Genomic DNA, 56,052 nt, shown 5'->3' with positions numbered 1-56,052 from the left:
GCTTCGCTGATGGAGCGGATGGAACAGGAAGGCATCGTCGGCCAGGCCAACCACGCCGGCAAGCGCGAGATCCTGGTGCCCGAGGAAGAAGGCGGGTTCTGACGCCCGGCCCGCCTCGGTCCCAGATCTGCCGTTTCCGTGTCGTAACTTCACGCAATTACGATCACGCTGACCGACCGAACCACGATAGAAACGCGCAAGAAATCAGGACGTCGTTTTGAAAAGCTCCTTGTCGAACAGCCTCTTTTTGCTTCCCGCGGCACCGCGCGGCCGCCGCATGTCCGCCCTGATGGCGGCCTGCGCCGTCACCATTCTCGCCGCGGCCGGTCCCGCGTCCGCCCAGGGCACACCCAAGGCGGGTGCAAAGAGCGGCCCGCTCGGCGCTTCCGAGCAGCGCGGCGGCCCCGCGACCACCCAGGCCACACCGCCCAACCCCGTGATTCCCGATCCCCGCCGCAACGTGCCGGCGAGCATCTTCACTTCGTTCGACGCCAACCAGAAGGCGCAGGCGGCCAAGGTCAGCGCCTATCTGTCGTCGCTGCAGACGCTGGTCGGAAACTTCGTCCAGGTCGGCCCCGACGGCAGCAAGACGAAGGGCGATTTCTACATCCAGAAGCCCGGCAAGGTCCGCTTCGAATACGAGCCGCCGACGCCAATCGACATCATCGCCGACGGTTCGTCGCTGGTGGTGCGCGACCGCAAGCTCGCGACCCAGGACGTCTATCCGCTGTCGCAGACGCCGCTGCGCTATCTGCTGTCCGACCGCATCGACCTGCTGAAGGACACCAACGTCATCGCCGTCTCGGCGGACGATCTCTATGTCACGATCACGATCGAGGAGAAGCAGGCGCTGATCGGAACCAGCCGGCTGATGCTGATGCTCGGCGCCAAGGACGGCCAGCTCAAGCAGTGGACCGTGACCGACCCGCAGGGCTACGACACGACCATCGCGGTCTACAATCTCGACACCACCAAGAAGCTCGATCCGGCGATGTTCAAGATCGACTTCACCAACTACGCGACGCCGCCGGGCTGAGGCCGCTCTGCCGGATCAGCGCGATTCGAGGCCGCGCACCTTCCACTGCGCCTCGGACAGCGCCAGCTTCTCGAAGCGCTTGCGGGCCTCCTCGACATCATCGGCCGGCAGCGCGTCGCAGCCGGGGCGGGCGCGCAGGATCATGCCAGTCGTCGCCCAGCTCAGCCGGGCCGCCTTGCAGGCGAGCAGCAGATCCGTGAGCCGATCCTCCTGCAGCAGCGTTTCGATCGTCTCGATCGAAACGACGCAGAGCAGCGCCAGTGCTGCGATCACGGCGGGGAAATCGCCCGTCACACAGAAGCGATTGACGGCGGAGTCGCCGAGCTTGCCGGTGCGGTTGAGCGCGGCGACCTCGGCCTTGACCTGCTCATAGTCCCACATCGCGCGCATGGCTGCGCCCGCCGATCGGGTCGGGGCGGCCTGCAAAGTCGCACGGGTCGCCGGCGGCGCGGCCTTGATGAAACGGGTGCGGGCGCCCTCGCTCGCGGCGGCGACGAAGGCGCGCGACAGCTTGGCCGGCAGATCGGTGCGCAGCGCCAGCTTCTCGGCCAATTCCTCGTCGCGCTCGGCGATCTTGAACAGGCTGCGATAGCCGTCCTCGGAGAGTTTCGCGGTGAGATTCTGCGCCAGCGCCATCCGCACCGGCGGAAAGCCGCGCGCGATCAGCTGGGTCGTCATGACGTCGCCGATGCCCCGGCGGCTGGCGATCGCAACGAGATGCGCCGGGCTCGAGGTTCGGATGAACTCCGCGAGATCACGCTCGGTCAGGACCTGTGCCTTGGCGAGCATCGGCCCGGCGATCCGCAGCTCGGGATGGACGGCCAGCAGGCGGACCGTGGCGTAAGGTGCGCGCTCGACGCCGGCGAGCGCCTTGCTCAGCTCAGCCAGCACGTCGGTCGCGACTTGCGGCATCAGCCGGGCGAACATCTGGTCATACAGATCGAGCTGCTCGTCGGAGGCCGGCCGCGGGCCGGCCAGGAACAGGCTCGTCGTCCGGCGCAGCATGTCGGTCGCGAGCTCGGACACCGTCCTCGCCTCGCCGGCAGGCGTTTTGGCAGTGGGTGCGGCCGAAGGCGCTGGGGGCATCGCACATCTCTCGTTGTCGGCGCCGGCCGGCTTTGACGCGGCGCTCGTCGGTGATCAATTTGCGAAAGAATGCGAAGGCCGGACTAAAGCGGCGTTAAGCCCAGTCCGCCGGACGACGGAGGTGTCCGGCCGTCCTTAACGGATTGCATCCGACGCCCCCTGATGTTCCTGTATTGTTCTTGCGAACGGCCCGGGCTTCCGCTAGCCTTACGGCCGGGAGGGGCACCATGGTCCAGCGCGTTTCCACCGTTGCCTTCGAGGGGATCGAGGCCCGCGCGGTCGACGTGCAGGTCCAGGTCGCGCCCGGGCTGCCGGCGTTCGCGATCGTCGGACTGCCGGACAAGGCGGTGTCGGAGGCGCGCGAACGGGTGCGCTCGGCGCTGATCGCCTCGGGGCTGGCGCTGCCGGCGCGGCGCATCACGGTCAATCTGGCGCCGGCCGATGTGCCGAAGGAAGGCAGTCATTATGACCTGCCGATCGCGCTCGGGCTGATGGCGGCGATCGGCGCGATCCCGCCGGATGCGCTCAGCGGATTCACCGTGCTCGGCGAGCTCGGGCTCGACGGCTCGATCGCCCCGGTCGCCGGTGTGCTGCCGGCCGCGATCGGCGCCAATTCGCGCGAGGAAGGGCTGATCTGTCCGGCCGCCTGCGGCGCGGAGGCGGCGTGGGCCAGTCCCGATCTGCAGATCATCGCGGCGACGTCGCTGATCCAGATCGCCAATCACTTCAAGGGCACGCAGGTGCTGTCGCGGCCGCAGCCGAAGATCCAGGAAGCGCCCGCGAGCCTGCTCGATCTGCGCGACATCAAGGGCCAGGAGAGCGGCAAGCGCGCGCTCGAAATCGCCGCAGCCGGCGGTCATCATCTGCTGATGATCGGCTCGCCCGGCGCCGGCAAGTCGATGCTGGCGGCGCGGCTGCCGTCGATTCTGCCGCCGCTGTCGCCGGCCGAGCTGCTGGAGGTCTCGATGATCGCCTCGGTGGCCGGCGAGATCGAGGGCGGTGCGCTGACCAACCGGCGGCCGTTCCGCAGCCCGCATCACTCGGCGAGCATGGCGGCATTGACCGGCGGCGGCCTGCGCGCCCGACCCGGCGAGATCTCGCTCGCGCATCAGGGCGTGCTGTTCCTCGACGAGCTGCCGGAGTTCGATCCGCGCGTGCTGGATTCGCTGCGCCAGCCGCTGGAAAATGGCGAGGTCTCGATCTCGCGCGCCAATCACCGCGTCACCTACCCTGCCCGCTTCATGCTGGTGGCTGCGATGAACCCCTGCCGCTGCGGCAACGCGTTCGAGCCCGGCTATGCCTGCAAGCGCGGCCGCATCGACCGCTGCACCGCCGACTATCAGAGCCGCATCTCCGGCCCGCTGATGGACCGGATCGATTTGCGCATCGAGGTTCCCGCCGTCACCGCCGCCGACCTGATCCTGCCGCCGGCCAAGGAAGGCTCCGCCGAAGTCGCGGCCCGCGTCGCCGCCGCCCGCGACCGGCAGCGCGAACGCTACGCCAAGGCCGGGCTGCCGCATGTCAGAACCAACGCCGAGGCGCCGGCCGCCGTGCTCGACGACATCGCCAAGCTCGATGCACCCGGCCAGAAGCTGTTGCGCGAAGCCGCCGAGACGATGCGGCTCTCCGCCCGCGGCTATCACCGCGTGCTGCGCGTCGCGCGCACGCTCGCCGATCTCGACCACACCGATGCGATCGGCCGCCTGCATCTCGCCGAGGCGCTGTCCTATCGCGCGCTGGCCGAGGACAATCGGCACGCGGCGTGACCGCCCTCGTTGCTCTTCAACACTCTAGTAACGACTTCTCTTTACGCTCCGACAACCATAAGGCCGCGTTTCCGTCCTCGGGCCTGTTGCGTCGGTGCGTGTCATGTTGCGTTTCAAGGTTCTTGTTTCGGCCGCGCCGCTGATTGCAGCCGCGGTCTTTGCCAGGCTCGAATGGGCCCCCTCCCCGCAGCCCTGCATTGCCGTCGGCGCCGATGCGGTCGCACTCGGCTCCACGCCATTCCCTGCGGACCTGCATGTCGACTTCACGGATGATCCGGCGCTCGCGACCGTGCGCGTGGCGGTGTCCGACAGCCCGGAGACGGCCGATCTCGTCGTGGTCGATGACGGACCGGTCAAAGAGCACCAGGGCTGCGCGATGAGTGCGACCACCGGGTTCGTCGCGATCGCCGCCGATCCCCGGCCGGATGCTCCGCTGATCTATCTCGCCCGGGATGGCGAAGGCGATCGCCGCGCCGACTATCGCATCTTCGTGCGTTCGAGCCGTTTGACCGCACGCGAGGCGGCTGCGCTGCTGGTCGGTGCGCGCCACGCGCCATCGCAATCTCATGCGGTGCTGTGAGCCAGGCTAACGCCCGGTTCACCATCTCTGCACCGTGGACGCGCGCGTGCGCCGGCTTTGAAGCCTCAGCAATACCCGGCGCAGCATGATGCGCGCCGGTCCTGACAGTGGGATGGACGTCAACCGGGGGTCATCGATGGGACCGATGTTTCGCATCAGGCTGCGCCTGCGCCGCTTCACGCGCCGTCACCAGACCATCTTCGCGATTCTGCGCTCGCTGATGATCTTCTCCGCCGGCTTCGGCGGCGCCTATGGCTTCATCAAGGCCAGCCTTTCGGAGAATTCCGGCTACAACCCGCATACCTTCGCGATCGGCGCCAGCTTCCTGTTCGCCCTCGCCTGCGTCGGCCTCGCCACGCTGAGCATGCGGCTGCGCTTTTTGAAGAGGAAGCTGCACAAGATCGCGCTTCACAACGAAGTGCTGGCCGACCGGAACTGGGAATTGCAGGAGGCGGAGCAGCGCGCGCGCAATCTGTTCGAGCAGCAGGGTGACCTCATCGTCATGCGCGAGCAGGACGGCACGATCATCCTGGTCAACGATGCCTATTGCCAGATGGCCGGTCTCGATCGCGAGAATCTGGTCGGCAGCCGGTTCGCCTTCGAGCTGATCGAGCAGGGCGAGAACGCGCTGGAGCCGAGCGGCACGCGCGTGCACGACCAGCGCATCGACAGCGCGATCGGACCGCGCTGGATCGCGTGGCGCGAGGCGCTGGTTCGCTCCGATGCGGGGCACCCGGCCGTCCTGCAATGCGTCGGCCGCGACGTCACCGACCGGACCGAGACCGAGCGGGCGTTGGCCGATGCGCGCGACCAGGCCAACGCGGCGAACCGCGCCAAGTCGCGCTTCCTGGCGATGGCGAGCCACGAGATCCGTACACCGCTGAACGGCATTCTCGGCATGAGCGGGCTGCTGCTCGAAACGCAGCTCACGCCGGAGCAGACGACCTACGCCAAGGCGGTCCGCACATCGGGCGACGCTCTGATGTCGCTGATCAACGAACTGTTGGACTATTCCAAGATCGAGGCCGGCAAGCTGGCGCTGGAGGCACAGCCGTTCTCGCTGACGGCGCTGATCGAGGAGATCACCGAGCTGTTGGCGCCGCGGGCGCAGGCCAAGCAGCTGGAGATCGCGGCCTATATGGACGAGCAGCTGCCGACCTGGGTGACGGGGGACGCGGCACGGCTGCGCCAGGTGCTGCTCAATCTCGCCGGCAATGCGATCAAATTCACGGCCAAGGGCGGCGTGGCCCTGATCGCCGAGCCAGGTATCTGGCCGAACGAGATCAGCTTCCAGGTGCGCGACACCGGCATCGGCATCGCCGCCGACGCGCAGGAGCGGATCTTCCGCGAATTCGAACAGGCCGACGACAGCGTCGCGCGCAGCTTCGGCGGCACCGGGCTTGGGCTGGCGATCTCCGACAGGATCGTCAAGCGGATGGGGGGCCGGATCAACCTGGAGAGCGAGTTCGGTGCCGGCTCGACGTTCGAGGTTTCGGTGCCGTTGCCGGCCGCGTTGGAGCGCGGCGAGCAGAACAGCTTCCGCGGCCCCGATCTCACCGGGCAGTCGATCATGCTGATCGCGCCGCCCGGCCTGCAGGCCGAGCTGATCGAGCGCCGCCTGCAGAACTGGGGCGCGCAGACCTGTCTCGTCGCCGAGACGGAGGTTGCGGCAGCGCTGCTGCCCGAGCGCAACTGGCACGCCGTGCTGGTCGACGACGCCCTCGGCAGCGAGACCGCGCGTGAGCTGGGCATGACTGCGCAGCGTCACACCACACGGCTGATCGTCCTGGTCACGCCGGTGAGCCGCCATGAGCAGATGCCGACGGCGCCGTTCAATGGCTATCTGGTGAAACCGCTACGGGCCGCATCGCTCGCGGCGCGCGTCGGCTTCGATGTCGATGGCACCGCCTCGACGCTGATCGACGAGCCCATTCCGATGGTCGCTCCGCCGATCGCCGCCCGTGCCGGCACCGGCCTGTCGATCCTGGTGGCCGAAGACAACGACATCAACGCGCTGTTGATGCGCTCGCTGCTGACCAAGCTCGGCCACCACGCCGACATTGCCGTGCATGGCGAAGCGGCGCTGGATTCGTGGCTGGCGGCACGGTCGGCCGGCACGCCCTATGACCTCATCCTGATGGACGTGCAGATGCCCCGCCTCGACGGCATCGCCGCCGCAAAACGCATCCGCGCGCTCGAGGCCGCCGAGCCCGGCCGCCGCACGCCGATCCTGGCGCTGACGGCGAACACGCTGGTCGAGGATCGCTATGCCTGCTTCGAGGCGGGCATGGACGGCTTCCTGGTCAAGCCGATCGACCGCGACAAGCTGGACGAAGCGCTGGCGAATTTGGCCGCGGCGCGGCAGGTGGCGGCGTAACTGATTAGTTGCATACGAACGGTTGCAGTGCCCCCTCTCCCCGTTCTTCACGGGGAGAGGGTCGGGGTGAGGGGCAGCCGCGCGGGCGGTGCTGCCGCTCAGAGTCGCCCTGCCCGTCCGTTAGACCTACGAACTGGCTGCTTAGGTGCCATGCCCCTCACCCAGATTGCTGCGCAATCCGACCTCTCCCCGCAAAGGGCGGGGAGAGGTTAGAGCGGCGCAAGCCGCAACACCGTGGTCGTCACATCAAACAGGAAGACGCCAGCTCCAGCTGATGCCGCGATCGCTTGGTCGCTTCAGCTCACAGCCGCCGCAGCGCCACCGTCTCGACCTCGTGGTCGGCGCCCTTCTTCAGGATCAGGGTCGCGCGCGGTCGTGTCGGGAGGATGTTGTCCTCGAGGTTCGCCAGGTTGGTGCGTTCCCAGATCGCGATCGCGGTGGCGGTGGCTTCTTCGTCCGAGAGCAGCGCGTAGCGGTTGAAGTAGGAGCGCGGGTCGTGGAACGCAGTGTCGCGCAGCGACAGGAAGCGCTTGACGTACCATTTGCGCAGCACCGCCTCGTCGGCGTCGATGTAGACGGAGAAGTCGAAGAAGTCGGACACGACGGGCACCGCCTTGCCGTCGCGCGGCAACGGTCCGGTCTGCAGCACGTTGACGCCCTCGACAATCAGGATGTCTGGCTGGTCGATCTCGGTCCACTGATGGGGCACGATGTCGTAGCTGAGATGCGAGTAGACCGGCGCGCGCACCGGGTGACGGCCGGCCTTGATATCGGAGAGGAAGGCGAGCAGCCGTGCCTTGTCGTAGCTCTCCGGAAAGCCCTTCTTCTGCATCAGGCCTTGCCGTTCGAGCACGGCGTTCGGAAACAGAAAACCATCGGTGGTGATGAGATCGACCTTGGGCCGCGGCGACCAGCGTGCCAGCAACGCCTGCAGCACGCGCGCGGTGGTGGACTTGCCGACCGACACCGAGCCGGCGACGCCGATGATGTAGGGCATCTTGCGGTCACGGATGCCGAGGAACTGGCGCTGCGCGTAGTACAACCGCTGCGCCGCGTCGACATACATCGACAGCAATCGCGACAGCGGCAGATAGATGTCCTCGACCTCCTGCAAATCGAGGCGGTCGTGCATCGAGCGCAGCTTCGAAAACTCGCCGGGCTCCAAGGTCATCGGCGTGTCGTTGCGCAGCTCGGACCATTGCTGGCGGGTGAAGACGCGGTACGGATTATATTGTTGTTCGTTGGTGCGCATATCCATGACGCTGCCCTTCGTTTCCCCCGGCCGACGCGCCCTACTCCGTCTTGCGCGACGCCTTTTCTTCCAGGCCCGATTGGCCAGTCCGCTTGCCGAGCGCCGCCTCGACCTCCTCGAGCCGGACGTCGCGCGACTTCAGCAACACCAACAAATGAAACAGCAGATCGGCGCTTTCGGAAATCAGATGCTCGCGGTCGGTGCCGACAGCGGCGATGACGGTTTCGACCGCCTCCTCGCCCATCTTCTTGGCGCACTGCGCCGGACCCTTGTCGAGCAGCTTGCGCGTATAGGACGCCTCACCGCCCGCCGCGGCGCGCGCGTCGATGATGGCAGCCAGATCGTGAAGCGTGAAGCGGGACATCAGCCAGGTCTCAAGCAAAGTCTCGAGCAAGGTCTCGGAACGCCGGTCCGCCCAGAGTGGCCGGACAAGCGTTCATCTAACATTTTTGCGGCGCAATGTCGTCAGGGATCGAGCCGCATCGGCAGCCCCTGACGCAGCATGTGCTCCTTGGCCTGACGGATGGTAAATTCCCCGAAATGGAAGATCGAGGCGGCCAGCACCGCGGTCGCCCGGCCCTGGCGGATGCCGTCGACCAGGTGGTCGAGATTGCCGACGCCGCCGGAGGCGATCACCGGGACCGGGACGCTGTCGGCGACCGCCCGGGTCAGCGGCAGGTCGAAGCCCTGGCGGGTGCCGTCGCGGTCCATCGAGGTCAGCAGGATCTCGCCGGCGCCGAGGGCGACGACCTCCTGGGCATATTCGATCGCATCGATGCCGGTCGTCTTGCGGCCGCCATGGGTGAAGATCTCCCAGCGCGAGCCGCCGCCGGCCCGCGGCACCGACTTGGCGTCGATCGCGACCACGATGCACTGCTCGCCGAACTTCTCGGCCGCTTCCTTCACGAACTCGCGCCGGGCCACCGCTGCCGAATTGATCGAGACCTTGTCGGCGCCGGAGCGCAGCAAGGTCTTGATATCGTCGATGGTGCGGACGCCGCCGCCGACCGTGACGGGCATGAAGCAGGCTTCCGCCGTGCGCCGGACGACGTCGAGCATGATGCCGCGGTTCTCGTGGGTCGCGGTGATGTCGAGGAAGCAGAGCTCGTCCGCGCCGGCGGCGTCATAGGCGATCGCCGCTTCCACGGGATCGCCGGCGTCGCGCAGATTGACGAAGTTGACGCCCTTGACGACCCGGCCGTCCTTGACGTCGAGGCAGGGAATGACGCGGACCTTGAACATCGTTGTTCTCTCCCCTACCCGCGCGCCGCGCGGATCAGCGCCAAGGCTTCGGCCGGATCGAGCCGTCCATCATACAGCGCGCGACCGGCGATGGCGCCTTCGAGCTTCCGGGCGCGCGGTGTCAGCATCGCCTTGACGTCCTCGATCGACGCGAGCCCACCGGAAGCGATCACGGGAATCGAGATCGCGTCGCCGAGCGCGATTGTCGCATCCAGGTTGAGGCCCTTGAGCAGGCCGTCGCGGGCGATATCGGTGAAGATGATCGCGGCGACACCGGCGTCCTCGAAACGTTTGGCAATATCGAGCGCGGTAACCTCGGACGTTTCCGCCCAGCCCTCCACGGCGACCTTGCCGTCACGGGCATCGAGGCCGACGGCGACGCGGCCGGGAAACGACTTCGCGGCCGTCTTCACCAGCTCAGGATCACGCACCGCCGCCGTGCCGATGATGACGCGGGTGATGCCCTTGCCGAGCCAGGCTTCGACGGTCTTGAGATCGCGGATGCCGCCGCCGAGCTGCACCGGCATCTTCACGACCTTCAGCATCGCCTCGACGGCGTCAGCATTCATCGGCTTGCCGGCGAAGGCGCCGTCGAGATCGACGACGTGGAGATACTCAAAACCCTGGTCGGCGAAGCTCTTGGCCTGGGCGGCGGGATCGAGATTGAACACGGTGGCCCGGGCCATGTCGCCCTGCTCCAGGCGCACGCACTGGCCGTTCTTCAGATCGATGGCAGGAAACAGGATCATATCAGTCGTCTTTCAAGAGCGCGCCCTGCCCGCCTCTTCCAGGCGAACAGGACGACAGCGCTCACGGCTTCCATTTCAGGAAGTTTGAAATCAAGGCGAGACCGAACCGCTGGCTCTTCTCGGGATGGAATTGCGTGCCGATGGCGGTGTCCTTGCCGACAACAGCGGTGATGGGCCCGCCGTAATCGGCGCGCGCCAGCACCTCGTTCTCGTTGACGGCATTCAGGTGATAGGAGTGCACGAAATAGGCGTGCAGGCCCTTCGGCCCGAGCGGCAGCTTCTCCAGCACCGGATGTTCTTGCAGCACATCCAGCGTATTCCAGCCCATATGCGGGATCTTCAGGCTCTCGTCACGTGGCGTGATCTTCTCGACGTCGCCGGACACCCAGTCGAAGCCGTCAGTCGTGACATGCTCCTTGCCGCGCGTCGCCATCAGCTGCATGCCGACGCAGATGCCGAAGAACGGCCGCGCCTTGTGGCGCACGGCCTCGGTCATCGCCTCCAGCATGCCGTCGACCGCGTCGAGGCCGCGGCGGCAATCGGCGAAGGCGCCGACGCCGGGCAGCACGATGCGGTCGGCGCGATACACCGTGTCCGGATCGCGCGTGACGACGACCTTCTGCGGATCCTCCATCCCGCGCGCGGCGCGTTCGAAGGCTTTCGCGGCGGAATGCAGGTTGCCGGAGCCGTAATCGATGATTGCGACGCTCATCGTCCACCTCCGGGTTCAGGGAACAAGCCAATGATGCTGGCATGGGGCAAAGGCGGCGGCGGACGCTGTCCGTTGCCGTTGTCACGCGTCGGCGGCGCGGCGCCGCGATCGACGGTGTTGTTGTCGTAGCCGAGATCGCTGCGCCTCGCAGCCCAGCGCTCGAAGAAGCGGCGCTCGGCGGCATCGACATCGTCGGCAACGACGACATCGAGCTGGCGCCAGTTGCCGCGCGAATAGCTCCAACGCTTCAGGCTGGAGGCTTCTAACCCGAGCAGGATCGCGATCAGAAGATCGACCGATGCGATCGCACCGCTTCCGACGCCGATCCGCGCCAGGACCAGGTCGAGCACGATCACGAGGACGATATAGCCGAGCATCGCGAGCCAGAGCCGGTGCCAGGCCAGCCAGACGGCGCCGAGCACGGCGGCCCAGAAATGGAAGCCGTCGCGAATGAACACGAAGCGATCCGTCGAACGCAGATCGGCTCCAGCGGCGAGGGGCGCGTGAACCGTATAGACGGGCATGTCGGATATCCCTTGGGAGGAGGGAGGTCAGCCGCCGAGCTGACCCTTGGTGGATGGCACTTCGCCCTTGTTGCGCGGATCGATCGCGAGCGCTGTCCGCAACGCCCGCGCCAGACCCTTGAAACAGGATTCGGCGATATGATGGGCGTTCTCGCCGTACAGCGTCTCGACGTGCAGGGTGATGCCGGCGTTCATGGCGAACGCGTTGAACCACTCGCGCACCAGCTCGGTATCGAACTCGCCGATCTTGTCGCGCGCGAAAGTCGTGCGGAACACCAGCATCGGCCGGCCGGAGACGTCGATGACGACCCGGGTCAGCGTCTCGTCCATCGGCATATGGATCGAGGCGTAGCGGGTGATGCCGGCCATGTCGCCGAGCGCCTGGCGCACGGCCTGGCCGAGCGCGATGCCGACGTCCTCGGTGGTGTGGTGGAAATCGATATGCAGGTCGCCGACCGCCTTGACGGTCATGTCGATGCGGGAATGGCGGGCGAGCAGATCCAGCATGTGATCGAAGAAGCCGATACCGGTCGCGATATCGACGACGCCGGTGCCGTCGAGGTTCACGGACACCTCGATGTCGGTCTCTTTGGTCTTGCGCTTGATGGTCGCGCTACGCATGGGGTCAGCTTTCCCTTGAAAACGCGGCCCTTTTATCAGGCGGATGACACCTTAGCTACTGCGGGATGACGCCTCTCGGCCCAGATCTCGGGCCATGGTGAGCGGATTTCAAGGCCCGAGGCGGGCAGGGCAGGGACGCGGTAATTGTATCCCAACCCCTGAGCGCCTAAATCAGGCCATCAACCAGGGACTTCCCATGCACGCATCTTCCCATGAGCCCACCGTCTGGCACGGCACCACGATCCTGACCGTCCGCAAGGGGGGTAGGGTGGTCGTGGGCGGCGACGGCCAGGTCTCGATCGGCCAGACCGTGATCAAGTCCAACGCCCGCAAGGTGCGCAAGCTCGGTAAGGGCGACGTCATCGGCGGCTTCGCCGGCGCCACCGCTGATGCCTTCACCCTGTTCGAGCGGCTGGAGAGTAAGCTGGAGCAGTATCCGGGGCAGCTCACCCGGGCGGCCGTCGAGCTCGCCAAGGACTGGCGCACCGACCGCTATCTGCGCCGGCTGGAAGCCATGATGATCGTGGCCGACAAGGAGGTCTCGCTGGTGCTGACCGGGACCGGCGACGTCTTGGAGCCGGAAGCCGGCGTCATGGCGATCGGCTCCGGCGGCAATTACGCGCTGGCCGCTGCACGCGCCCTGATCGACACCGACAAGGATGCCGAGAGCATCGTGCGCAAGTCGCTCGACATCGCCGCCGACATCTGCGTCTACACCAACCGCAACATCACCATCGAAGCGCTGTCGGCCGAGTAGACGATGACCGCGGACGGGATCAGCATCGCGTCCCGCCGGTCGCCCGGGCTGTGGCTCGGGCTGGTGCTTGCGTTATTGGCCCTGCAGGCCGCGATCCTGTTCGCGATGGGGCGGCTGCCGATCTGCGCCTGCGGCACCGTCAAGCTGTGGCATGGCGTGGTGCAGAGCTCGGAGAACTCGCAGCATCTCACCGACTGGTACACGTTCTCGCACATCATCCACGGCTTCCTGTTCTATGCACTGACGGCGCTGATCGTGCCGCGGCTGCCGTGGCAGGGCCGGCTGATCATCGCGATACTGATCGAGGGCACGTGGGAGCTGGTCGAGAACTCCAGCTTCATCATCGAACGCTATCGCGCCGCGACGATCTCGCTGGACTATTTCGGCGACAGCATCGTGAACTCCGTCGGCGACACCCTGGCGATGATGACCGGCTTCCTGCTGGCGCGGGTGCTGCCAGTCTGGCTGACGGTGCTGATCGCGATCGCCTTCGAGATCGGGGTCGGGCTGCACATCCGCGACAACCTGACGCTCAACATCCTGATGCTGGTCTATCCGACCGAGGCGATCCGGCAGTGGCAGGCCGGGCCGCCGCTGCTGTGAGGGCAGGGTCCGCGATGATCATAGGCTTTCGTCTCATGACCGAAGGTGACCTGCCCGCGATCCGCGACTGGCTGCGCCAGGCCCATGTCCGTGAGTGGTGGGGCGATCCGGACGAACAATATGCCCTGATCGATGGCGATCGCGCCGAGCCGGCCATGGATCAATACATCATGCTGATGCAGGACGAGCCGGCCGGCTATCTGCAGTGCTACGCCCTCACCCAATGGAACGAGGGTTTTGGTCCGCAGCCCGAGGGCACCCGCGGCATCGACCTGTTCATCGCCGGGCAGGACCACGTCGGGCGGGGTCACGGTCCGCGCGCGATCAGCGCATTTTGTGACCTGATGTTTCAGCGCGGCGTCCCGCGCGTCGTGACCGATCCTGCGCCGGCCAATGCGCGCGCCATCCGCGCCTATGAAAAGGCGGGATTTCGGCGCGAGCGCCTGATCGAGACGCCGGACGGTCCGGCGCTGCTGATGTCCTGCGATCCCGCCGACTTGCCTCGCCGCCCATCCGAGCCTAGCTAGAGCCCATGACCGACTTTTCCCCCCGCGAAATCGTCTCCGAACTCGACCGCTTCATCGTCGGCCAGGCCGACGCCAAGCGCGCCGTCTCCATCGCGCTCCGCAACCGCTGGCGGCGGCTGCAGCTCGATACAGGGCTGCGCGAGGAGGTGCTGCCGAAGAACATCCTGATGATCGGCCCGACCGGCGTCGGCAAGACGGAGATCGCGCGGCGGCTGGCCAAGCTCGCGGGCGCGCCGTTCCTCAAGGTGGAGGCGACCAAGTTCACCGAGGTCGGCTATGTCGGCCGCGACGTCGAGCAGATCATCCGCGACCTCGTCGAGGTCGCGATCCACCAGGTACGCGAGCGCAAGCGCAAGGACGTTGCCGCGCGCGCCCAGCTCGCCGCCGAGGAGCGCGTGCTCGACGCGCTCGTCGGCGCAAACTCGAGCGCCGCGACGCGCGACTCGTTCCGCCGCAAGCTGCGCGCCGGCGAGCTCAACGACAAGGAAATCGAGATCGAGACGCAGTCCTCGGGCGGCGGCATGCCGATGTTCGAAATCCCGGGCATGCCGGGCGCACAGATGGGCGCGATCTCGATCGGCGACATCTTCGGCAAGCTCGGCGGCCGCACCAAGACGCGGCGCGTGACGGTGGAATCCTCGCACGACATCCTGATCGCGGAGGAATCCGACAAGCTGCTCGACAGCGACCAGCTGGTGCAGGAGGCGATCAGCGTGGTCGAGAACAACGGCATCGTGTTCCTCGACGAAATCGACAAGATCTGCGTGCGCGAGAACCGCGCCGGTGGCGACGTCTCGCGCGAGGGCGTGCAGCGCGACCTGCTGCCACTGATCGAGGGCACCACGGTCTCCACCAAGCATGGCGCTGTCAAGACCGACCACATCCTATTCATCGCGTCGGGCGCCTTCCACATCGCCAAACCGTCGGACCTGCTGCCGGAGCTGCAGGGCCGCCTGCCAATCCGCGTCGAGCTCCAGGCGCTCACGCGCGACGACATGCGCCGGATCCTGACCGAACCCGAGGCGTCGCTGATCAAGCAATATGTGGCGCTGATGAAGACGGAGGGCGTCACGCTCGACATCACAGACGATGCGATCGATGCGCTGGCCGACGTTGCGGTCGCGGTGAACTCGACGGTCGAGAACATCGGCGCGCGCCGCCTGCAGACGGTCATGGAGCGCGTGCTGGACGACATCTCCTTTACCGCGTCCGACCGCACCGGCGAAACCATGCGCGTCGACGCCGCCTATGTGCAGCAGCACATTGGTGACCTTGCGAAGAACGCGGATCTCAGCCGGTTCATTCTGTAGCTGCTCGACCTATCAATTAGCTCGAGTTGACCAACGCTCGAGCGACGTATTCCGCTGTCGTCCCCGCGAAAGCGGGGACCCATAACCACCAAAGCTGATTGTCATTCAAGATGGCGGCTCCAGCCCTGCCTCACCACAAACTGCGGTGGCTATGGGTCCCGGCTCAAGGCCGGGACGACGGCTGTGGATGTGGCCGCGACCTCGCCTCAATTTCCGTCGTCGTCCCCGCGAACGCGGGGACCCATAACCACCGAAGCTGATTGTCACTCACGATGGCGGCTCCAGCCTTGCCTCATCACGAACGACGGTGGTTATGGGTCCTGCCTCAAGGCCGGGACGACAGTTGCGGGTGTGGCTGCGCCGTTGCTTCCATCCACGACCGCTCACACTTCTCATGACCGACGCGTACATCAGACACTGGCGCGCGATGCTCGCGGTCAACGCCGCCGTGATGCTCGGCGTCTTCGTGCACAAGCTGACGCTGCAGCCTTACATCCCCTACATCCACCTGCTGGTCGACTATCACCACGGCTTCATCAAGCGGGCCCTGATCGGGGCCATCGTCGGCCTGTTCACGGCCAAAGTGCCAGTCTGGCTGGTGTTCGCGCTCGCGGGCGCCGTCTGGCTGATCACCTTCGGCTTGTTCGTTCAGCTCTTCCGCCGCACGTTCGGCTTCGACCGCGCGCGGCTGCCGCTGTTCGTGTTCACCGCCGGCTCGCCGTTCGTGTTCAAGAACTTCCTGTTCACGCTTGGGCACTTCGACATCTATGGGTGCCTCGGCGTGATCATCATGCTGCTGATGCCCGCAGGCTCGCTTGCCTACGTGCTGCTTGCAGCGCTGATCTCTGCCGTGCTGGTGCTGATCCACCACATCCATCTCCTGATGTATGTGCCGACCATCACCGCGATCGTCGTGCTGCGCTACTACCTGACACGCCCCGTCACGCGCCTGCACATCGCGCTCGGCGCCGGCGCGCTGTTCGGGCTCGGCGCGCTGTTTCTCGCCGCGCAATTTCTCGGCACGATGCCGCTGCCCGAAGCGGACTTCGTGGCCTATTTGAAGACGCGGATGGTCGATCCGTCCCACACCGAACTGCTGCAGTTTGCCTATGTCTGGTATCAGCCGCTCTCCAGGGAGGTGCAGGACACCTGGGAGCGGCTGCCCTCGAACCTGCTCGGCGTGCCCGTCTATGCGCTGCTGCTCTGGCTGCATCTGCCGCTGTGGCGTGTCTTCAAGCAGCACATCGATGCATTGCATGAGCCGCGGCATCGCCAGATCGTCATCGCCGCGCTGATCATGATCAGCCTCGCTTATCTCGTGATGTTCGCGATGGTGTTCGACTATTCGCGCTGGATCTCGAGCTGGGTGGTCTGCATGGTGCTGATGCTGCTCGCGGTGAAGACACTGCCGGCCACCAAGCCTGTCGCGCCTCTCGAGGGTGACGATCGCAAGACGACGATCCTCGGCTGGATCATCACCGTCCTCCCGCGCGTCGGCATCATCAGGCCGTTCTGATGCTCAGCCGCGCGGCCGCCGGATGCGGACGTAGAGTGCGCCGGCGCCGCCATGGCCGACATGGGCTTCCTCGAAGCCGACGATCAACGCGCGGAATTCCGGCAGGCTCAGCCAATGCGGCACCTGCCGCCGCAGCACACCGCGCTCGGGATCGGCGCCGATCGTGCCCTTGCCGGTGATGACGAGCACGAAGGTCAGGCCATCATGCTGCGCCCGATGCAGGAAGTGATGCAGCGCCTGATGGGCGCGGCTCTGGGTCATGCCGTGCAGATCGAGCCGCGCGTCGATCTCGCTACGGCCGCGCGAGAGTTTGGAGCGTTCCTTGCGGCCGAGCGAGACCAGCGGCGGGATCGCGGGCTTGGCAGGCTTGGGAACGACGAGCGGCGCGATCGGCCGTGGCGTCGTCATCGGTTTGTCCGGCTGCGGCTCGGCCGTCGCCATCGGCGGATGCGGGCGCACCGGACGCGATGTCTTGCGCAGCGGCTTCACCTGGCGCGCCACCGTCTCCCACAACGTGCGCTCGTCCTCGGAGAGGCCGCGCTTGCGTCGGCCGCGCGGCGGCTCTGGATCTTCAGACATGGAAACGACGGTTCATCGGTGATTGCGGTGACGCCTGCCATAACGCAATCGGCGGGAATTGCGATCACTTTCAAGCCGTGGCCGGGCCTCGGGCAGCGGGATCGGCGCGACCACGTTCTGCGCCACAGTGGTCGTCGCGCTTGCGCCGGCCGCCGGGGCAGGGACCTTCCCATCCTTGGCGTTCGTATCCTTGGCGGATGCGGCCGCAGCACTGATCTGCTCCTGGCCTTTGGCCTGATCCTTCAGCTGTTCCTTGGGTTGATCCTTAGACTGATCCTTGGCCTGATCTTTAGCCGGCTCCTTTTGCGCCTCCTTGACGGGCTCCTTCGGCAGGACCTGCGGAAACAGTCTTGCGATCTTTTCCGACGGCCGCGCATCCGGCAGCGGCAGCTTGCGGCCGCGCGCGACGGGATCGAGACTCCGCGGCACCAGCATCACGAACTGGATGCTGTGCTTGAGCCGGCCGGACACTTTGCCCGCTTCCTGGCCGGCGCCGAAATAGAGATCGGCGCGGGCAGGGCCCACGATCGCCGATCCCGTGTCCTGCGCGATCATCAGACGATGAAACGGATTCTTCTGCTTCTCCGAGTCGATCGGCAGCTCGCCGGTAATGAAGAACGGCGTGCCGTAGACGTGCAAGGACTTGTCGACGGCGATGGAGCGGCCGGGCGTCAGCGGGATGCCCTGCGCGCCGACGGCCTCGTCCTTCTCCGACAGCTGCACCTCGCGGAAGAAGATGTAGGAGCGGTTCATCCGGCGCAGTTCGTTGGCGCCTTCCGGATTCTGCTCCATCCAGTCGCGAATGCGCTGCATCGACATCTGCTCGCGCGGAATGATGCCGCGCTCGATCAGGATGCGGCCGACCGGCGTATAGGGATGGCCGTTATAGGCATCGTAGTTGATGCGCACCGTCGAGCCGTCGTCGAGGCTGATGCGCGCGGAGCCCTGGATCTGCGCGAACAACAGGTCCGTCTGATTCCGCAGCCACGCGATCTCCAGGCCGCGGCCCTCGATGGCGCCGTCCTCGATCTCCGCGCGGTCGTAATAGGGCACCAGCTTGCGCCGGCCGATCTTGCGATAGACGGGGCCCTTGTTCGGCAGGCTCGTGGCATCCTGCTTGAAGCCGCGCACGAACAGGTTCGAGGGGCGGCGATAGACCGGAACGTTGTAGACCTCGTTCTGCGTCCGCGAGCCCTCGATGACCGGCTCGTAGTAGCCGGTGACGAAGCCGTCGGCATCGCCGAGCTTGGAGATCTTCAGCGGCTCGAAATTGCGCTCGAAGAAGGCGCGCGCAGCCGCGTTGTCATTGAGATCATTGGCGCGCGCGTCACGGCAGGGATCGCGCAGGGAATCTCCGAGCGCCTTGTCCTCAGGCGCGCCGTCGGGCTTCGCCGCGATCGGCTTGCAGCTCGCACGGAAAGTCCTGAAAGCCGCAAGCTGATCGTCGTCGGCCCAGCCGGGCACCTCGGTCCAGGACAGCGGCTGATACTGGCTGTTGGGGATTTCGAGCGGCCAGTCGAGCTGAGGGTAGGGCAGGTGACGGACCGGTTCGGCTGCTGGATGACGGTGCCGCGCCCGCACGGCCTCGGCCGCGTAGGGGGCGAGCACGACAGCAGCGACGCTCAAGGCAAGCGCCGGCGTCCAATATCTGAGGCTGCGGGCCGTGAAACCCCGCTTCCAAAATTCGCGAACCATGCTTCCACCATCAAAGGATTACTCAACGCGAAGCTCGGAAGAAAAATGGAGGCTCTCAAATAAGCTCAGTCTCAATGGGAGCAGTTGTGTCTCGGCGTCCGTCTGACGCGAACCGGCGCCGCTCGGCATCTCGTCACAAGATGCCGAGGGCCGGTCGCGAAGGGTTCAATGGCTGCCGGTGCCGACCAGCTTCCAGTTCGGATCGCGCGAGCCGGTGTCGCGCGCGAAGGTCCAGATGTCGGTGATGTCGGCGACCTTGTCGGGATTGCCGTCGACGATGTTGCCCATCTTGTCGCGCGTCACCGAGATCATCTGCGACACGAACCGCACCGTCAGCTGCGCGGTGCGGTCGCGTGCCTCGGCACCGACAAGCTCGGCGGTATCGATCGAGACGAAGCGCGTCTCGGTCTTCTGCTCGTTCTTCTCGCGGTCCTTGATGACGGAATCGAAGCTGTCATAGACCTCGGACGACAGCAGGTCGCGCAGCGCGCGGCGATCGCCATTGGCGAACGCCAACACGATCATCTCATAGGCGCTCCGCGCGCCGGTCAGGAAGTGACGCGGGTCGAACGACGGATCACTGGCGGCGATGGAATCGAGACCCCGCGCAAGCGGTGTGCCCGGCTCGGCCACCCCCCGCCAGCGATCGCTCGGCGTGCCGAACTCCGTGCCGGTGCTCGGGCCTGCCGGATCGATCGGCGCGCCGGGAACCGGCATCACGCGATTGTCGGGCGCGCCCTGGACGGCATTCCGGGCCGCGCGATCGAACGGCGTCCGCTCACTGCCGGTGCGCTGGCCGAGCACGGCGCGCAGGCGCACGAAGATGAAGACCGCCAACGCCAGGAAGATGATGGTATAAATGTCCACGTCGTGTTCGCTTTCTGACTTGTCGAGCCGAAGGCGGAGCCCGGCCACCGGGCACCCGTTCTACAGGATCCAGGTAAAGACCAGTGAATCCCTCGGTTGACCGGATGTAGTCATCGAATTGGGCCCGGCCAATGGCACATTGTGGCACGCCCATCCTAACCCGTTTCGGACCCAGGAGGAAATCGGACCGGCCTTGGTCGGAACAGGCAAGCCCCGTCTCTCGTTCCGCCCTGGCGCCGATGCGACAAATAGAGGCATGCCTACCGAAACAGCCGTCTTCCTGGTCTTGACGGCGTCCTCGGCTCGTCCTTGTGGAACAAGCCGGCCCTATGGTAGCCACGCGCCGCAACGATCCGCCCTTTGTGCCAGGAGAACACTTCAATGACCAACGGTAACGGCGCCACCCCCGAGGCGGCCCCTCCTCCTCAACTCAACGTGCTGGCGCAATACATCAAGGATCTCTCGTTCGAGAACCCGAACGCGCCGCAGTCGCTGGCCCCCCAGGGCCAGGCGCCGCAGATCAACATCCAGATCAATGTCGGCGCCAACGCTCTGAACGAGAGCGAATATGAGGTGACCCTGACGATCGAGGGCAAGGCCGAGAGCGGCAGCCAGGTCATGTTCAGCTTCGAGCTGGTCTATGGCGGCGTGTTCCGGCTGGTCAACGTTCCCCAGGAGCACCTGTCACCGATGCTGCTGATCGAGTGCCCGCGGCTGCTGTTCCCGTTCGCGCGCGAGATCGTTGCCAATTCGGTCCGCGACGGCGGCTTCCCACCCTTGATGCTCGACCCGGTCGATTTCGTCAGCCTGTACCGGCAGAACATGGAGCGTCAGGCCGCGGCCCAGGGCGTGCAGACCCTTCAGAGCTGATCCGTTAAGATTTTACCGTCGATGATTGAGGGGCGTGGTCCGCGGCCGAAGCCGGGGATCACGACCCCGCTAGAAATTCCATCCAGATCGGCTTGTCGCCCAGGGTGGCAATGAAGGCACGATGTGCCTCGCGCTCCGCATCGGTCACCCGCGGAGCCAGCGGGACGTCGCGCTGCCGGCGTGGCGTATCACCGCCAACGCCGATCCGGATCTCCTGCGTCTCCTGAGTCAAGATCAGCTGCGACTGCCGGGCGCCGACCAGGTCGACATAGACCTCGGCCAGCAGCTCGGCGTCGAGCAGCGCGCCGTGCTTGGTGCGGCGCGAATTGTCGATCGCATAGCGCGAGCACAGATCATCGAGCCGGTTCGACACGCCCGGATGCTTGCGCCGCGCCAGCATCAGAGTGTCGACCAGTCGCTCGCGCGGTATCGCCGCGCGCTTCGCCCGATCCAGCTCGGCATTGATGAAGCCGATGTCGAAGGACGCGTTGTGGATCACCAGCGGCGCGTCGCCGATGAACTCCAGGAAGTCCTCGACCACCTCGTGGAACAGCGGCTTGTCCGCCAGGAACTCGCTCGACAGGCCGTGCACCGCGAACGCCTCCGCCGGCATGTCGCGCTCGGGATTGATGTAGACGTGGAAGACTTGGCCCGTCGGCATGCGGTTGATGATTTCGACACAGCCGATCTCGACCAGGCGGTCGCCGCGCAGGGGGTCGAGGCCGGTGGTTTCGGTGTCGAGGACGATCTCACGCATGGCTAAGTCCGTGGCTGAAGGGGCGCGTTCGAATCAGCCGCGCCGCCGCGGCATCTTAACGACCTCGGCCAGGATGTCGCGGATGCGCGCGCGTACGGGATCGAGCCCGTGCGAGGTATCCACGACGAAATCGGCGCGCGCGCGTTTTTCGGCATCCGGCATCTGCCGCGCCAACAAGGCGTCGAGCGCCTCTTCCGTCATGGTGCCGCGCGCCAAAATGCGCTGACGCTGAATCTCCGGTGAGGTCGACACCACGACGACGGCGTCGACGCGCTTGTCGCCGCCAGTCTCGAACAGCAGCGGGACATCGACGACCGCGACCGGCACACCGGACTGCTCCGCCTGATCCAGAAACGCCTGGTGATAGGAGCGCAGCATCGGATGCACGATCGCCTCGAGCCGGCGAATGGCGTCGGGATTGCCGACCACCTTGGCCGACAGCTTGGGCCGGTCGACCCGGCCGTCGACGGTGGTGCCGGGAAACGCCGCTTCGATCGCCGGCGCGGCCTCGCCTTCGTAGACCTTATGAACAGTGGCATCGGCGTCGTAGACGGGAACGCCGGCTTCCGCGAACAGCTTGGCCGTCGTCGACTTGCCCATCCCCATCGAGCCGGTCAGCCCCAGCACTCTCATCCGCGATCGCTCCAAAGGTCGGTCCGGCGCCGGCTCAGAACCTGAGCAGCCTGGCTTCACGGAAGAAGGCCAGCAACGGCAGCAGCGGCAGGCCGAGGATGGTGAAGTGATCGCCGTCGATGCGGTCGAACAGATGCACGCCAAGAGCTTCGAGCTGATAGGCGCCGACACTCGACATGACCGAGGGGCCGGCCGAGTCCACATAGGTCGCGACGTCGCTTTCGGTGAGCGTCCGCATCGTCATCCAGGCCACGGCAACATGGGAGAACAGCACCTCACCGTTGCGCACGACCGAGATCGCCGAATGCAGCGCATGGGTTCGTCCGGCGAGCGCCAGCAGCTGATGCATGGCCTGCTGTCGGCCCGCCGGCTTGTTGAACATGCGTTCGCCGAGCGCCAGCGTCTGGTCGGCGCCGACGACATAGCAATTGGGCCTGATCGCCGAAACCGCCTGCGCCTTGGCCGTCGACAAATGGAGAGCGATCTCATAGGGCGCGACCAGGCCGGCCTCGGCCTGGATCGCACGCTCGTCGATGTCGGCCGGCACCGCCTCGCAGGCCAGACCGGCGTTTTCGAGCAGCATGCGTCGCGCCCGGCTCTGCGACGCCAGAACGAGCTTCTCGTCAGCACACCATGGAGAGATCATCGTCAGCTCATTCCGGCAGACGCTGCCGCTGCCGGTCGGTATAGAGTTTCAGGATCGCGGCCGCCGTCTCCTCGATCGAACGGCGCGTCACGTCGAGCATCACCCAGTTGAATTTTGCACTGAGCTTGCGCGCATAGGCGACCTCGTCGGTCACCGACTGCTTGTCGACATAGTTCTCGTTGCCGGATTCCGCACCCATGCTGAGCAGCCGATTTTGCCGCACCTGGATCAGCCGTTCCGGCGTCGCATGCAGGCTGACCACCAGCGGCTTCTTCAGCGTCTCCAGCTGGTGCGGAATCGGAATGCCTGGGACCAGCGGCACGTTGGCCGTCCGCACGCCGCGGTTGGCGAGATAGATCGAGGTCGGCGTCTTCGACGTCCTGGACACGCCGACCAGCACGACATCGGCATCCTCCAGCCCGTCGACCATCTGGCCGTCATCATGGAGCATCGTGTAGTTCAGCGCGTCGATGCGCGCGAAATATTCGGCGTTCAGCACGTGCTGCGCGCCGACCCGGCCCGCGGTCGAGGCGCCGAGATAGGCCTCGAACAGCTGCATCACCGGGCCGATGATCGACAGGCTCGGAATGTTGATCTGCTGGCACTTCGCCTCGAGCCTGGAGACCAGGTCCTTCTCGAGCAGGGTGAACAGCACGATTCCCGGCGCTTCCTCGATCTCGTCGAGCACGCGATCGAGCTGCTTCTGGCTGCGCACCAGCGGATAGACATGCTCGACGGGGGTCACGTTGGCGTATTGCGCAGCGACGGCTCGCGCAACCGTGATCAGGGTTTCGCCGGTTGAGTCGGAAACCAGATGCAGGTGAAAGTAATTGCCGGTGGTGGGCATCAAGTCCTTAACGATCTGTGAATCCCTGTGAAGGATGGGGCCAAAAAGCCGCCATGGCCTGCCCCCTTGGGATAACCCCGAATCTTCTGCACATGGTCGCCGTCCGGGAAAACGAACCGCCACGCGCCGATGATATCGGGACAAGGTTCGTTTGTCTTGGGATAAGCTGTCGAGGCTTTTCGGCAAGCATTTGAATCACATCGGACTCGGCTTCCGATCGATGTTCGGTCCGCGCCTGTTGAAGGATGTGAACAAGCTGCGCGAAAGAGGCGGATGGAATTGCATGAGTCCAATCCACCGCTACCTAGACTCAAACCCTAAGATTCTAAAATTATTTGGTTTGGAAGCGATCGAGCGAGCGGATATGTCTCGCCTCCCAATAGTGACCATCCGGTTAAGGGATCGCGATATCCAATGTACGAGTGGATCAAGGCGCTGCACGTCATTGCCGTCATCGCCTGGATGGCCGGGATGCTCTATCTGCCCCGTCTGTTCGTATATCACTGCGAGGCGGAGATCGGCTCGAAGCAGTCCGAGACCTTCAAGGTCATGGAGCGCCGTCTGCTGAAGGCGATCATCAACCCGGCGATCACCGTCACCTGGCTGGCCGGATTGTATCTGGTATGGGCCGGCCACTGGTATACCAGTGGCTGGTTCCACGCCAAGTTCCTGCTGGTGCTGATCATGTCGGGCGTCCATGGTCTGTTCACCCGCTGGGTCCGGGAATTCGGCAACGACCAGAATACGCGTAGCCAGAAGTTCTATCGTATTATCAATGAAGTACCGACTGTACTCATGATCGGTGTGGTGATTCTCGTGATCGTCAAGCCGTTCTGACCTGTTGCCTGAGAATACCGCGTCGCCCGAGATGGCTTGCGGACGGCGGCGCGATTTTCTATATTGGGGATATCCCACCCCACGCAGGCGGATGTGGTTGCGTTCCGGCTTGACCGGCCGCCGCATCAGGTCTGGCGCCTCCTTGGCGCCAACCTTGCTCAGACCTGCGGACCTCATTTCGTCCGCCTTCCCACAGCCACCTCGCATCCCTCCCAAGTCGCTCCACAGGACCACCCCCATGCGGGAAATCAAACTACAGGACCTCAAGTCAAAGACGCCGGCCGAGCTCGTCTCCTTCGCGGAGGAAAACGGGGTCGAGAACGCCAGCACGATGCGCAAGCAGGAGCTGATGTTCGCCATCCTGAAGCAGCTCGCGATCCAGGAAATCGACATCATCGGTGAGGGCGTCGTCGAGGTTCTCTCTGACGGCTTCGGCTTTCTGCGCTCGCCGGATGCGAACTACCTGCCGGGTCCAGACGACATCTACGTCTCGCCCTCGCAGATCCGCCGCTTCGGCCTGCGCACCGGCGACACCATCGAAGGGCACATCCGCAGTCCGAAAGAGGGCGAGCGTTATTTCGCGCTGCTCAAGGTCAACACGCTGAACTTCGAGGATCCCGAGAAGTCCAAGCACAAGGTCAATTTCGACAACCTGACGCCGCTGTTTCCGGATGAGCGCTTCCGGCTCGAGATCGAGGACGCGACACGGAAGGACCTGTCGTCGCGCGTCATCGACATCGTGGCTCCGATCGGCAAGGGGCAGCGCGCCCTGATCGTGGCGCCGCCGCGCACCGGCAAGACGGTGCTGATGCAGAACATCGCGCACTCGATCACGGCCAATCATCCCGAGTGCTACCTGATCGTGCTGCTGATCGACGAGCGGCCCGAGGAAGTCACGGACATGCAACGCTCGGTCAAGGGCGAGGTCGTGTCGTCGACCTTCGACGAGCCGGCGGTGCGCCACGTCCAGGTCGCGGAAATGGTGATCGAGAAGGCCAAGCGCCTGGTCGAGCACGGTCGCGACGTCGTCATTCTGCTGGATTCGATCACGCGTCTCGGCCGTGCCTACAACACCGTCGTGCCGTCCTCCGGCAAGGTGCTGACCGGCGGTGTCGACGCCAACGCGCTGCAGCGCCCGAAGCGCTTCTTCGGTGCCGCCCGTAACATCGAGGAAGGCGGCTCGCTGACCATCATCGCCACCGCGCTGGTCGATACCGGCAGCCGCATGGACGAGGTCATCTTCGAAGAGTTCAAGGGCACCGGCAACTCCGAGCTCATCCTCGACCGCAAGGTCGCGGATAAGCGGACCTTCCCGGCGATCGACATCGCCCGCTCCGGCACCCGCAAGGAAGAGCTCATCACCGAGTCGCAGAACCTCAAGAAGATGTACGTGCTCCGCCGCATCCTCAATCCGATGGGCACGATGGACGCGATCGACTTCCTGCTCGACAAGCTCCGCAGCACCAAGAGCAACTCGGAGTTCTTCGAGTCGATGAACACCTGATCGGGTTACGATCGCAGGATTTGGAAAGGGCGCTCTTCGGGGCGCCCTTTTTGTTTGTGGGCCTGAGGATCTTGTCTGCGGCGTTGCGTGGAAGTGCGGTACCCATTGCTCGTCATGCCCGGGCTTGACCCGGGCATCGACGCCAAGCGCTCGAAGGATGATGTTGCCTACCCAAGTGGGGTGGGCCAGGACAAATTCAGATCCAGGCCTGCGCTCGGCTCATCTCCCAGCGAAGTGCATGCGCGGTGACGCCTCGTCCTTCGAGACGTTGCTACGCTGCTCCTCAGGATGAGGGTTGAGGGTTTGATATGTCGGGCGCGTCATCGGCCGGCGTAAAGCATGCCGGTGCAAACCGATTGTCTTTCGGCGCAGCCGAGCCCAACTGAGTTTCATGCATCCTCACGACCAGACCATCTTCGCGCTGTCCTCCGGACGTCTGCCCAGCGCGATCGCGATCGTCAGACTGTCCGGTCCGCACGCGGGCGTGGCGCTTCAAGCCTTGGCCGGAAAGATGCCGGCACCGCGGATAGCGACGCGCGCCCTGCTCCGCGACCGCCAGGGCGATCCGCTGGACGATGCCGTGGTGCTGTGGTTTCCGGGTCCCGCCAGCGCGACCGGCGAGGATGTCGCCGAGCTGCATGTCCATGGCAGTCGAGCCGTGATCGCGACGCTGTTCGCCGCATTGTCCGGCATGCCCGGGCTGCGTCCGGCCGAGCCGGGCGAGTTCACCCGGCGCGCGTTCGAGAACGGCAAGATCGATCTGACCGAGGCCGAGGGCCTCGATGATCTCATCCATGCCGACACGGAACGGCAACGGCGGCAGGCGTTGCGGCAGCTCAAGGGTCTGCTGGGTGACAAGGCGCGACACTGGCGTGACCAGATCATCGAGGCCGCGGCGCTGATCGAAGCCGGGATCGACTTTGCCGATGAAGGCGACGTGCCGGCGGAGTTGATGGCTCCAGCCTTGTCCCGGATCGAACAGCTCCTGGGTGAGATCGAGTCCGTGCTGGCCGCGCAGGGCCGGGCCGAACGGCTGCGCGACGGATTGACGGTCGTCATTGCTGGCCCGCCGAATGCCGGCAAGTCGACCTTGATGAACCAGCTGGCACGCCGTGAGGTGGCGATCGTCTCGCCGCATGCCGGCACGACGCGCGATCTCATCGAGGTCCCCCTCGACCTCGATGGCTATCCGGTGACGGTGATCGACACCGCCGGCATTCGGGAGACCGATGACCCGGTCGAGCAGGAGGGGGTGCGACGGGCGCGAGACCGCGCCGCTCATGCAGACCTGGTGTTGTGGTTGTCGGACGACGACCAGGCGAAGGCCGAGCCACAGGGGTCGACGCCGGTCTGGCTGATCCGCAACAAGATCGATGTGACCGGAGCGGAGGCGCGCGTTCAGGCCGCCCAGGATCACAAGCCCATTGTCCGGATCTCCGCGAGAAGCGGAGAGGGACTGGGGGGACTACTGGAGGCTCTGATCGGCTTTGCCCGCGATTACTTTGGCGCGACGGAGAACGGCCTGATCACCCGGGAGCGGCAGCGGACGCTCCTCCGGGACACGGCCGTTGCGCTTCGCCGGAGCATGGCGGCGGTCGATCTCGGCGAGGAGCTCATAGCGGAAGAGTTGCGGATCGCCGCTCTGGCGCTGGGACGATTATTGGGGCGGGTCGATGTCGAGGATCTGCTCGATGTCATCTTCCGGGAGTTCTGCATTGGGAAGTAGGGGCCGGACGGGAGCGCAGCGGGCGTCTCGGAGGACAAGCGCGATGCAGACCCTTTCCCGTCGGTTCATGCTTAATGAAACGTTGCCTGGTTAACGGATCCTCAATCGTTTCACGTGAAACAGTGTTCTCGGGGAACCCGTGACGTGTTTCACGTGAAACAACTCGCTTCAGACCCGCCGTATTGTTTCACGTGAAACAGCCCGCGCCTCTGCCGCCGAATGTTTCACGTGAAACGTCTTCCGAGCGTCGCCCCCAAGCGCTAGATCAATGTCCATGAGTGAACATCCCACATCCTACGACGTCATCGTCATTGGCGGCGGCCATGCCGGCTGCGAGGCGGCTGCCGCCTCCGCGCGCATGGGCGCTCGAACCGCTTTGGTCACGCATCAGTTCGCGACCATCGGCGCCATGTCCTGCAACCCGGCGATCGGCGGGCTGGGGAAGGGACATCTGGTGCGCGAGGTCGACGCTCTCGATGGTCTGATGGGCCGGGTCGCCGACGCCGGTGGGATCCAGTTTCGAGTTTTGAACCGGCGCAAGGGTCCGGCCGTCCGCGGCCCTCGCGCCCAGGCCGACCGGAAGCTCTATGCCGCGGCAATGCAGACGGCGATCCGTGCGACGACCAATCTAACCGTCGTCGAAGGCGAAGCCGACGAGTTGCTCGCCGCCGAGGGCCGCGTGATCGGTCTGAAGCTGGCGGATGGCCGGGCGCTCGGCTGCGGCGCGGTGGTCATCACCACGGGCACGTTCCTGCGCGGCCTGATCCATTTGGGAGAGCGAACCTGGCCGGCGGGCCGGGTCGGCGAGGCGCCGGCCTTGGGCCTGTCGCGATCCCTCGAAGCGATCGGGTTTCGGCTCGGCCGTCTCAAGACCGGGACGCCGCCGCGTCTGGACGGCACGACCATCGACTGGACCGCTGTCGAGATGCAGCCGGGTGATGATCCGGCCGAACCGTTCTCGGTCTTGACCGAGAAGATCACCACCCCGCAGATCCAATGCGGCATCACCCGGACGACGACCGCGACCCACGATGTGATCCGCGCCAATGTGCATCGCTCGCCGATGTACTCCGGGCAGATCAAGTCGACCGGCCCGCGCTACTGTCCGTCGGTCGAGGACAAGATCGTCCGGTTCGGCGACCGCGATGGCCACCAGATCTTCCTCGAGCCCGAGGGGCTCGACGACAGCACGGTCTACCCGAACGGCATCTCCACCTCGCTGCCGGAGGAGGTCCAGCTGGCGCTGCTGCCGACGATCCCTGGCCTCGAGCGGGTCCGAATGATCCGTCCGGGCTACGCCATCGAGTATGACCACGTCGATCCGCGCGAGCTCGAGCCGACGCTCCAGACCAAGCGCATGAAGGGCCTGTTTCTGGCGGGTCAGATCAATGGCACGACGGGATATGAAGAAGCGGCGGCTCAGGGTCTGGTCGCCGGGCTCAACGCGGCGCTGGTGGCGGGAAGCGGGGAGCCGATCGTGTTCGATCGTGCCGACGGCTATCTCGGCGTGATGATCGACGACCTGGTGACACGCGGGATCACCGAGCCGTACCGGATGTTCACGTCGCGGGCCGAGTATCGGCTGACCCTGCGGGCCGACAATGCCGACCGGCGGCTGACCGACAAGGGCATCGCACTTGGCTGCGTTGGCGATGATCGTGCGCGTTTTCATCGGCGCAAGATGGAGGCGCTGGAGGCGGCCCGCATCGTCGCCAAGTCGCTGACGATCACGCCCAACGAAGCCGCCAAGCATGGGCTGACCCTGAATCGGGATGGACAGCGGCGCTCGGCGTTCGAGCTGATGGCCCATCCGGAAATCGGGTTCTCCGAGGTGCGGTCGATCTGGCCGGAGCTCGGCGCGATCCATCCAGCGATCGCCGCCCATCTCGAGATCGATGCAAAATATGATGTCTACGTCCGTCGGCAGAGCGAGGATGTCGAAGCCTTCCGCCGCGACGAGGGTCTGGTGCTCGGCGACGTCGACTACGCTCTTGTCCCGGGGCTGTCGAATGAGGCGCGGGCCAAGCTGACGGCGGCGAAGCCGTGGACGATCGGGCAGGCGGGCCGGATCGACGGGATGACCCCGGCAGCGCTCGGGATCCTGGCCGCGTATCTGCGCCGGGAAGCGCGGCATAACAAGGTCGCGGGCTGAGGGGCGTTTCACGTGAAACGAGCAATGTCCCATGCGGCGCCTGACGCCCTCAAAGCCGACAAGGCCGAGGCGCTCGCGTTGACGCCCGTTTCACGTGAAACGGAACAGCGACTTGATCGCTATATCTCGCTCCTGTTGGAGTGGCAGGCCAAAACCAACCTGGTCTCGCCATCGACTCTGCCGCATCTCTGGACCCGCCACATCGCCGACTCGCTGCAGCTTCTCGATCTGGCGCCCGACGCCAAAATCTGGGTCGACCTCGGCAGCGGCGGTGGCTTCCCCGGCGTCGTGCTGGCTTGCGCACTGGCCGAGCGACCGGGCGCCCAGGTTCATCTGGTCGAGCGCATCGCCAAGAAGGCGGCGTTTCTGCGCGAGGCAATTCGCGTCACCGGCTCACCGGGGATCGTGCATTTGTCAGAGATCGGGGATATCGTGGAGAAGTGGAGCGGGCGAGTCGATTGCGTGACCGCACGCGCGCTGGCTCCGCTACACCAACTCATCGGCTTTGCGGAGCCCTTGGTGAAAAAAGGCGCGAAAGCGCTGTTTCTCAAGGGTCAAGATGTAGAAGCGGAATTGACCGAATCTACTAAGTATTGGAAAATTGAGCCGAAACTTCATTCCAGCCGGACGGGCGGGCAGGGCTGGATCGTCGCAATCGATTGCATCGAGCGACAAAGCTGAATTCCCGCAGCAACAACCATGGCGACCGCGCATGTCCGTAATTGATCAGATTTATCAAGAAGATAGGGCTCCGCACCCGGAGGGGCATCCGCGCATCCTGGCGCTCGCCAACCAGAAGGGCGGGGTCGGCAAGACCACGACCGCGATCAACCTGGGCACCGCGCTGGCCGCGATCGGCGAGCGCGTGCTGATCGTCGACCTCGATCCGCAGGGCAACGCCTCGACCGGCCTCGGCATCGATCGCGGCAGCCGCAACTGCTCGACCTATGACGTGTTGATCGGCGAGGCTTCGCTGCGCGACGCCGTCGTGGCGACCGCCGTGCCGCGGTTGCATATCGCCTCGTCGACGATGGACTTGTCCGGCCTCGAGCTCGAGCTCGGCAACAGCGCCAACCGCGCCTTCCGTCTGCGCGATGCGATCGCCGGCCTCAACAACAACGTCTCGCCGGAGAACGACTACACCTATGTGCTGGTCGACTGTCCGCCGTCGCTGAACCTGCTGACGGTCAACGCGATGGCCGCCTCCGATGCGATCCTGGTGCCGCTGCAGTGCGAGTTCTTCGCGCTCGAAGGTCTGTCGCAGCTGCTGCAGACCGTCGAGCAGGTGCGCTCGACCTTGAACCCGAACCTGTCGATCCACGGCATCGTGCTCACCATGTTCGACTCGCGCAACAACCTGTCCAACCAGGTCGTCGCCGACGTCCGCCAGTTCATGGGATCGAAGGTCTACAACACGATGATCCCGCGCAACGTGCGCATCTCGGAAGCGCCGTCCTACGGCAAGCCGGTGTTGGTCTATGACCTGAAGTGTGTCGGCAGCGAAGCCTATCTGAAGCTCGCGACCGAGGTCATCCAGCGCGAGCGCGACCTGCGCGCCAACTGATCAACGCCTTGGCTCCGGATGACCTAGCGTTATCCGGACCTCTTTCGAGGATGACGGCGAATTCCGGCAGCGGGATTCGCCATCCCTTTTTATTGCGCCGGCGCAGCAGCTCGGCTGCAGGACGCGAGTGGAGCGTGACGTGAATCCAAAGGAGAAGGCGATGGCGGACGAGTCGCGATCGCGTTTGGGCCGCGGCCTTGCAAGTCTGATTGGTGACGTCGGCCGTGAGGCCGGCGCGCCGCCGGAGCGGCCGCGCAATCAGCGCAAGGTGCCGATCGAGTTTCTCAAGCCGAACCCGCGCAACCCGCGCAAGACGTTTTCCGACGGCGAGTTGGCCGAGCTCTCCGCCTCGATCAAGCAGCACGGCGTGATCCAGCCGATCGTGGTGCGGCCGGTGAAGGGCCAGCAGGATCGCTGGGAGATCATCGCCGGCGAGCGCCGCTGGCGGGCGTCGCAGGCCGCCGGCCTGCACGAGGTGCCGATCGTTCCCGTCGATGTCAGCGACAGCGATGCGCTGGAGCTCGCGATCATCGAGAACGTGCAGCGCGAGGACCTCAACCCGATGGAAGAGGCGCAGGGCTATCACGCGCTCGCCAACGAGTTCAAACGCAACCAAGAAGAGATCGCCAAGATCGTCGGCAAGAGCCGCAGTCACGTCGCCAACATGATGCGGCTGACCAAGCTGCCGGCGGAGGTGCAGGGCTTCATCGCGACCGGCGAGATCTCGGCCGGTCATGCACGCGCACTGATCAACCTCCCGGACCCGATGTCGGCGGCGAAGAAGATCATCGCGGAAGGACTGAACGTCCGTCAGACCGAGGCGCTCGCGCATGAGGAGGGCGTGCCGGAGCGCAAGCCGCAGAAGCCGCGCAGCTCGGGTGGCAGCGCCACGCCAGAGAAGAAGGACGCCGACACGCTGGCGCTGGAGAAGCGCGTCGGCGACGCGCTCGGCCTCACGCTGTCGATCAGCCACCGCGATCCCGGCGGCACCGTGCAGATCACCTACCGCAGTCTCGAGCAGCTCGACGAGGTGATGCGACGGCTGGAGCAGGGTTAGTTAGTTGTGAGCTCGCGGCGCTGACCGGGTCCCCGCGCCGCGCCTCAGGCTATCATGAGTTTGTTGCTCCACTCTCACCTTCGTCATGGCCGGGCTTGACCCGGCCATCCATCTTTCGAGAGAACTCGTTCGAAGTGGATGGATGCCCGGGTCAAGCCCGGCCATGACGAGTTATTAGTTTCTCGGATGACCGTTAGGCCAACAAAGACCCGGTTGGTCGTCGTGTCCTAGTCTTGGCTACTGGGGTGATCTCAGGTTTCTCCTCCGTCATTCCGGGGCGCCCGAAGGGCGAACCCGGAATCCATCAGGCCGCATCATCTGTCGTGAAATGGATTCCGGGCTCGCGCTGCGCGCGCCCCGGAATGACAGCAGAGATGGGCCGCCGTCTTGGGTTCATTCGGGCCGATGTGCTCGACACCGAACTCTGACGGAGTCAGCGCCGGACCCCACTCACCCCTTCCGCCGCGCCGCGACCGCGATCGACAGCAACGTCCGCTGCGCGATGGCGGCGGCGAGGCCGGGCTGCTTGCGCATATCCAGCGCGGCGGTCGCCAGTTGATCGATGATCGGCAGCAGCCGGGCAGGGGAGAAGTTGCGCAGCGCCGTTTCCGCGCTTGGCTTGCGCGAGAAGTGCAGCCGCGGGAAGCCGCCTTCGAGGATGGACGAGACCGGCGTGCCCGAAGCCACCGCGAGCGCCGATTTGTGCAGCCATGCCGCATGCCGCTGCGCCGCTGAGATGATGACGCCGGGATAGGTGCCCGCGATCATCGCCTTGCCGAACTCGGTCTCGACCACGTCGGGCTTGCCGCCGAAGGCGCCGTCGACGATCGGGTCGAGCTTCATCTCCGAGGCGTCGGCGACCACGGCCATGACATGGTCGAGCGTCACCTCGCCTTCGCCGTGGGCGAACAGGGTCAGCTTGCGCACTTCGTTGCGCGACGCCTGCCGGTCGCCGCCGAGCAGCGCCATCAGATAGGCGCGAGCGTCCTGCGAGATGCGCAAATTGGCGATGCGCAATTCGTCGTCGATCAGCTTGGCGAGATCGCGCTCGGTGTCCGGATAGCAGCCGATCGCCACCGCGGAGGCCGCCTTCTCGCAGATCTTGCGCAACGGCGAGTCGGGCCGGATGTCGCCGGCCTCGATGACGATGCGGCAGTCCCGCACGTTCATCTGGGTGAGCGTTTCGACGCCGCTGGCAAATGCCCGCGAGCCGGCGCGAACGCGAATCGCGCGGCGGCCGCCGAACAGCGGCACGGTCATGGCCTCGTCGACCAGGCGCGACGGCCCGGCCGCGAGCTCGTCGCCGTCGAGCCGGACCACGGAAAACGGATCATTGGGATTGTCGACGGCAGAAGCGATCAGCGCCTCGGCCCGTTCGCGGACCAGGCCCGCATCCGGCCCGTACAGCAGGATCAGCGGACGAGCGGCGTCCGGCTTGGCAAGGAAGGCGTCGATGTCTCGTCCGCGCAGCGCGACCACGGCGGTGTCAGCCGTGCGTCAGGTGCCCGCGGTGAAATAGGCCGCGAGCCGCGTCTTGATCTTCTCCGCAACCTCCTCGGAGGCGCGGTCCTCGGCATCGTTGAACGCGCGCTGCCGGGCGAAGCGCTGGTAGGAGCCGGGGATGTCGTAGGACGTGCGCGCGAAGGTCGTACCGGTCATGACCGACTTGTTGGTGGCCAGCTCGACCAGATTGTACTGCACGTCGATGCCGACATTCTCGGTGGTCGGCAGACCGGTGGTCTGCGACACGATCAGAGACGACCGGCTCGTCTGGAACCGCAGCACTAGCTTGTGGGTCGGAGCCGTGCCGGTGGCGGTGCCGTAAAGCTTGAAGGCGAGCGAGTTGCGGATGGCGACGCCGAGCCGTGCCTCGGGCGAGGCGTTCGGCTTGTCGACCGGCGGCAGCTCGATGCCCATGAGCTTGTCCCGCAGAGCCGGCGTGCCGTCGGCATGCTCGGCATACATCGGCTGGAAGCAGCCAGCCGTCAGCCCAGCCAACGCGGCCACGGCAAGCAGCCGTGCAGCGATCCGAAACCTAGCCGACGACATTCACGATCCTCTTGGGAACAATGATCACCTTGCGGACGGGCTTGCCATCCAGCGCCAGTTTTACTGCATCGAGGGCCAAAACGGCAGACTCAATTTCCGGATTCTGCGCGTTGCTGGCGACTGTGACTTCTCCGCGCTTCTTGCCGTTGACCTGCACGACCAGGGTCATGCTGTCCTCAACCAGCAAATCTCGTTCGATTTGCGGCCAGGAGGCCTCGGAGATCAGCCCGGAGTGACCCAGCACCTGCCAGCATTCCTCGGCCAGATGCGGCATCATCGGCGAGAACAGCTGCACCAGGATGCCTGCGGCCTCGCGGATGGCCCAGGCCAAGTCCGGCGCCGGCTTGGCCGGCTTCGCCAGCACGTCGGCCAGCGCATTGGCGAATTCGCGGATATGCGCCAGACAGACATTGAAGTGCAGCCGCTCGATGCCGCCGGTCACCTTGTCGAGCGCGCCATGCGCGGCCTTGCGCAGCGCCAGCGCATCCGGACCAAAGCTGGCCGGCCGGGAGGAGGGGGCCTCGGCGGACGCTGCGATCGATTCGTTGACCAGCCGCCAGAGGCGCTGGACGAAACGTGCCGCACCCTGGACCCGCTCGTCGCTCCAGATCACGTCGCGATCCGGCGGCGAGTCCGACAGCATGAACCAGCGGGCGACGTCGGCGCCGTAGCTCTCGATGATGTCGTCGGGGTCGACGGTGTTCTTCTTCGACTTAGACATCTTCTCGATCGGCCCGATCGTGATGTCCTCGCCGGTCGCGGTCAGCACCGCCCGACGGCCGTTGCCGCCGACCTCGATCTTGACCTCGGCTGGATTGACGAAGGTGCCGTCGGCCTTCTGGTAGGTCTCGTGCACCACCATGCCCTGCGTGAACATGCCGGCGAACGGCTCGTCCATCGCCACGTGCCCGGTGGCCTTCATCGCCCGGGTGAAGAAGCGGCTGTAGAGCAGATGCAGGATCGCGTGCTCGACGCCGCCGATATACTGGTCGACCGGCATCATGCGGTTGGCGACATCTGGCGTCGTCGGCGCGTTCTCGTTCCACGGATCGGTGAAGCGCGCGAAGTACCAGGACGAATCCACGAAGGTGTCCATGGTGTCGGTCTCGCGCGTCGCCTTGCCCCCGCATTTCGGGCAGGTGACGTGCTTCCAGGTCGGATGGTGATCGAGCGCGTTGCCCGGCTTGTCGAAGGTGACGTCGTCGGGCAGCACGACAGGCAGATCCTGCGCCGGAACGATATCGCAGGTCGGGCAGTGGATCACCGGGATCGGGCAGCCCCAATAGCGCTGCCGCGAAATGCCCCAGTCGCGCAGGCGGAAATTGACCTGGCGCTCACCGACCGGCGAGCCGCCGCGCTGCTCGGTCTCCAGCCGCTTCGCGACTTCGTCCTTGGCCTGCGCGATCGTCATGCCGTCGAGGAAGCGCGAATTGATCAGCCGGCCGTCGCCGTCGAACGCGGTATCGGTGATGACGAAGCTCGCCGGGTCCTGTCCCTCGGGGCAGACCACCGGCGTGTTGCCGAGGCCGTATTTGTTGACGAAGTCGAGGTCGCGCTGGTCATGCGCCGGACAGCCGAAGATGGCGCCGGTGCCGTATTCCATCAGCACGAAGTTCGCGACATAGACCGGCAGCGTCCAGCTCGGGTCGAACGGATGCACGGCGCGGATGCCGGTATCAAAACCCTGCTTCTCCGCGGTGTCGATCGCCTCCTGCGCGGTGCCGATGCGCTTGATCTCGGCAATGAACGCGGCGAGCTCCGGGTTCTTGGCGGCGGCCGCCTGGGCCAGCGGATGGTCCGCCGAGATCGCCATGAACTTGGCGCCGAACAGCGTGTCGGGCCGCGTCGTGAAGATCTTCAGCTCGGTCTCGCCGGCCGGCGTCGTCTTTGCATCCAGCGCGAAACGGATCAGCAGGCCCTCGGAGCGGCCGATCCAGTTGCGCTGCATCAGCCTGACCTTGTCGGGCCAGCGGTCCAGGCCATCGAGCGCGTCCAGCAGTTCCTGCGAGTACTTCGTGATCTTGAACACCCACTGGTTCATCTCACGCTGTTCGACCACCGCACCGGAGCGCCAGCCGCGGCCGTCGATGACCTGCTCGTTGGCGAGCACGGTCATGTCGACCGGATCCCAATTGACCTTGCGCTTCTCGCGTTCGACCAGCCCGGCTTGCAGGAAGTCGAGGAACATCTTCTGCTGGTGTTTGTAGTAGGACGGGTCGCAGGTGGCGAACTCGCGGGCCCAGTCGAGCGACAGGCCGATCGAGCGCAGCTGCTTCTTCATCGCGGCGATGTTGTCGTAGGTCCACGCCTTTGGCGCCACCTTGCGCTCGATCGCGGCGTTCTCCGCCGGCAGGCCGAACGCGTCCCAGCCCATCGGATGCAGCACGTTGAAGCCCTTGGCGCGCATGAACCGCGCCAATACGTCGCCGAGCGTATAATTACGGACATGGCCGATATGGATGCGTCCCGACGGATAGGGAAACATCTCGAGTACGTAGTATTTCGGACGCGGATCGTCGTTCTTGGTGGCGAAGATCGCCTTTTCGTCCCACTGGCGCTGCCAGCGCGGCTCGGCTTCACGGGCGTTGTAGCGTTCGGATGTCATGGAATCGCTTGTAATTTTCGAGGATTCGCGTCGTTTCAAGACGGCGGACTAGGCCACAAAAGCAGCACGCGGGTCAATGGGGCGGCAGATGATGATACCATTTCGTGCAGCTGCTAAGCGACGGTAATCGCGAGTTTTTTTACGAGCCTCGCCGGGACTGTCGAAGGTCCGATTGAGGCACGGTTAAGACTTGAATGGGAGGATGAGTGCATACATCCAGGCATCTGCCCGCATCTGGGGTCACTCCACATCGTGTCCGGCGCTACGTACGACGAGCTTGACTTCGAGTACGCGACCACTGTCGCGGAAAAAGCCATGAAATCCATGGCACAACAGCGCGTGCCACCGACGCCTAACAACTTCCATCTGTGGTTCAAGTACTCACTCGGCTCGGCGTCCGACCTGAAGCGCGCGGTCGACATCCTGGTCAGCAACAAGCGCAAGTTCGACAAGACCACCAACCAGGCGCTGTTCGACACTTATGTCGGCCAGCAGGGCACGGAAGCGGCTGTCGTCCACAAAGTCTCGCAGCAGTTGCACGGCGTGATGGATTCAGCCAAGAGCTATCTCACGGCTGCCATCGCCGACAATCGAACGCATATGGAAGCGATCGACGGCGTTGCCGAACGTAGCGAGCAGGGCGTCGATCCGAAGATCCTGATCGAGAATCTCGTCAGCGAGCTCGCCCAGGCGACCGCGCGTGCCGCCAAGCTCGAAGCGAGCTTCGCCGAGAAGTCGCGCGAGCTCGACACCATCAGGGACTCGCTGAACAAGTCGGAGCAGCGCGCGCGCACCGATACGCTCACCGGCCTGCCGAACCGGCGCGCGCTCGAAGAGTTCTTCCGCCATGTCCAGATCGCGGCGATGGAGCAGGACGAGCCGCTCAGCATTCTCCTGATCGACGTCGACCACTTCAAGAAGTTCAACGACAATTACGGCCACGGCGTCGGCGATCAGGTGCTGCGTCTCGTCGCCAAGGCGCTGCGCGAACGCGTCCGCGACAACGACCTGCCCGCGCGCTATGGCGGCGAGGAACTGATCGCCGTGCTGCCGCAGACCGATCTCGAAGGCTGCTCCGCCATTGCCGAACGCATCCGCCGCACCATTGCGGATTGTCAGTTCACGCGCCGCTCCACCGGCGAGGTGCTGCCGCAGATCACCGTGTCGATCGGTGTCGGGCAATTCCAGTTCGGTGAATCCATGGCCGACCTGATCGATCGCTGCGACCGTGCGCTCTATCTTGCCAAGAAGCTCGGCCGCAATCGCGTGGTGACCGAGCTTGAGCTCGACCGCAAACTGGCGGTCGGCTGATCAATCACTGCGGAGATCGCGCCAGCTCAGCCGGCGCGGGCAACGTCCCTGTTGTCGTCCGCCACTTCGCCGAAGCCATGACCAACGACGGTGTTGCGCCCACGATGCTTGGCTGCATAGAGCGCAGCATCCGCCGCTTCGATCAGGTCGGCGGGCGTCAGTGAGTCGTTGGGCCGCGTCGCGGCGACGCCGACGCTCACGGTGACGCACTGGTGCGCCGATGTCGCATGCGGCAGCTCCAGCTCGAGCACGGCAGCGCGCACATGCTCGCCGACCTCGAGCGCCTGCCTGGCGTTCATGCCCGGCAACAGCAGGCAGAACTCCTCCCCGCCATAGCGGCCGGCAAAGGCCATCGTCGCATCCGCAATCTGCGCCAGCGTCTCGCCGAGTCGCGACAGGCAGGTGTCGCCCTCGGGATGACCATAGGTGTCGTTGTAGAGCTTGAAGTGATCGACATCGATCATCAGCAATGACAGGTCCGCGCCGGCCTGCTGCGCGCGCGTCCATTCGATGTCGATGCGGTTCTGGAAGCCGCGGCGGTTGGCGAGGCCGGAGAGCATGTCGATCGACGCCATCACCGTCAGCCGGTCATTGGCGGCGACCAGCTCGCGCTCGCGCTGGCCGAGCTTCGCGGCCATCGCGTTGAACGACTTCGCCAGCGGCACGAACTCCGACGGCAGATGCTTGGTCGCGACGCGCGCCGACCAGTGGCCATGGCCGAAGCGCTTGGCGGTCGCCGCGAGCATGCTGACGGGCTTCACGATCAGCTTCTCGGCAGCGATCAATGCGCCCAACAACACGATCAGGCAGACGAGGCCCGCCTGCAGATAGGCATTGCGGATCTCGCGGTCGATCGCGGCGGTGACACGGGTCTCGTCGATGCTGACGATGAGCCTCGATCCGCTGTCGGCGATGCGCGTGAAGGTGATCGCCCGCTTGGAGCCGTCGGCCGCGGTGAAACTCATCGTCTCACTCGGCTTGCTCGAACTCATCGCCGTTTCGGCAACGGCTGACAGCAGCGGCACGCTGTCGAGCGGCCGGCCGATCAGATCGGTCCGATCGGCGGGCGCCGCCAGCACGGTTCCCTCGCTGTCGATCAGCACCGCCGTGATGCCCGGGCGGCCGCCAAGATTGTTCATGATCTTGGACATCCATTCCAGGTTCACGCTGGCGAGCATCACCGCATCCGGCTCGCCGGTGATCGCACCGACCGGATAGGCGGCCATTACGATCGGCATGTGCGTCGGCTTCGACAGCAGATAGTCGCTGAACACGAAGTCGCGCGCTTCCTGCGCGCCGCGGAAGTACGGCCGGTCGCTGAAATCGAGGCCGACATATTGATTGTTGGTCGAGCACTGGATGCGGCCGTCGCGGCCGGCGATCATCAAGGTGCGGATCCAGGGCAGCGTGGCCGGCAGGCTGGCGCGCATCATGTCGCAACTGCGGCTGATGCCCGTGGCCGAGGCCCGGACATAGGCGGTCGACTTCAGCACCGTCTCGACCGACATGATGACCTCGCGCTGCATGTCGGCGCTTTGCCGGGCGAGAGCGAAGAATTCGTCGGATGCGAGTGCGATCTGCCGGGTTCGGGCGCCTTCCAGCGACCGGGCGCGTTCCAACATCAGTGGCGCGACCAGGATGAGGGCGAGCAGCGCCAGGCGCGCGCGAATCCCCATCAGCCGGTTCAGCTTCACTCTATTGCGATTGAAGCGGATGCTTGGCATTTCTCTCCCCCACCCCCGGTGAGGCAAGGTAAGGGGAAGGGTTCAAGAACCCTTTCTCGAACTCCGTAAAATTGCAGCCAAACCCGTAAATCTACCGACCCACATCGACCGACCTATGGGCGCCATCGTGACCGACGCATCGAACACACCCTCGTCTTCCGCCTCCGCGCTCGCCGCCGTCGAGCAGGAGATCCTGCGCGCCTGCACTGACGCCAGGCGCGATCGCGCGTCGGTGACCCTGATCGCGGTGTCGAAGACGTTCGCCGCCGACGCGATCGAGCCCGTCATCCTGGCGGGACAGCGCGAGTTCGGCGAAAACCGCGTTCAGGAAGCCAAGGGCAAGTGGCCGGCGCTGATCGACGCGCATCCGGGCCTGGTGCTGCACCTGATCGGGCCGTTGCAATCCAACAAGGCCAAGGAGGCGGTGGCGCTGTTCGACGCCATCCATTCGGTCGACCGGACGAGCCTCTGCGGCGCGCTCGCCAAGGAGATCGCCGCCCAGGGCCGGCACCCCAAACTGTTCGTCCAGATCAACACCGGCGAGGAGCCGCAGAAGGCGGGCATCGCGCCCGGCGATGCCGATGCCTTCATTGCCGCCTGCCGCAAGGATTATGGGCTCGAGATTTCCGGCCTGATGTGCATCCCGCCGGTCGACGAGGCGCCGGGTCCGCATTTCGCGCTGACGGCGAAGATCGCCGCCCGCAATGGCCTCGCCAATCTGTCGATGGGCATGAGCGCCGACTTCGCCACCGCCATCCAGTTCGGCGCCACCCATGTGCGGGTCGGCTCGGCGATCTTCGGCCACCGCTGAGGGCGACCGCCCCTCGCTGCTCGCCTATTCGAACCTGACCGAGACCCGCCCGAGGTCGCCGAAATCGGCGTCCATCACGTCGCCGCTGGCGATCGGCAGCGGCGGATGACAGGTTCCGGTCGTCACCACCTGTCCGGCCTGCGTCGTGATGCCGAGCGCACTGAGCTCGTTGACCAGCCATGCCAACGCCACGCGTGGATCGCCAAGCACGTTACGGCCATGGCCGATGAAGGTCTCTCCGCGCAGCGTGATCCGCGGCCGCTCCTCGACCAGGTCGCGGCTGCGCCAATCCGCCGTGGCCGGCTCGCCGAGCACGAACAGATGCGCGCAGGCGTTGTCGGCGATCAGCTGCGCCTCGCCGGCGCTGACGAAGTCCGCGAACCGCGAATCCGGGATCTCGATCGCCGGGTGCAGCGTCGCCACGGCGGCGAGCACCTCGCCGACATCATAAGGTGTCGGCCGCGGCGGCAGGTCGACACCGAGGCGGAAGGCGAATTCCGGCTCCGCGACGCGCATCGCGTTGCCGGCCATCGATGCGGTGCCGCCGGGCGGCAGCACGGTCTCGGCGAGGATCCGCCCGGCCATCGGGCCGGCGACGTTGATGTGGCGTTGCCCCGCCTCGCTGGTGGCGGCGATCTTCCAGCCGAACAATGGCTTGTCCGAGTGCCTCTCGAGCTCGGCCTGGATCGCATAGCCTTCCGCCCGGTCGCGCGGGCGCAGCTCCGGCGGAAGCTCCGAAAACTTGCTCCCTTGCCGCCAGTGCGAGCGCAGGATCGCCGAGGCGCCGGCAGGCTGATCGGTTGCGCGCATGATGTCCTCCCGGTGTCTTCTTATTCGATGACGATCCTGGTGCGCGGACCGATCCTTTGCAACAGCCGCAACATCGCCGGCCGGGTCATCGCCACGCAGCCCGCCGTCGGACCGAAATGCGGCCGCGCCAGATGCAGGAACACGGCGCTGCCGCGGCCGGCGATCCGGGGCATCGTGTTGTGGTCGATCTCGACGATGAAGTCGTAGAGGTGATCCTGGCGTGCCAGCCGGTCGCCGGGCTGGTCGCCGCGCAGCCGGATCGGCCGGTTGTAGTGACGGTCGGCGGGATCCTCGCACCAGGCATCTTCGGGGCCGATTGGCCGGACGGGTAGAGAGGTCTGCGGACGGGGATGGCGATCGGCGCGCCACCACAGCCGGCGCGGATAGAATGTGCCGCGCGGGGTGCCACCATCGCCCTCGCGCTTGTTGGCGAGGACGCCGCCGCGGCCGAGCGCCACCGGGATCACATGGCCCCAGACTTTCAGCCAGCCGCGCTGCCTGGACCCGGCAGCAGTGCGAATCGAGATCAGCCTCGCTGGCATACCAATCTACCTCGTCCATAAAGAGATGAAACAACATGCCTTTTCATTGCCGTGCATTGCCCGGCAATTGCCTTAATGTCGGCGAATGGTCCGCGGCGATGGTCGACCAGGACATTCATCGCATTCCCTGCCCAATTCTGGAGTAGAGTGGCTGGCGCTTGTGAATCGGTAACAGCCCCCTACTTCAAGACGGAACAGGGCTCATGAGCCTGTTTGCCCACCGCTGCGGCGCCCAATTCCCGGATTCCCGCCGGCGCCACCAAGAGGATTGTACCAATGGCCAATGCCCGCAAGATCCTGATCGTGGATGACGACACCGATCTGCGCGACACCCTGATGGAGCAGCTCTCGCTGCATGACGAATTCGAGGCCCAGGCCGTCGACACCGGCGCCAAGGGCGCCAGCGCGGCAAAGGCCAACTCACCCGACCTGGTCCTGATGGACGTCGGCCTGCCCGATACCGACGGTCGCGAGGTGGTGCGGTCCCTGCGCAAGGGCGGCTTCAAGGCCCCGATCATCATGCTGACCGGCCACGACACCGATTCGGATACGATCCTCGGGCTCGAATCCGGCGCCAATGATTACGTCGCCAAGCCCTTCCGCTTCGCGGTGCTGCTGGCCCGCATCCGTGCCCAGCTCCGCCAGCACGAGGCCAGCGAAGACGCCGTGTTTTCGGTTGGCCCGTACAGCTTCCGTCCGGGCTCGAAAATGCTGACCGGCGCCAATGCCCGCAAGGTCCGCCTGACCGAGAAGGAAACGGCGATCCTGCGCTTCCTGTACCGCGCCGGCCAGCAGCCGGTGTCGCGCGAGACCTTGCTGCAGGAAGTCTGGGGCTACAATTCCGGCGTCACGACCCATACGCTGGAGACCCATATTTACCGTCTCCGCCAGAAAATCGAGAAAGATGCCGCGAATCCAGAGATTCTGGTGACGGAGGCCGGTGGCTACAAGTTGGTGCCGTGATACGGTTCGGGGATGGCGGTCTGCCGTCTATGATATTGGTTCCATTTCGCCTTCCCCGGGCCCTTTATGTCGATCGAAGACGATATTGCGCTGTTGGAGCGCGTCCCGACCCTGCGTCTGTTGGGAAGCGACTCGCTGCGCATGATCGCGATCGGCTCCGAGCAGCGTAACATCCAGAACGGCGAGACCCTGTTTCGCGAGGGCGACACGGCCGATTGCGGCTATGTCGTCCAGCGCGGGAAGCTGCGCATCAGCGACGAGGTCGGTGCCGAGATCGTCGCCACGCCGACCATGCTGATCGGCGAATTGGCGTTGCTGGTCGAGATGCGGCGGCCCGCGACCGCGACCGCGCTGGAATATTCCACCGTGATCCGAATCTCGCGCAGCCTGTTTCAGCGCGTGCTGGAGAGCGACGCCATGGCCGCGCGCCGCCTGCGCGACGAGTTCGCCCACCGCGCCAACCGCATCGCCAACGACATCCTTACGGCAGGTGCCAAGCTGACGTCGTGACGGGATGGACGCGTGAGCGATTTGGTCATCGCATCACCCGTCATTCCGGGTTCAATCGACAAAGCGCCGTCGCTTTGTGACAGCTCCTTGTCGATTGCCCCGGAATGACGACGGGCTCAAAAGTGAGATTGCGCGATGCTACACGTCGAGCGTCACCGTGACCGGCACGTGGTCCGACGGTCGCTCCCAGCTGCGGGCGTCGCGCAGGATGCTGAAATCGGCCACCTTGTCCTTGAGCGCGCGGGACACCCAGATGTGGTCGAGCCGGCGGCCCCGATTGCCGACGGTCCAGTCGGCGGCACGGTAGCTCCACCAGGTGTAGACCTTCTCCGCCATCGGGATGCGCTCGCGCGCGACGTCGACCCATTCGCCATGGGTCTGCGCCGCCAGCAGCTTCTCGCATTCGATCGGCGTGTGCGAGACGACCTTCAACAGCTGCTTGTGCGACCAGACATCGTGCTCATGCGGGGCGACGTTGAGATCGCCGACCAGGATGTGGCGGTCATCGCCGCGCGGATGCAGGGGCTCGCACGCCTTCATCTCGTCGAGGAATTGCAGCTTGTGCTCGAACTTCGGATTGAGCGCGGGATCGGGAATGTCGCCGCCGGCCGGCACGTAGAAATTATGCAGCACCAGCGGCTGCGCGAGTTGCGCCTTCTCACCGAACGCCACCGTGATGTGGCGGGAATCCACCTTGTTGCAGAAGGTGCGGACGTCGGTCGTCTCGAACGGCCATTTCGAGATCACGGCGACGCCGTGATAGCCCTTCTGCCCGTTCAGCGCGATGTGCTCATAGCCGAGCCGCTTGAAGCGCTTCAGCGGGAATGCATCGTCGATGCACTTGGTCTCCTGCAGGCAAAGCACGTCCGGCCGCACCTGCTTGATGAATTTTGCGACGAGATCGATGCGCAGGCGCACCGAGTTGATGTTCCAGGTGGTCAGGACGAGACGCATGAGATCTGCGATAGCATGAATTGCGCCGGCGTCAGCGCCTGGAGCTGGGGCGCGGCGCAGCCGAATGACGGCGCCATCGGGGCTTTTCCCCAGCTAACTGGACTGCGCGTGATCAGCGCCGCTTTGCCTCGATCACATCCCACACCCGCGCGGCGATATCCGGGCCGCCGAGCCGCGCGATCGCGCGGATGCCGGTCGGCGAGGTCACGTTGATCTCGGTGAGGTTGCCGTCGATGACGTCGATGCCAACCAGCAGCAGGCCGCGGGCGCGCAACTCCGGGCCGAGCGTGTCGCAGATCTCGCGTTCGCGTGCGCTGAGATCGGTGGCCTGCGCGGCGCCGCCGCGCACCATGTTGGAGCGCAGATCATCGGCGGCCGGCACGCGGTTGACGGCGCCGGCGAACTCGCCATCGACCAGGATGATGCGCTTGTCGCCATGCTTCACCTCGGGAAGGAAGCGCTGGATCACCCAGGGCTCCTTGAACGTGACCGAGAACATGTCGAACAGCGAGCCGAAATTCATGTCCTGCGGCATCACCCGGAACACCGCCGCGCCGCCATGGCCATGCAGCGGCTTCATCACGACGGCGCCGTGCTGATCGCGGAAGGCGTTGATCTCGTCCAGGTCGCGCGAAATCAGGGTCGGCGGCATCAGCTGCGGGAAGTTCATCACGAACAGCTTTTCCGGCGCATTGCGTACGCTGGCGGGATCGTTGACCACCAGCGTCTTCGGATGGATCCGCTCGAGGAAATGCGTCGAGGTGATGTAGGCGAGATCGAACGGCGGATCCTGACGCAGCAGCACGACGTCGAACGAGGTGAGTGGGGTCGGCTTGGGCTCGCCGAGCGTGAAGTGATCGCCGACCTGGTCGCGCACCGTCAGCGCCTGCACCGGCGCGACCACCTCCTCGCCGCGCAGCGACAGCTTGTCGGGCGTGTAGTAGCACAGCCCGTGCCCGCGCCGCTGCGCCTCCAGCAGCATCGCAAACGTCGAGTCGCCGCGGATGTTGATGCGCGCGATCGGGTCCATCTGGACGGCGACATTCAGTGTCATGGGCAGGTCCCTGCTCTCTGCAATCAGTTCATGTCAGGTGCTGGCGTCGAAGGCTGCGATCAGATGGCGCGGCAGGCTGCGCGGCGCAACCAGAATCGCATCGAAGCGCAGCTCCAATTCGGCATGGTCGGGATGCGCCATCAGCCACGCCTGTGCCGCATCGATGATGCGCTGCTGCTGGCGCGGCGTCACGGCATAGGCGGCCTCGTCGAGCGAGGCGCGGGCCTTCACCTCGACGAAGGCGACGAGGCCGCGCTTGCGCGCGATGATGTCGATCTCGCCATGAGGGGTGCGGAAGCGTTTGGCCAGGATGCGGTAGCCCTTGGCGATCAGCAAGGCAGCGGCACGCGCTTCTGCCGACAACCCGGTACGGAAGGCTGCGACGTGCTCGGGCGCGGCGGTCTTCGTCGTCTTGACCGGCTTGTCGGGCTTGGCACGCTCAGTCCGCGCCATCGGCGTCTCCCGCGCGCACGTCCTTGGCAAGCGCGAGCGCACGCGCATAGACCTCGCGCCGCGGCCGGCGCGACAGCTCGACCGCATGCATCACGGCATCCTTCACGCTCGACCGTTGCAGCAGATCCGCGAGCAGCGCGTCGACGGCGCCGTCGCTCATGACCTCGGCATCGCGCGGCGGCGGTCCGATCACCAGCACGAACTCGCCGCGCGTCTCCAGTCCGTCGGCTTGGGCCGCGAGTTCGCCGGTCGTGCCGCGCAGCACCTCCTCGTGCAGCTTGGTGAGCTCGCGGCAGATCGCGGCCTGCCGTCCCGCCATTGTGTGGGCGAGATCGGCCAGCGTCTCCTGCACGCGGCTGCCCGCCTCGAACAGAACCAGTGTGGACTCCACGCGCGCCAGCTCAGCCAGCCGCGTGCGCCGCGCCTGCTGCTTGGCCGGCAGAAAGCCTTCGAAGAAGAACCGGTCGGTCGGCAGTGCCGCGACGCTCAGTGCGGCGAGCACCGCGGAAGGTCCCGGCAGCGCGGTGACCGCATGCCCGGCCTCGCAGGCGGCGCGCACCAGCTTGTAGCCGGGGTCGGAGATCAGAGGCGTGCCCGCGTCCGACACCAGCGCAATGGCGGCGCCCTCGGCGAGGCGTTGCAGGATCTTCGGTCTGACCGCCTCGGCGTTGTGCTCGTGATAGGCGGCCAACTCGGCGCCGAGGCCGTAGCGCTCGGTCAGCCGGCGCGTGATTCGCGTGTCCTCGCAGAAGATCGCGTCAGCGCCGGCCAGCGTCTCCAGCGCGCGCAGTGTGATGTCGCCGAGATTGCCGATCGGGGTCGCCACGAGATGCAGGCCGGGCTGCGCCCGTGGCGCCACGATGCAATGTCCCGCCACCAGGTACGAGGTGGAAGATTTGCCATCGTCCGGCGAGATGTTCGGGATTGCCTTGGCGCCCATCGGGATAATTTAAAGGGCCGGACCGGGGAATGCCACCGCGGAACGGTGGTCTAATGAATGTGAAGATCCGACCAGCATGCCCGGTCGCGCCGTTCATCGGAGCTTCAAGTTCGAAAATGCACTTCAAAAGGCATTGATCCCAACAGGGGATAGGCCGTGCAAAACGTCGATTTGATCTTCGGTGTGGTTCTGACAGCCTTTTGTTTTGCTTAACTATTCGTCGACAATATGAGTGAATCAGCACGGCCTGGGGGGCGTGCGCTTGGGGAACTTCTGGCCGCTTGCGGCCGAACGAAGAGATGCCATGGTGGGCCCGCGTCATCCCAGTTCTCACGGTCCGGGACCCCATGGGGTTGCCCGGCGAACGGCGCTTGGCCTGATCCTCGGCGCGCCGCTGCTGTCGGCATGTTCCAATGTGCAGCAGGGCTTCAATCCGTTCGAGGCGCCGAGCGGTCCGTCAGGTCCGCCGCAGCAGCCGGCGGTCGCGGGGAACGGCCAGGTCAAGGTCGGACTGATTCTGCCTCTGTCGGCCTCCGGCAATGCCGGCGTCGCCGCGCAATCGATGAAGAACGCGGCCGAGATGGCGCTCGCCGAGTTTCAGAATCCCAACATCCAGCTGCTGATCAAGGACGACGCCGGTAGTCCGCAGGGCGCGCAGCAAGGCGCGCAACAGGCCTGCGACGAAGGCGCGGAGATCCTGCTCGGGCCGCTGTTTGCCGGCTCGGTGCCGCCGACCGCCCAGGTCGCGCGCACGCGCAATATCTCGGTGATCGCGTTCTCGACCGATTCGAGCGTGGCAGGCCGCGGCGTGTATCTGCTGAGCTTCCTGCCGGAGTCCGATGCCACGCGCATCGTCGACTACTCGGCCGGCGTCGGCAAACGCTCCTTTGCGGCGCTGCTGCCCGACAACGCCTATGGCACCGTGGTCGAAGGCGCGTTCAAGACTGCGGTCAGCCGGCGCGGCGGGCGCATCGTGGCGTTCGAGAAATATGCCGGCGACCGCACTATGGCGGTGCGCGCGGTGGCGCAGGCGCTGAGCGGCGCCGATGCGCTGCTGCTGGCCGATGACGGCGAATCCGTCGTCGCGACCGCGGATGCGTTGACGGCGGCCGGCGCGAATTTGCGTGCCGTCCAGCTGCTCGGCACCGGCCTGTGGGACAATCCGCGCGTCTACAACAGCGCCAGCCTGCAGGGCGGTCTCTACGCCGCGCCGGACCCGTCGGGCTTCCGCGCCTTCGCCGGCCGTTATCGCACGCGCTTCGGCGCCGATCCCGTGCGCACGGCAACCCTGGCCTATGACGCAGTGGCGCTGGTCGCAGCGCTCGCACGCACGCAAGGCGCACAGCGTTTTGCGCCAGATGTGCTCACCAACGCCTCCGGCTTCGCCGGCATCGACGGCCTGTTCCGCTTCCGCAGCGATGGCACCAATGAGCGCGGGCTGGCCGTGATGCGCGTCGGCTCGGGCGGCGGCCAGGCCGTGGCCGGTGCGCCGAAAAGTTTCAGCGCGACTTAGATCGGTCAACTTGGCTGTTCGGTGCGATCGAGCAGTCGTCGCGTGAGAACGCGACTGTTAGCACAACGAACTGCTGCTCGTGCCCCCACAAGCCTTTCTCTCCTCACCCTGAGAAGCCCGCCTCGGGAGGGCGTCTCGAAGGGCGAGGCCCCCGCTCGGGCCTCATGGTTCGAGACGCGCGGCGAGCTTGCAGCTTACGCGATCGTCAGCGGCGGGGCGCCGCGCTCCTCACCATGAGGGTTGGCATCGAAATCTGAGCTGCATCACGCGCAGCGTCCTCATGCAAAGCTCAGGCTGCGAGATCGGCGACGACGGCGTCGAGCACGGGGAAGCCGTCCTGCGTCACGCGCAATCGCCCGTCCGGCTCGACGGCGATGGCGCCCTCCTCGCGCAGCAGCGCGATGCGGCGCGGATCGAGCTGGCGGCCGGAGATCGCGGCATAGCGCCGGGGATCGATGCCCTCGCGCAGGCGCAGCCCCATCAGCAGGAATTCGTCGGCGCGCTCCTCGCTGTTGAGCAGATCGTCGGTCATCACGCCGTGGCCATTGGTCTCGACCCGCATCAGCCAGGCCTCCGGCCGCTTGTCGGTTGCGGTGGCGTGTCTGATACCGTCGATGTCGAGCCTGCCATGGGCGCCGGGACCGATGCCGGCATATTCCTGACCACGCCAGTAGATCAGATTGTGCCGGCACTCCGCGCCCGGGCGCGCGTGATTGGAGATCTCATAGGCCGGCAATCCGTGACGGGCGCAGAGCTCCTGGGTGACGTCGTAGAGCGTGCGAGCGAGGCCCTCGTCCGGCGTCTTCAGCTTGCCGGCCGCGTGCAGCCCGAAGAACGGCGTGCCCTCTTCGATCGTCAGCTGATACAGCGACAGATGCTCCGCCGCCTCGCCGATCGCGCGCGACAGCTCCTCGGTCCACATGGCCGGCGTCTGGTCGGGCCGTGCATAGATCAGGTCGAACGAATAGCGGTCGAATGCGCCGCGCGCGATCGCCACCGCCTTCATCGCTTCCTCGGCCGTGTGCAGCCGTCCGAGCATCTTCAGCGACGCATCGTCCATCGCCTGGACGCCGAGCGAAACGCGGTTGACGCCGGCTGCGCGATAGCCGGCAAAGCGGGTGGCTTCCACGCTGGTCGGATTGGCTTCCAGCGACACCTCGACATCATCTGCGACGTGCCAGTGCTTGCCGATGGCGTCGAGAATGGCGCCGACAGTCCGCGGCTGCATCAGCGACGGCGTGCCGCCGCCGAGAAAGATCGAGCTGACGGTGCGCGGTCCCGTACGCGCGGCGGTGCTGGCGATCTCCTGCGCGAACGCGCGAGCAAAGCGGTCCTGGTCGATGGCAGCGTGGCGGACGTGGCTGTTGAAGTCGCAATACGGACATTTCGACAGGCAGAACGGCCAGTGCACATAGACGCCGAACGCTTTGCTGTCAGCGCTGCTCAAGGCAGATCTCCGCGAGCTTCACGAAGGCACGGGCCCGGTGCGAGAGGCCGAGGCCGAGCGGCGGCAGCCCGTGCTTCTCGATGCTGGTCATCTCGCCGAAGGTGCGGTCATGGCCATCGGGCAGGAACATCGGATCATAGCCGAAGCCGGCCGTGCCGCGCGGGGGCCATACCAGAGTGCCGTCGACGCGCGCCTCGACCTCTTCAAGGTGACCGTCCGGCCAGGCCACGCACAGCGCCGAGACGAAATGCGCGGTGCGCTTGTCGGCCGTGGCGGCGCCGCGCTCCTGCAGCAGCCGCTCGATCTGGGCCATCGCAGCCCCGAAATCCTTAGCCGGGCCGGCCCAGCGGGCCGAATAGATCCCCGGCGCGCCATCCAGCCCGTGAACCACGATGCCGGAATCGTCGGCGAAGGCCGGCAGCTGCGCGGCTTCCGCGGCGGCCACCGCCTTGATGCGTGCATTGGCGATGAAGGTGTCGCCGGTCTCCTCGGGCTCGCCGAGCCCGAGCTCGCCGGCCGAGACCGCCTCGATGCCGTGGGGCGCCAGCAGCTCGCGCATCTCGGCGAGCTTGCCGGGATTGTGGGTCGCGATGACGATGCGACCGGAGAGCTTGCGATGCGGCGTGCTCACGCGATCGCCATCTTCTGCAGGTCGACGAGCCGGGTGACGCCCTTGCGCGCCAGCGCCATCAGCGCCAGGAACTCGGCCTCCGTGAACGGGGTCTTCTCGGCCGTGCCCTGCACCTCGATGATGCGGCCGTCGCCGGTCATGACGAAATTGGCGTCGGTCTCGGCCTCGGAATCCTCGGCATAGTCGAGATCGAGCACCGGCGTGCCGTTGTAGATGCCGCAGGAGATCGCGGCGACGTTGGCGCGCAGCACCTCGGTCTTGATCATGTTGCGCGTCTTCATCCACTTGATGCAGTCGGCCAGCGCCACCCAGGCACCGGTGATCGAGGCGGTACGGGTGCCGCCATCGGCCTGCAGCACGTCGCAGTCGACCGTGATCTGGCGCTCGCCGAGCGCCTCGAGGTCGATCGCGGTGCGCAGCGAGCGGCCGATCAGGCGCTGGATCTCGACCGTGCGGCCGGTCTGCTTGCCGGACGACGCCTCGCGGCGGGTGCGTTCCAGCGTAGCGCGCGGCAGCATGCCGTATTCGGCGGTGACCCAGCCGCGCCCCTGGCCCTTGAGCCAGGGCGGCAGCCGGTCTTCCAAGGTGGCGGTGACCAGCACATGGGTGTCGCCGAACTTCACCAGGCAGGAACCCTCGGCGTATTTGACGACGCCGCGTTCCAGGCTCACGGGGCGCAATTCATCCGGTGCACGGCGGCTGGGCCGCATGATTCTCTCCGTGGAAAGGCAAAAGACGGGGTTAAACGGCCTTGTAGGTGCCGGGACCCGCAGCGGCAAGGGCTATCACGCCGGAACACGCCCACAAGTCCGGCTTGCCACCGAGCCGCCGTATGGCCAAATTATATGCAGATGGGTGAGGAGGATATCTGGTGGCCCACCACGATCCGATCAACCTGATGACACCGCCGGCGGGGCTCGCGCAGCTCAACGAGCGCTCGCGCGAGATCTTCCGGCAGATCGTCGAGAGCTATCTCGCGACCGGCGAGCCCGTCGGCTCGCGCAACATCTCGCGGCTGATCGCGGTTCCCCTGTCGCCGGCCTCCGTGCGCAACGTGATGGCCGATCTGGAGCAGCTCGGCCTGATCTATGCGCCGCACACCTCGGCCGGCCGGCTGCCGACTGAGGCCGGTTTGCGCTTCTTCGTCGATGCCCTGATGCAGGTCGGCGACATGACCGAGGCGGAGCGGCAGTCGATCCAAAGCCAGCTCGCCGCCGTCGGCCGCGCGCAATCGGTCGAGGCCGCGCTGGACGAGGCGCTGACGCGGCTGTCCGGCCTGACCCGTGCGGCCGCGGTGGTTCTCACCGCCAAATCCAACACAAGGCTGAAGCACATCGAGTTCGTGCGGCTGGAGCCGGAGCGCGCGCTGGTCGTGCTGGTGGGCGAAGACGGACAGGTCGAGAACAGGGTGCTGGCCCTGCCGCCCGGAGTGCCGCCGTCGGCGCTGACCGAGGCCTCCAATTTCCTCAATTCGCGGATTCGCGGACGCACTTTGGCGGAAGCGCGGCTGGAGCTCGAGACCGCGCTCGCAGCTGATCGTGCCGAGCTCGATCAGCTGACGCAGAAGGTGATCGCTGCCGGGGTGGCGAGCTGGTCCGGCGGTGACAGCGACGATCGCCAGCTGATCGTGCGCGGTCATGCCAATCTGCTGGAAGACCTGCATGCGCTGGAGGATCTCGAACGCGTCCGGCGGCTGTTCGACGATCTCGAGACCAAGCGCGGCGTGGTCGATCTGCTCGGCCGTGCCGAAAGCGCCGAGGGCGTCCGTATCTTCATCGGCTCGGAGAACAAGCTGTTCTCGCTGTCGGGTTCGTCGACGATCGTGTCGCCTTATTCCGATGCTACGGGGCGCATCGTCGGTGTGCTCGGCGTCATCGGTCCGACCCGGTTGAACTATGCCCGGGTCATTCCGACGGTCGATTATGCCGCGCGCCTGCTCAGCCGCCTGATGGGCGGCTGATCTCGGACATGGTTAACCCGCCCGCGCCACCGTCAGGCTGCGCTTGATTTTCAGCGCCCAAAGCACGATATCCCGCCCGACATCCCCAGAACCGCCGAACTTGCGAGAAGTCTGTCCATGACCGATCCCGACCTGCATCAGAACGATCCGGAAAACCCTGCGCAGGCCAGCGAACCCGTCGTCTCCAAACCCTACATCATGCCCGACGATCCCGAGACCGGCTCAGCTGAAGCCTTGGCGAAGGAAGCGGCCGACGCGCGCGACAAGATGCTTCGCACGCTCGCGGAGATGGAGAACCTGCGCAAGCGGACCGCCCGCGAAGTCGCGGATGCGCGGATGTACGGCATCACCGGCTTCGCCCGCGACGTGCTCGACATCGCCGACAATCTGCAGCGCGCGCTCGATGCGGTGCCGGCGGAAACGCGCGACAACGCCGATCCCGGCCTGAAGTCGCTGATCGAGGGCGTCGAGCTCACCGAGCGCTCGCTGCTCAACACGCTGGAGAAGAACGGCGTCAAGAAGTTCGATCCGACGGGGCAGAAGTTCGACCCGAACTTCCAGCAGGCGATGTACGAGGTGCCTGATGCGTCGGTGCCGTCGGGCACGGTGGTGCAGGTCGTCCAGGCCGGCTTCATGATCGGTGAACGCATCTTGCGCCCGGCGCTGGTCGGCGTCTCCAAGGGCGGCGCCAAGACGGCGCCGGGGGCCAGCAACGACCAGTCGAACAGCGCGGCCTGAGGCGGGCGCGCCAGTTGCGCGGCCTCCTTACAGGGGAAACACAGGAAGCCACCGGCGGTGAGTCGGTGGCTTTTTTTGTCTGTCCCGACGTTGATTGGAGCCAGTCGCGTTGGACGCTTCGGCCCAGTGCCGTGCACCCGGCGCGGACGAGCGGAGAGGTGGCCGACCACTGGCCCCGCTTCGCGCGTCTCGAAGGGCGTTAATCGCGCCGAGGCGGTGCTAGCCGCGCTTCAGGATCTCAACCCCCTCGACGGTCTTCACCAGCGTATAGGGTTCGAGGAGGGCCTTGAGCTCAGGATCGGAACGCGCCCAGTCGCCCCAATTGCTGTTCTGGTTGTCGATCAGGACGATGTCCGGCGGCTGCTTTCGGAAATCAGCAATGATCCCGGCGCGTTCGCGCTCCACATAGGATTGGAGCCGTTGCGCGGCTTGGGCATCAAGGGTCCCGTCCTGCAGGGATCGGCGAACGATCTCGCGGACCCAGAACGCTTCCTGGCGCGAGATCCAGGTGCCCTGTAAGGTTCGAACCATCGGGTGTCCGATGACAGCCGCGGCGCTGAGCACCAGCAGGCTCGGGCGCGGGCCGAGCCGCGCGACCTGGCGCTCGATCTGCCCGACGTCGACGCTGCCATTGAACCACAAGCAGGTCTGCACGAAGAGTACGACAGCGGCGGTGGCCACGGCGACGCGCGGCCAGCGCCGCGGGTCGTGGCCAAGATCGCTTGCCGAAACGGCGAAGCCCGCCGCAAGCAGCGCCAGCGCCACCATCGGATAGGCGTGGTAGCCCCAGCCCTTCCGCTGCGCGACGAATGACACCAGGAATCCGAGCGATGCGGCGAGCGTCACGAACGATGCCGCGTCCCGCCGCGGCTGCTTGCGCTGGAGAAGAAGGACGACCGCGGTCGCTGCCAGCCAGAGGCCGATCGGCAGTGTAACGAGAATGGCCGGCACGGGCGCCTTCAGCAGCAGGTAGACGTCCCGGACCAGCGGATAGATGACGGTGAAATACTCGGGAAAGAACAGGTAGATGCTGACGGCGTTGAGCAGCACGAGCGCAGCCGCGATCCAGTTCTCGAGCGCGAACAGCACCCGCCAATCGCGCGCTTGGGCTGCGGAAGCGAGAATGCAGAAGCCGACGCTGAAGGCGAAATACGGCTTGAAGCTCATCGTGAGTCCGGCGCTGAGCCCGGCGATGAGCAACGCAGCCGGGCCCACCGATTCACGCCGGGCGCGCAAGATGTAAACCGCGATCGCCGGCAGCACGGTGATCAGGGCGAGGTGTTCCCGCTGGCCGAAATCGTACATCGGCGCGATGAGGAGCAAGGCCGTCGTCCATGCCGCCAGCCTGCCGTCCGCGAGGCGTTCGCGCAGCGGCGATGTCCGCAGCACCAGCCACACCAGCGTCAGGGATGTCGCGGTCAGCGCAAAGATCAGGATGTTGGTCGCCAGTTCGGGCCTGAGATGGATGGCCCGCGCGAATGCGACGGCCAGAAAATAGACCGATCCGGCCATCGGCGGATTCGTCTCGAGAATGTCGACATAGAGCCGCTGCCCATCGATCATGCGCTCGCTGACGAGCAGCCACCAGCTGACATCGACATTGAGGGGCAGAACATACCGTAGCCACGCGGCTGCAGCGACGATGACGCAAATCAGCAGTCCCTGGAACTTGGCTGGTTGGATTTCGCGCGCGCGCTGCGGAAGACCCCAAAAGGTGTCAGTCACCATACCTCATTCCCATTCCAGGAAGGCGGGAGACTAGGGTGTGCCGGTTAACAACGCATTTCGGTCACCGCGGCAGATCACAGGCCGGCACGCGCCGGTCGTCGCGTGCGTGTGTCCGCGTTAGGGCGAGATCATCTCGGCGCGCGAGCCCGCGCCCCACGGACGGCGGGCTCCAGTCCGCAGGCGCCCATCGGGAGGCGCAATCTCATCGCCAGGCGCCTTGATGCCGGCCGCAATCTACGTGGAATTGAACCCCCGTCCGTGCGAGTTACAGGCGTAGCCGTCCGTGCTCGGCGCAGCTTACGCCGCGATGTCCTCGGAGGTGATCCGCTTGACGCCGGCCGCGGCCATGTCGGTCCATGCCTTGGCGAGCGAGCCCTGGGTGTCGATGCCGCGGCACGCGTCCTCGATCACATAGGTCTGGAAGCCCGCCTTGCGTGCATCGAGTGCGGTCCAGGCGACGCAGAAATCGGTCGCCAGTCCCGCAACGAAGACCTTGTTGATGCCGCGGGCGTTCAGATAGGCCGCAAGCCCGGTGCTGGTCTTGCCATCGGCTTCGGTGAAGGCCGAGTAGCTGTCGACGTCGTTGTGGAAGCCCTTGCGTAGAATCAGCTCCGCCTGCGGGATCGCGAGGTCCTTGGCGAGCGCGGCACCGTCGCTGCCCTGCACGCAATGATCCGGCCACAGCACCTGCTTGCCATAGGCAAGGTCGATCAGCTCGAACGGCTTCTTGCCGGGATGGCTGGAGGCGAACGAGACATGAGCCGGCGTGTGCCAGTCCTGGGTCAGCACGACATTGGTGAAAGCCTTGGCGATCCTGTTGATGACCGGCACGACCTGCTCGCCGTCCTTCACGGCCAGGCTGCCGCCGGGCAGGAAGCAGTTCTGCACGTCGATCACGAGCAGCGCCGCTGCATCAT

At 65.7% G+C, this 56,052-nt stretch carries 55 protein-coding genes (2 of these 55 running past the window's edge); 25 read left to right on the top strand and 30 right to left on the bottom strand.

The window, feature by feature from the left end:
* Positions 1-102, top strand: the final stretch of a protein-coding gene (locus tag NLR35_RS16710; RefSeq protein ID WP_257167625.1) for a DNA translocase FtsK. The gene continues 2,373 nt to the left of window position 1, outside the view; only the last 102 of its 2,475 coding nucleotides appear in the window; its start codon lies beyond the left edge, outside the window; it ends in the stop codon at positions 100-102.
* A gap of 175 nt (positions 103-277) precedes the next feature.
* On the top strand, positions 278-1,036 hold the full coding sequence (locus NLR35_RS16705) for an outer membrane lipoprotein carrier protein LolA (RefSeq protein ID WP_257167624.1): 759 nt from the start codon (positions 278-280) through the stop codon (positions 1,034-1,036).
* Positions 1,037-1,051: 15 nt separating this feature from the next.
* Here NLR35_RS16705 and NLR35_RS16700 read toward each other — a convergent pair whose 3' ends face one another.
* Complete coding sequence (locus tag NLR35_RS16700; protein WP_257167623.1) at positions 1,052-2,122, bottom strand: DUF2336 domain-containing protein; 1,071 nt, start codon at positions 2,120-2,122, stop codon at positions 1,052-1,054.
* 227 nt (positions 2,123-2,349) lie between these two features.
* On the opposite strand from NLR35_RS16700, the gene NLR35_RS16695 reads away from it, so the two are divergent.
* The 3 genes from NLR35_RS16695 (at position 2,350) to NLR35_RS16685 (ending at position 6,845) form a co-directional block, all read left to right on the top strand.
* Entirely contained in the window at positions 2,350-3,888 is a 1,539-nt protein-coding gene (locus tag NLR35_RS16695) for a YifB family Mg chelatase-like AAA ATPase (protein ID WP_257167622.1), read from the top strand.
* A 103-nt stretch (positions 3,889-3,991) separates the two neighbouring features.
* Positions 3,992-4,468: a hypothetical protein gene (locus NLR35_RS16690; protein WP_257167621.1), complete on the top strand. Its 477-nt coding sequence runs from the start codon at positions 3,992-3,994 to the stop codon at positions 4,466-4,468.
* A gap of 136 nt (positions 4,469-4,604) precedes the next feature.
* A complete protein-coding gene (locus NLR35_RS16685) occupies positions 4,605-6,845 on the top strand; it encodes an ATP-binding protein (protein ID WP_257167620.1) in 2,241 nt (746 codons plus the stop codon).
* 301 nt (positions 6,846-7,146) lie between these two features.
* On the opposite strand, the gene coaA is transcribed toward NLR35_RS16685, so the two are convergent.
* The 7 genes from coaA to hisB form a co-directional block, all read right to left on the bottom strand.
* Positions 7,147-8,103, bottom strand: a complete 957-nt coding sequence (gene coaA, locus NLR35_RS16680) for a type I pantothenate kinase (protein WP_257167619.1) — start codon at positions 8,101-8,103, stop codon at positions 7,147-7,149.
* Between the two features lie 34 nt (positions 8,104-8,137).
* Positions 8,138-8,461, bottom strand: coding sequence for a phosphoribosyl-ATP diphosphatase (locus NLR35_RS16675; protein WP_257167618.1), 324 nt, complete (start codon positions 8,459-8,461; stop codon positions 8,138-8,140).
* 101 nt (positions 8,462-8,562) lie between these two features.
* On the bottom strand, positions 8,563-9,339 hold the full coding sequence (gene hisF, locus NLR35_RS16670) for an imidazole glycerol phosphate synthase subunit HisF (protein WP_172113675.1): 777 nt from the start codon (positions 9,337-9,339) through the stop codon (positions 8,563-8,565).
* A 14-nt stretch (positions 9,340-9,353) separates the two neighbouring features.
* Positions 9,354-10,088, bottom strand: coding sequence for a 1-(5-phosphoribosyl)-5-[(5-phosphoribosylamino)methylideneamino]imidazole-4-carboxamide isomerase (hisA, locus tag NLR35_RS16665; protein ID WP_257167617.1), 735 nt, complete (start codon positions 10,086-10,088; stop codon positions 9,354-9,356).
* A 61-nt stretch (positions 10,089-10,149) separates the two neighbouring features.
* Complete coding sequence (hisH, locus tag NLR35_RS16660) at positions 10,150-10,800, bottom strand: imidazole glycerol phosphate synthase subunit HisH (RefSeq protein ID WP_257167616.1); 651 nt, start codon at positions 10,798-10,800, stop codon at positions 10,150-10,152.
* Entirely contained in the window at positions 10,797-11,324 is a 528-nt protein-coding gene (locus tag NLR35_RS16655; protein ID WP_257167615.1) for a DUF2628 domain-containing protein, read from the bottom strand. Before NLR35_RS16655 ends, hisH begins: the two co-directional genes overlap by 4 nt.
* Positions 11,325-11,351: 27 nt before the next feature.
* Positions 11,352-11,945: an imidazoleglycerol-phosphate dehydratase HisB gene (hisB, locus tag NLR35_RS16650; protein ID WP_257167614.1), complete on the bottom strand. Its 594-nt coding sequence runs from the start codon at positions 11,943-11,945 to the stop codon at positions 11,352-11,354.
* A 196-nt stretch (positions 11,946-12,141) separates the two neighbouring features.
* Between hisB and hslV the strand changes: the two genes are divergently transcribed.
* The 5 genes from hslV to NLR35_RS16625 all read left to right on the top strand — a co-directional run bounded on the left by hslV (position 12,142) and on the right by NLR35_RS16625 (position 16,658).
* Positions 12,142-12,702 carry an ATP-dependent protease subunit HslV gene (gene hslV, locus NLR35_RS16645; protein WP_006612664.1) on the top strand — a complete coding sequence of 187 codons (561 nt, stop codon included), beginning with the start codon at positions 12,142-12,144 and terminating at the stop codon, positions 12,700-12,702.
* Positions 12,703-12,705: 3 nt separating this feature from the next.
* Positions 12,706-13,305, top strand: coding sequence for a DUF2585 domain-containing protein (locus NLR35_RS16640; protein ID WP_257167613.1), 600 nt, complete (start codon positions 12,706-12,708; stop codon positions 13,303-13,305).
* A 14-nt stretch (positions 13,306-13,319) separates the two neighbouring features.
* Positions 13,320-13,832, top strand: a complete 513-nt coding sequence (locus NLR35_RS16635; RefSeq protein WP_257167612.1) for an acetyltransferase — start codon at positions 13,320-13,322, stop codon at positions 13,830-13,832.
* A gap of 5 nt (positions 13,833-13,837) precedes the next feature.
* A complete protein-coding gene (hslU, locus tag NLR35_RS16630) occupies positions 13,838-15,142 on the top strand; it encodes an ATP-dependent protease ATPase subunit HslU (protein ID WP_257167611.1) in 1,305 nt (434 codons plus the stop codon).
* 394 nt (positions 15,143-15,536) lie between these two features.
* Positions 15,537-16,658, top strand: a complete 1,122-nt coding sequence (locus NLR35_RS16625) for a hypothetical protein (RefSeq protein WP_257167610.1) — start codon at positions 15,537-15,539, stop codon at positions 16,656-16,658.
* 3 nt (positions 16,659-16,661) lie between these two features.
* Here NLR35_RS16625 and NLR35_RS16620 read toward each other — a convergent pair whose 3' ends face one another.
* From NLR35_RS16620 to NLR35_RS16610, 3 genes are all read right to left on the bottom strand, one after another.
* The gene (locus tag NLR35_RS16620; protein WP_257167609.1) at positions 16,662-17,237 is read right to left on the bottom strand and encodes a Smr/MutS family protein; all 576 of its coding nucleotides are present in this window, start codon (positions 17,235-17,237) and stop codon (positions 16,662-16,664) included.
* A 12-nt stretch (positions 17,238-17,249) separates the two neighbouring features.
* Entirely contained in the window at positions 17,250-18,932 is a 1,683-nt protein-coding gene (locus NLR35_RS16615; protein ID WP_257167608.1) for a murein transglycosylase A, read from the bottom strand.
* A gap of 165 nt (positions 18,933-19,097) precedes the next feature.
* Complete coding sequence (locus NLR35_RS16610; protein WP_257167607.1) at positions 19,098-19,799, bottom strand: Tim44/TimA family putative adaptor protein; 702 nt, start codon at positions 19,797-19,799, stop codon at positions 19,098-19,100.
* A 381-nt stretch (positions 19,800-20,180) separates the two neighbouring features.
* Here NLR35_RS16610 and secB point away from each other — a divergent pair, with 381 nt between their 5' ends.
* Positions 20,181-20,669: a protein-export chaperone SecB gene (gene secB, locus NLR35_RS16605; RefSeq protein WP_257167606.1), complete on the top strand. Its 489-nt coding sequence runs from the start codon at positions 20,181-20,183 to the stop codon at positions 20,667-20,669.
* Positions 20,670-20,727: 58 nt separating this feature from the next.
* On the opposite strand, the gene dnaQ is transcribed toward secB, so the two are convergent.
* The 4 genes from dnaQ to NLR35_RS16585 are packed head-to-tail and all read right to left on the bottom strand — an operon-like array spanning position 20,728 to position 23,552.
* The gene (gene dnaQ / locus NLR35_RS16600; protein WP_257167605.1) at positions 20,728-21,426 is read right to left on the bottom strand and encodes a DNA polymerase III subunit epsilon; all 699 of its coding nucleotides are present in this window, start codon (positions 21,424-21,426) and stop codon (positions 20,728-20,730) included.
* Between the two features lie 33 nt (positions 21,427-21,459).
* Positions 21,460-22,059 carry a dephospho-CoA kinase gene (gene coaE / locus NLR35_RS16595; protein ID WP_257167604.1) on the bottom strand — a complete coding sequence of 200 codons (600 nt, stop codon included), beginning with the start codon at positions 22,057-22,059 and terminating at the stop codon, positions 21,460-21,462.
* Positions 22,060-22,093: 34 nt separating this feature from the next.
* Complete coding sequence (locus NLR35_RS16590; protein ID WP_257167766.1) at positions 22,094-22,702, bottom strand: Maf family protein; 609 nt, start codon at positions 22,700-22,702, stop codon at positions 22,094-22,096.
* 10 nt (positions 22,703-22,712) lie between these two features.
* Positions 22,713-23,552 (bottom strand): pyruvate, water dikinase regulatory protein, encoded by an 840-nt coding sequence (locus tag NLR35_RS16585; protein WP_257167603.1) that lies wholly within the window; start codon positions 23,550-23,552, stop codon positions 22,713-22,715.
* A gap of 414 nt (positions 23,553-23,966) precedes the next feature.
* Here NLR35_RS16585 and hemJ point away from each other — a divergent pair, with 414 nt between their 5' ends.
* From hemJ to NLR35_RS16550, 7 genes are all read left to right on the top strand, one after another.
* Positions 23,967-24,389, top strand: coding sequence for a protoporphyrinogen oxidase HemJ (gene hemJ, locus NLR35_RS16580; RefSeq protein ID WP_257167602.1), 423 nt, complete (start codon positions 23,967-23,969; stop codon positions 24,387-24,389).
* A 238-nt stretch (positions 24,390-24,627) separates the two neighbouring features.
* Entirely contained in the window at positions 24,628-25,893 is a 1,266-nt protein-coding gene (gene rho / locus NLR35_RS16575) for a transcription termination factor Rho (protein ID WP_257167601.1), read from the top strand.
* Between the two features lie 391 nt (positions 25,894-26,284).
* Positions 26,285-27,619: a tRNA uridine-5-carboxymethylaminomethyl(34) synthesis GTPase MnmE gene (gene mnmE, locus NLR35_RS16570; protein WP_257167599.1), complete on the top strand. Its 1,335-nt coding sequence runs from the start codon at positions 26,285-26,287 to the stop codon at positions 27,617-27,619.
* Positions 27,620-27,893: 274 nt separating this feature from the next.
* Positions 27,894-29,771 (top strand): tRNA uridine-5-carboxymethylaminomethyl(34) synthesis enzyme MnmG, encoded by a 1,878-nt coding sequence (gene mnmG / locus NLR35_RS16565; RefSeq protein ID WP_257167598.1) that lies wholly within the window; start codon positions 27,894-27,896, stop codon positions 29,769-29,771.
* A gap of 24 nt (positions 29,772-29,795) precedes the next feature.
* The gene (rsmG, locus tag NLR35_RS16560) at positions 29,796-30,452 is read left to right on the top strand and encodes a 16S rRNA (guanine(527)-N(7))-methyltransferase RsmG (RefSeq protein ID WP_257167597.1); all 657 of its coding nucleotides are present in this window, start codon (positions 29,796-29,798) and stop codon (positions 30,450-30,452) included.
* Positions 30,453-30,483: 31 nt separating this feature from the next.
* Complete coding sequence (locus tag NLR35_RS16555; RefSeq protein WP_257167596.1) at positions 30,484-31,335, top strand: ParA family protein; 852 nt, start codon at positions 30,484-30,486, stop codon at positions 31,333-31,335.
* 160 nt (positions 31,336-31,495) lie between these two features.
* Positions 31,496-32,392 (top strand): ParB/RepB/Spo0J family partition protein, encoded by an 897-nt coding sequence (locus tag NLR35_RS16550; RefSeq protein ID WP_257167595.1) that lies wholly within the window; start codon positions 31,496-31,498, stop codon positions 32,390-32,392.
* A 450-nt stretch (positions 32,393-32,842) separates the two neighbouring features.
* On the opposite strand, the gene holA is transcribed toward NLR35_RS16550, so the two are convergent.
* From holA to leuS, 3 genes are read right to left on the bottom strand one after another with little or no spacing between them, the layout of a single operon-like run.
* Positions 32,843-33,871 (bottom strand): DNA polymerase III subunit delta, encoded by a 1,029-nt coding sequence (holA, locus tag NLR35_RS16545; RefSeq protein WP_257167594.1) that lies wholly within the window; start codon positions 33,869-33,871, stop codon positions 32,843-32,845.
* Positions 33,872-33,889: 18 nt separating this feature from the next.
* Positions 33,890-34,441 carry an LPS assembly lipoprotein LptE gene (lptE, locus tag NLR35_RS16540; protein WP_257167593.1) on the bottom strand — a complete coding sequence of 184 codons (552 nt, stop codon included), beginning with the start codon at positions 34,439-34,441 and terminating at the stop codon, positions 33,890-33,892.
* On the bottom strand, positions 34,428-37,046 hold the full coding sequence (leuS, locus tag NLR35_RS16535) for a leucine--tRNA ligase (protein ID WP_257167592.1): 2,619 nt from the start codon (positions 37,044-37,046) through the stop codon (positions 34,428-34,430). Before leuS ends, lptE begins: the two co-directional genes overlap by 14 nt.
* A gap of 324 nt (positions 37,047-37,370) precedes the next feature.
* Here leuS and NLR35_RS16530 point away from each other — a divergent pair, with 324 nt between their 5' ends.
* Positions 37,371-38,357 carry a GGDEF domain-containing protein gene (locus NLR35_RS16530; protein ID WP_257167765.1) on the top strand — a complete coding sequence of 329 codons (987 nt, stop codon included), beginning with the start codon at positions 37,371-37,373 and terminating at the stop codon, positions 38,355-38,357.
* Positions 38,358-38,383: 26 nt separating this feature from the next.
* Here the strand turns inward: NLR35_RS16530 and NLR35_RS16525 are convergent, their stop codons facing one another.
* The gene (locus NLR35_RS16525) at positions 38,384-40,081 is read right to left on the bottom strand and encodes a diguanylate cyclase domain-containing protein (RefSeq protein WP_257167591.1); all 1,698 of its coding nucleotides are present in this window, start codon (positions 40,079-40,081) and stop codon (positions 38,384-38,386) included.
* A gap of 127 nt (positions 40,082-40,208) precedes the next feature.
* Between NLR35_RS16525 and NLR35_RS16520 the strand changes: the two genes are divergently transcribed.
* Positions 40,209-40,892, top strand: a complete 684-nt coding sequence (locus NLR35_RS16520; RefSeq protein WP_257167590.1) for a YggS family pyridoxal phosphate-dependent enzyme — start codon at positions 40,209-40,211, stop codon at positions 40,890-40,892.
* Between the two features lie 24 nt (positions 40,893-40,916).
* On the opposite strand, the gene NLR35_RS16515 is transcribed toward NLR35_RS16520, so the two are convergent.
* Both NLR35_RS16515 and NLR35_RS16510 read right to left on the bottom strand, forming a co-directional pair.
* Positions 40,917-41,702, bottom strand: a complete 786-nt coding sequence (locus NLR35_RS16515; protein ID WP_257167589.1) for a 2-keto-4-pentenoate hydratase — start codon at positions 41,700-41,702, stop codon at positions 40,917-40,919.
* Positions 41,703-41,722: 20 nt separating this feature from the next.
* The gene (locus NLR35_RS16510) at positions 41,723-42,244 is read right to left on the bottom strand and encodes a L,D-transpeptidase (RefSeq protein ID WP_257167588.1); all 522 of its coding nucleotides are present in this window, start codon (positions 42,242-42,244) and stop codon (positions 41,723-41,725) included.
* Positions 42,245-42,520: 276 nt separating this feature from the next.
* On the opposite strand from NLR35_RS16510, the gene NLR35_RS16505 reads away from it, so the two are divergent.
* Both NLR35_RS16505 and NLR35_RS16500 read left to right on the top strand, forming a co-directional pair.
* Positions 42,521-43,207 carry a response regulator transcription factor gene (locus NLR35_RS16505; RefSeq protein ID WP_006612692.1) on the top strand — a complete coding sequence of 229 codons (687 nt, stop codon included), beginning with the start codon at positions 42,521-42,523 and terminating at the stop codon, positions 43,205-43,207.
* A gap of 66 nt (positions 43,208-43,273) precedes the next feature.
* Positions 43,274-43,717, top strand: a complete 444-nt coding sequence (locus tag NLR35_RS16500; RefSeq protein WP_257167587.1) for a cyclic nucleotide-binding domain-containing protein — start codon at positions 43,274-43,276, stop codon at positions 43,715-43,717.
* Between the two features lie 138 nt (positions 43,718-43,855).
* On the opposite strand, the gene NLR35_RS16495 is transcribed toward NLR35_RS16500, so the two are convergent.
* The 4 genes from NLR35_RS16495 to rsmI all read right to left on the bottom strand — a co-directional run bounded on the left by NLR35_RS16495 (position 43,856) and on the right by rsmI (position 47,118).
* Positions 43,856-44,671 carry an exodeoxyribonuclease III gene (locus NLR35_RS16495; protein WP_257167586.1) on the bottom strand — a complete coding sequence of 272 codons (816 nt, stop codon included), beginning with the start codon at positions 44,669-44,671 and terminating at the stop codon, positions 43,856-43,858.
* A gap of 112 nt (positions 44,672-44,783) precedes the next feature.
* Positions 44,784-45,725, bottom strand: coding sequence for a glutathione synthase (gene gshB / locus NLR35_RS16490; RefSeq protein ID WP_257167585.1), 942 nt, complete (start codon positions 45,723-45,725; stop codon positions 44,784-44,786).
* Between the two features lie 33 nt (positions 45,726-45,758).
* A complete protein-coding gene (locus NLR35_RS16485) occupies positions 45,759-46,178 on the bottom strand; it encodes a YraN family protein (RefSeq protein ID WP_257167584.1) in 420 nt (139 codons plus the stop codon).
* Positions 46,165-47,118: a 16S rRNA (cytidine(1402)-2'-O)-methyltransferase gene (gene rsmI, locus NLR35_RS16480; protein WP_257167583.1), complete on the bottom strand. Its 954-nt coding sequence runs from the start codon at positions 47,116-47,118 to the stop codon at positions 46,165-46,167. Before rsmI ends, NLR35_RS16485 begins: the two co-directional genes overlap by 14 nt.
* A 304-nt stretch (positions 47,119-47,422) precedes the next feature.
* Between rsmI and NLR35_RS16475 the strand changes: the two genes are divergently transcribed.
* Complete coding sequence (locus NLR35_RS16475) at positions 47,423-48,631, top strand: penicillin-binding protein activator (RefSeq protein ID WP_257167582.1); 1,209 nt, start codon at positions 47,423-47,425, stop codon at positions 48,629-48,631.
* A gap of 289 nt (positions 48,632-48,920) precedes the next feature.
* Here the strand turns inward: NLR35_RS16475 and hemW are convergent, their stop codons facing one another.
* From hemW to rph, 3 genes are read right to left on the bottom strand one after another with little or no spacing between them, the layout of a single operon-like run.
* Positions 48,921-50,078 carry a radical SAM family heme chaperone HemW gene (hemW, locus tag NLR35_RS16470; RefSeq protein ID WP_257167581.1) on the bottom strand — a complete coding sequence of 386 codons (1,158 nt, stop codon included), beginning with the start codon at positions 50,076-50,078 and terminating at the stop codon, positions 48,921-48,923.
* Entirely contained in the window at positions 50,065-50,709 is a 645-nt protein-coding gene (gene rdgB, locus NLR35_RS16465; protein ID WP_257167580.1) for an RdgB/HAM1 family non-canonical purine NTP pyrophosphatase, read from the bottom strand. The genes hemW and rdgB overlap by 14 nt, the downstream gene beginning before the upstream one ends.
* Complete coding sequence (gene rph, locus NLR35_RS16460; protein ID WP_257167579.1) at positions 50,706-51,419, bottom strand: ribonuclease PH; 714 nt, start codon at positions 51,417-51,419, stop codon at positions 50,706-50,708. The genes rdgB and rph overlap by 4 nt, the downstream gene beginning before the upstream one ends.
* Positions 51,420-51,580: 161 nt before the next feature.
* Here rph and hrcA point away from each other — a divergent pair, with 161 nt between their 5' ends.
* Together hrcA and grpE are read left to right on the top strand one after the other, a co-directional pair.
* Positions 51,581-52,669, top strand: coding sequence for a heat-inducible transcriptional repressor HrcA (hrcA, locus tag NLR35_RS16455; RefSeq protein WP_006612702.1), 1,089 nt, complete (start codon positions 51,581-51,583; stop codon positions 52,667-52,669).
* 117 nt (positions 52,670-52,786) lie between these two features.
* Complete coding sequence (gene grpE, locus NLR35_RS16450; RefSeq protein WP_257167578.1) at positions 52,787-53,407, top strand: nucleotide exchange factor GrpE; 621 nt, start codon at positions 52,787-52,789, stop codon at positions 53,405-53,407.
* Between the two features lie 219 nt (positions 53,408-53,626).
* Here the strand turns inward: grpE and NLR35_RS16445 are convergent, their stop codons facing one another.
* Together NLR35_RS16445 and pncA are read right to left on the bottom strand one after the other, a co-directional pair.
* A complete protein-coding gene (locus NLR35_RS16445; protein WP_257167577.1) occupies positions 53,627-54,919 on the bottom strand; it encodes a hypothetical protein in 1,293 nt (430 codons plus the stop codon).
* 513 nt (positions 54,920-55,432) lie between these two features.
* Positions 55,433-56,052: the 3' portion of a bifunctional nicotinamidase/pyrazinamidase gene (pncA, locus tag NLR35_RS16440; RefSeq protein ID WP_257167576.1), read on the bottom strand. Its footprint extends 94 nt past the window's final position; only the last 620 of its 714 coding nucleotides appear in the window; its start codon lies off the right edge, out of view; the stop codon is at positions 55,433-55,435.

The organism is Bradyrhizobium sp. SRS-191, from assembly GCF_024586915.1.
In the GTDB taxonomy this organism is placed as follows: Bacteria; Pseudomonadota; Alphaproteobacteria; order Rhizobiales; family Xanthobacteraceae; genus Bradyrhizobium.
The sequence above is the reverse complement of the archived record's forward strand: the minus strand, read 5'-3'. Positions and strand labels throughout refer to the sequence as shown.

Bases quoted from the DNA above. Each gene is read 5' to 3' on its own strand.
- NLR35_RS16530 (WP_257167765.1), top strand. From the start codon at position 37,371: ATGGCACAACAGCGCGTGCCACCGACGCCTAACAACTTCCATCTGTGG.
- gshB (WP_257167585.1), bottom strand. From the start codon at position 45,725: ATGACACTGAATGTCGCCGTCCAGATGGACCCGATCGCGCGCATCAAC.
- mnmG (WP_257167598.1), top strand. From the start codon at position 27,894: ATGAGTGAACATCCCACATCCTACGACGTCATCGTCATTGGCGGCGGC.
- grpE (WP_257167578.1), top strand. From the start codon at position 52,787: ATGACCGATCCCGACCTGCATCAGAACGATCCGGAAAACCCTGCGCAG.
- dnaQ (WP_257167605.1), bottom strand. From the start codon at position 21,426: ATGCGTGAGATCGTCCTCGACACCGAAACCACCGGCCTCGACCCCCTG.
- NLR35_RS16690 (WP_257167621.1), top strand. From the start codon at position 3,992: ATGTTGCGTTTCAAGGTTCTTGTTTCGGCCGCGCCGCTGATTGCAGCC.
- NLR35_RS16525 (WP_257167591.1), bottom strand. From the start codon at position 40,081: ATGCCAAGCATCCGCTTCAATCGCAATAGAGTGAAGCTGAACCGGCTG.
- NLR35_RS16485 (WP_257167584.1), bottom strand. From the start codon at position 46,178: ATGGCGCGGACTGAGCGTGCCAAGCCCGACAAGCCGGTCAAGACGACG.
- rsmG (WP_257167597.1), top strand. From the start codon at position 29,796: ATGTCCCATGCGGCGCCTGACGCCCTCAAAGCCGACAAGGCCGAGGCG.
- NLR35_RS16615 (WP_257167608.1), bottom strand. From the start codon at position 18,932: ATGGTTCGCGAATTTTGGAAGCGGGGTTTCACGGCCCGCAGCCTCAGA.
- hisB (WP_257167614.1), bottom strand. From the start codon at position 11,945: ATGCGTAGCGCGACCATCAAGCGCAAGACCAAAGAGACCGACATCGAG.
- NLR35_RS16445 (WP_257167577.1), bottom strand. From the start codon at position 54,919: ATGGCCGGATCGGTCTATTTTCTGGCCGTCGCATTCGCGCGGGCCATC.
- hisA (WP_257167617.1), bottom strand. From the start codon at position 10,088: ATGATCCTGTTTCCTGCCATCGATCTGAAGAACGGCCAGTGCGTGCGC.
- NLR35_RS16700 (WP_257167623.1), bottom strand. From the start codon at position 2,122: ATGCCCCCAGCGCCTTCGGCCGCACCCACTGCCAAAACGCCTGCCGGC.
- NLR35_RS16620 (WP_257167609.1), bottom strand. From the start codon at position 17,237: ATGTCTGAAGATCCAGAGCCGCCGCGCGGCCGACGCAAGCGCGGCCTC.
- NLR35_RS16640 (WP_257167613.1), top strand. From the start codon at position 12,706: ATGACCGCGGACGGGATCAGCATCGCGTCCCGCCGGTCGCCCGGGCTG.
- secB (WP_257167606.1), top strand. From the start codon at position 20,181: ATGACCAACGGTAACGGCGCCACCCCCGAGGCGGCCCCTCCTCCTCAA.
- NLR35_RS16695 (WP_257167622.1), top strand. From the start codon at position 2,350: ATGGTCCAGCGCGTTTCCACCGTTGCCTTCGAGGGGATCGAGGCCCGC.
- NLR35_RS16505 (WP_006612692.1), top strand. From the start codon at position 42,521: ATGGCCAATGCCCGCAAGATCCTGATCGTGGATGACGACACCGATCTG.
- NLR35_RS16655 (WP_257167615.1), bottom strand. From the start codon at position 11,324: ATGCCCGTCTATACGGTTCACGCGCCCCTCGCCGCTGGAGCCGATCTG.
- coaE (WP_257167604.1), bottom strand. From the start codon at position 22,059: ATGAGAGTGCTGGGGCTGACCGGCTCGATGGGGATGGGCAAGTCGACG.
- leuS (WP_257167592.1), bottom strand. From the start codon at position 37,046: ATGACATCCGAACGCTACAACGCCCGTGAAGCCGAGCCGCGCTGGCAG.
- NLR35_RS16705 (WP_257167624.1), top strand. From the start codon at position 278: ATGTCCGCCCTGATGGCGGCCTGCGCCGTCACCATTCTCGCCGCGGCC.
- NLR35_RS16510 (WP_257167588.1), bottom strand. From the start codon at position 42,244: ATGCCAGCGAGGCTGATCTCGATTCGCACTGCTGCCGGGTCCAGGCAG.
- rph (WP_257167579.1), bottom strand. From the start codon at position 51,419: ATGCGGCCCAGCCGCCGTGCACCGGATGAATTGCGCCCCGTGAGCCTG.
- rho (WP_257167601.1), top strand. From the start codon at position 24,628: ATGCGGGAAATCAAACTACAGGACCTCAAGTCAAAGACGCCGGCCGAG.
- NLR35_RS16475 (WP_257167582.1), top strand. From the start codon at position 47,423: ATGGTGGGCCCGCGTCATCCCAGTTCTCACGGTCCGGGACCCCATGGG.
- lptE (WP_257167593.1), bottom strand. From the start codon at position 34,441: ATGTCGTCGGCTAGGTTTCGGATCGCTGCACGGCTGCTTGCCGTGGCC.
- NLR35_RS16675 (WP_257167618.1), bottom strand. From the start codon at position 8,461: ATGTCCCGCTTCACGCTTCACGATCTGGCTGCCATCATCGACGCGCGC.
- hemJ (WP_257167602.1), top strand. From the start codon at position 23,967: ATGTACGAGTGGATCAAGGCGCTGCACGTCATTGCCGTCATCGCCTGG.
- hisH (WP_257167616.1), bottom strand. From the start codon at position 10,800: ATGAGCGTCGCAATCATCGATTACGGCTCCGGCAACCTGCATTCCGCC.
- NLR35_RS16495 (WP_257167586.1), bottom strand. From the start codon at position 44,671: ATGCGTCTCGTCCTGACCACCTGGAACATCAACTCGGTGCGCCTGCGC.
- NLR35_RS16515 (WP_257167589.1), bottom strand. From the start codon at position 41,702: ATGCGCGCAACCGATCAGCCTGCCGGCGCCTCGGCGATCCTGCGCTCG.
- NLR35_RS16555 (WP_257167596.1), top strand. From the start codon at position 30,484: ATGTCCGTAATTGATCAGATTTATCAAGAAGATAGGGCTCCGCACCCG.
- mnmE (WP_257167599.1), top strand. From the start codon at position 26,285: ATGCATCCTCACGACCAGACCATCTTCGCGCTGTCCTCCGGACGTCTG.
- rsmI (WP_257167583.1), bottom strand. From the start codon at position 47,118: ATGGGCGCCAAGGCAATCCCGAACATCTCGCCGGACGATGGCAAATCT.
- hslV (WP_006612664.1), top strand. From the start codon at position 12,142: ATGCACGCATCTTCCCATGAGCCCACCGTCTGGCACGGCACCACGATC.
- NLR35_RS16500 (WP_257167587.1), top strand. From the start codon at position 43,274: ATGTCGATCGAAGACGATATTGCGCTGTTGGAGCGCGTCCCGACCCTG.
- NLR35_RS16685 (WP_257167620.1), top strand. From the start codon at position 4,605: ATGGGACCGATGTTTCGCATCAGGCTGCGCCTGCGCCGCTTCACGCGC.
- coaA (WP_257167619.1), bottom strand. From the start codon at position 8,103: ATGGATATGCGCACCAACGAACAACAATATAATCCGTACCGCGTCTTC.
- NLR35_RS16635 (WP_257167612.1), top strand. From the start codon at position 13,320: ATGATCATAGGCTTTCGTCTCATGACCGAAGGTGACCTGCCCGCGATC.
- NLR35_RS16585 (WP_257167603.1), bottom strand. From the start codon at position 23,552: ATGCCCACCACCGGCAATTACTTTCACCTGCATCTGGTTTCCGACTCA.
- hisF (WP_172113675.1), bottom strand. From the start codon at position 9,339: ATGTTCAAGGTCCGCGTCATTCCCTGCCTCGACGTCAAGGACGGCCGG.
- NLR35_RS16550 (WP_257167595.1), top strand. From the start codon at position 31,496: ATGGCGGACGAGTCGCGATCGCGTTTGGGCCGCGGCCTTGCAAGTCTG.
- hslU (WP_257167611.1), top strand. From the start codon at position 13,838: ATGACCGACTTTTCCCCCCGCGAAATCGTCTCCGAACTCGACCGCTTC.
- NLR35_RS16625 (WP_257167610.1), top strand. From the start codon at position 15,537: ATGACCGACGCGTACATCAGACACTGGCGCGCGATGCTCGCGGTCAAC.